Origin of the sequence: Carboxylicivirga sediminis (genome assembly GCF_018156225.1) — a bacterium.
GTDB lineage: Bacteria > Bacteroidota > Bacteroidia > Bacteroidales > Marinilabiliaceae > Carboxylicivirga > Carboxylicivirga sediminis.
The window spans coordinates 1-57,447 of sequence record NZ_JAGTAR010000019.1 but is presented as its reverse complement, the minus strand read 5'-3'; the positions used below and the strand labels follow the sequence as shown (position 1 = coordinate 57,447).

At 41.1% G+C, this 57,447-nt stretch carries 62 protein-coding genes; 53 read left to right on the top strand and 9 right to left on the bottom strand.

Features of this window, described 5'->3' with window-relative positions; all coding sequences use genetic code 11:
- The first annotated feature begins 374 nt into the window (after window positions 1-374).
- The 3 genes from KDU71_RS12905 (at window position 375) to acs (ending at window position 6,245) form a co-directional block, all read left to right on the top strand.
- The gene (locus KDU71_RS12905) at window positions 375-1,013 is read left to right on the top strand and encodes a hypothetical protein (RefSeq protein ID WP_212191494.1); all 639 of its coding nucleotides are present in this window, start codon (window positions 375-377) and stop codon (window positions 1,011-1,013) included.
- Window positions 1,014-1,221: 208 nt separating this feature from the next.
- Entirely contained in the window at window positions 1,222-4,218 is a 2,997-nt protein-coding gene (locus KDU71_RS12900) for a PEP/pyruvate-binding domain-containing protein (RefSeq protein ID WP_212191493.1), read from the top strand.
- A gap of 137 nt (window positions 4,219-4,355) precedes the next feature.
- Window positions 4,356-6,245 (top strand): acetate--CoA ligase, encoded by a 1,890-nt coding sequence (gene acs / locus KDU71_RS12895; RefSeq protein ID WP_212191492.1) that lies wholly within the window; start codon window positions 4,356-4,358, stop codon window positions 6,243-6,245.
- Between the two features lie 78 nt (window positions 6,246-6,323).
- Here the strand turns inward: acs and fabD are convergent, their stop codons facing one another.
- Window positions 6,324-7,214, bottom strand: a complete 891-nt coding sequence (gene fabD / locus KDU71_RS12890; RefSeq protein ID WP_212191491.1) for an ACP S-malonyltransferase — start codon at window positions 7,212-7,214, stop codon at window positions 6,324-6,326.
- Window positions 7,215-7,453: 239 nt separating this feature from the next.
- Window positions 7,454-9,007 (bottom strand): M28 family metallopeptidase, encoded by a 1,554-nt coding sequence (locus KDU71_RS12885; protein WP_212191490.1) that lies wholly within the window; start codon window positions 9,005-9,007, stop codon window positions 7,454-7,456.
- Between the two features lie 318 nt (window positions 9,008-9,325).
- On the opposite strand from KDU71_RS12885, the gene rpsL reads away from it, so the two are divergent.
- The 36 genes from rpsL (at window position 9,326) to KDU71_RS12705 (ending at window position 33,656) form a co-directional block, all read left to right on the top strand.
- Window positions 9,326-9,709 (top strand): 30S ribosomal protein S12, encoded by a 384-nt coding sequence (gene rpsL, locus KDU71_RS12880; RefSeq protein ID WP_212191489.1) that lies wholly within the window; start codon window positions 9,326-9,328, stop codon window positions 9,707-9,709.
- Between the two features lie 115 nt (window positions 9,710-9,824).
- Window positions 9,825-10,301, top strand: coding sequence for a 30S ribosomal protein S7 (gene rpsG, locus KDU71_RS12875; RefSeq protein ID WP_212191488.1), 477 nt, complete (start codon window positions 9,825-9,827; stop codon window positions 10,299-10,301).
- A 25-nt stretch (window positions 10,302-10,326) separates the two neighbouring features.
- Window positions 10,327-12,438, top strand: a complete 2,112-nt coding sequence (gene fusA, locus KDU71_RS12870; RefSeq protein WP_212191487.1) for an elongation factor G — start codon at window positions 10,327-10,329, stop codon at window positions 12,436-12,438.
- An 18-nt stretch (window positions 12,439-12,456) separates the two neighbouring features.
- On the top strand, window positions 12,457-12,762 hold the full coding sequence (gene rpsJ, locus KDU71_RS12865) for a 30S ribosomal protein S10 (RefSeq protein WP_130642659.1): 306 nt from the start codon (window positions 12,457-12,459) through the stop codon (window positions 12,760-12,762).
- Between the two features lie 20 nt (window positions 12,763-12,782).
- Entirely contained in the window at window positions 12,783-13,400 is a 618-nt protein-coding gene (rplC, locus tag KDU71_RS12860; protein ID WP_212191486.1) for a 50S ribosomal protein L3, read from the top strand.
- Window positions 13,400-14,029 (top strand): 50S ribosomal protein L4, encoded by a 630-nt coding sequence (gene rplD, locus KDU71_RS12855; protein ID WP_212191485.1) that lies wholly within the window; start codon window positions 13,400-13,402, stop codon window positions 14,027-14,029. The genes rplC and rplD overlap by 1 nt, the downstream gene beginning before the upstream one ends.
- An 11-nt stretch (window positions 14,030-14,040) precedes the next feature.
- Window positions 14,041-14,331: a 50S ribosomal protein L23 gene (gene rplW, locus KDU71_RS12850; protein WP_212191484.1), complete on the top strand. Its 291-nt coding sequence runs from the start codon at window positions 14,041-14,043 to the stop codon at window positions 14,329-14,331.
- 5 nt (window positions 14,332-14,336) lie between these two features.
- Window positions 14,337-15,161, top strand: coding sequence for a 50S ribosomal protein L2 (gene rplB / locus KDU71_RS12845; RefSeq protein WP_212191483.1), 825 nt, complete (start codon window positions 14,337-14,339; stop codon window positions 15,159-15,161).
- Between the two features lie 20 nt (window positions 15,162-15,181).
- Window positions 15,182-15,451: a 30S ribosomal protein S19 gene (gene rpsS / locus KDU71_RS12840; protein WP_212191482.1), complete on the top strand. Its 270-nt coding sequence runs from the start codon at window positions 15,182-15,184 to the stop codon at window positions 15,449-15,451.
- Between the two features lie 38 nt (window positions 15,452-15,489).
- Window positions 15,490-15,909 carry a 50S ribosomal protein L22 gene (rplV, locus tag KDU71_RS12835; RefSeq protein ID WP_212191481.1) on the top strand — a complete coding sequence of 140 codons (420 nt, stop codon included), beginning with the start codon at window positions 15,490-15,492 and terminating at the stop codon, window positions 15,907-15,909.
- Between the two features lie 7 nt (window positions 15,910-15,916).
- A complete protein-coding gene (gene rpsC / locus KDU71_RS12830) occupies window positions 15,917-16,639 on the top strand; it encodes a 30S ribosomal protein S3 (protein ID WP_212191480.1) in 723 nt (240 codons plus the stop codon).
- Between the two features lie 30 nt (window positions 16,640-16,669).
- A complete protein-coding gene (rplP, locus tag KDU71_RS12825; RefSeq protein ID WP_212191479.1) occupies window positions 16,670-17,101 on the top strand; it encodes a 50S ribosomal protein L16 in 432 nt (143 codons plus the stop codon).
- Between the two features lie 4 nt (window positions 17,102-17,105).
- A complete protein-coding gene (gene rpmC, locus KDU71_RS12820; protein WP_212191478.1) occupies window positions 17,106-17,303 on the top strand; it encodes a 50S ribosomal protein L29 in 198 nt (65 codons plus the stop codon).
- Between the two features lie 7 nt (window positions 17,304-17,310).
- Entirely contained in the window at window positions 17,311-17,565 is a 255-nt protein-coding gene (rpsQ, locus tag KDU71_RS12815; protein WP_212191477.1) for a 30S ribosomal protein S17, read from the top strand.
- Between the two features lie 2 nt (window positions 17,566-17,567).
- Window positions 17,568-17,933 (top strand): 50S ribosomal protein L14, encoded by a 366-nt coding sequence (gene rplN / locus KDU71_RS12810; protein ID WP_212191476.1) that lies wholly within the window; start codon window positions 17,568-17,570, stop codon window positions 17,931-17,933.
- 20 nt (window positions 17,934-17,953) lie between these two features.
- Window positions 17,954-18,274 carry a 50S ribosomal protein L24 gene (gene rplX / locus KDU71_RS12805; protein WP_425305777.1) on the top strand — a complete coding sequence of 107 codons (321 nt, stop codon included), beginning with the start codon at window positions 17,954-17,956 and terminating at the stop codon, window positions 18,272-18,274.
- A complete protein-coding gene (gene rplE, locus KDU71_RS12800; protein ID WP_212191475.1) occupies window positions 18,274-18,831 on the top strand; it encodes a 50S ribosomal protein L5 in 558 nt (185 codons plus the stop codon). The genes rplX and rplE overlap by 1 nt, the downstream gene beginning before the upstream one ends.
- Window positions 18,832-18,835: 4 nt before the next feature.
- Window positions 18,836-19,105: a 30S ribosomal protein S14 gene (gene rpsN / locus KDU71_RS12795; protein ID WP_212191474.1), complete on the top strand. Its 270-nt coding sequence runs from the start codon at window positions 18,836-18,838 to the stop codon at window positions 19,103-19,105.
- A gap of 59 nt (window positions 19,106-19,164) precedes the next feature.
- The gene (gene rpsH / locus KDU71_RS12790; RefSeq protein ID WP_212191473.1) at window positions 19,165-19,560 is read left to right on the top strand and encodes a 30S ribosomal protein S8; all 396 of its coding nucleotides are present in this window, start codon (window positions 19,165-19,167) and stop codon (window positions 19,558-19,560) included.
- Window positions 19,561-19,572: 12 nt separating this feature from the next.
- Window positions 19,573-20,124, top strand: a complete 552-nt coding sequence (gene rplF, locus KDU71_RS12785) for a 50S ribosomal protein L6 (protein ID WP_212191472.1) — start codon at window positions 19,573-19,575, stop codon at window positions 20,122-20,124.
- 20 nt (window positions 20,125-20,144) lie between these two features.
- Entirely contained in the window at window positions 20,145-20,501 is a 357-nt protein-coding gene (gene rplR, locus KDU71_RS12780) for a 50S ribosomal protein L18 (RefSeq protein WP_212191471.1), read from the top strand.
- A 6-nt stretch (window positions 20,502-20,507) separates the two neighbouring features.
- Complete coding sequence (rpsE, locus tag KDU71_RS12775) at window positions 20,508-21,026, top strand: 30S ribosomal protein S5 (protein WP_212191470.1); 519 nt, start codon at window positions 20,508-20,510, stop codon at window positions 21,024-21,026.
- A gap of 11 nt (window positions 21,027-21,037) precedes the next feature.
- Window positions 21,038-21,214: a 50S ribosomal protein L30 gene (gene rpmD, locus KDU71_RS12770; RefSeq protein WP_212191469.1), complete on the top strand. Its 177-nt coding sequence runs from the start codon at window positions 21,038-21,040 to the stop codon at window positions 21,212-21,214.
- 29 nt (window positions 21,215-21,243) lie between these two features.
- Window positions 21,244-21,690, top strand: coding sequence for a 50S ribosomal protein L15 (gene rplO, locus KDU71_RS12765; protein ID WP_212191468.1), 447 nt, complete (start codon window positions 21,244-21,246; stop codon window positions 21,688-21,690).
- Between the two features lie 4 nt (window positions 21,691-21,694).
- Window positions 21,695-23,041 carry a preprotein translocase subunit SecY gene (secY, locus tag KDU71_RS12760; RefSeq protein WP_212191467.1) on the top strand — a complete coding sequence of 449 codons (1,347 nt, stop codon included), beginning with the start codon at window positions 21,695-21,697 and terminating at the stop codon, window positions 23,039-23,041.
- A 19-nt stretch (window positions 23,042-23,060) separates the two neighbouring features.
- Entirely contained in the window at window positions 23,061-23,846 is a 786-nt protein-coding gene (gene map, locus KDU71_RS12755; RefSeq protein WP_212191466.1) for a type I methionyl aminopeptidase, read from the top strand.
- A gap of 15 nt (window positions 23,847-23,861) precedes the next feature.
- Window positions 23,862-24,080: a translation initiation factor IF-1 gene (gene infA / locus KDU71_RS12750; RefSeq protein ID WP_143303625.1), complete on the top strand. Its 219-nt coding sequence runs from the start codon at window positions 23,862-23,864 to the stop codon at window positions 24,078-24,080.
- 14 nt (window positions 24,081-24,094) lie between these two features.
- Entirely contained in the window at window positions 24,095-24,211 is a 117-nt protein-coding gene (gene ykgO, locus KDU71_RS12745; RefSeq protein ID WP_212191465.1) for a type B 50S ribosomal protein L36, read from the top strand.
- An 11-nt stretch (window positions 24,212-24,222) separates the two neighbouring features.
- The gene (rpsM, locus tag KDU71_RS12740) at window positions 24,223-24,600 is read left to right on the top strand and encodes a 30S ribosomal protein S13 (protein WP_212191464.1); all 378 of its coding nucleotides are present in this window, start codon (window positions 24,223-24,225) and stop codon (window positions 24,598-24,600) included.
- A gap of 11 nt (window positions 24,601-24,611) precedes the next feature.
- Window positions 24,612-25,001 (top strand): 30S ribosomal protein S11, encoded by a 390-nt coding sequence (gene rpsK / locus KDU71_RS12735; RefSeq protein WP_212191463.1) that lies wholly within the window; start codon window positions 24,612-24,614, stop codon window positions 24,999-25,001.
- A 144-nt stretch (window positions 25,002-25,145) separates the two neighbouring features.
- Window positions 25,146-25,751, top strand: coding sequence for a 30S ribosomal protein S4 (gene rpsD, locus KDU71_RS12730; RefSeq protein ID WP_212191462.1), 606 nt, complete (start codon window positions 25,146-25,148; stop codon window positions 25,749-25,751).
- Window positions 25,752-25,760: 9 nt separating this feature from the next.
- Window positions 25,761-26,753: a DNA-directed RNA polymerase subunit alpha gene (locus KDU71_RS12725; RefSeq protein WP_212191461.1), complete on the top strand. Its 993-nt coding sequence runs from the start codon at window positions 25,761-25,763 to the stop codon at window positions 26,751-26,753.
- A gap of 5 nt (window positions 26,754-26,758) precedes the next feature.
- Complete coding sequence (gene rplQ / locus KDU71_RS12720) at window positions 26,759-27,292, top strand: 50S ribosomal protein L17 (protein WP_212191460.1); 534 nt, start codon at window positions 26,759-26,761, stop codon at window positions 27,290-27,292.
- 133 nt (window positions 27,293-27,425) lie between these two features.
- Window positions 27,426-28,727 (top strand): phosphopyruvate hydratase, encoded by a 1,302-nt coding sequence (gene eno, locus KDU71_RS12715; RefSeq protein WP_212191459.1) that lies wholly within the window; start codon window positions 27,426-27,428, stop codon window positions 28,725-28,727.
- A gap of 150 nt (window positions 28,728-28,877) precedes the next feature.
- Window positions 28,878-30,191 (top strand): citrate (Si)-synthase, encoded by a 1,314-nt coding sequence (locus KDU71_RS12710; RefSeq protein WP_212191458.1) that lies wholly within the window; start codon window positions 28,878-28,880, stop codon window positions 30,189-30,191.
- Window positions 30,192-30,365: 174 nt separating this feature from the next.
- Window positions 30,366-33,656 carry a ligand-binding sensor domain-containing protein gene (locus KDU71_RS12705; RefSeq protein ID WP_212191457.1) on the top strand — a complete coding sequence of 1,097 codons (3,291 nt, stop codon included), beginning with the start codon at window positions 30,366-30,368 and terminating at the stop codon, window positions 33,654-33,656.
- Between the two features lie 283 nt (window positions 33,657-33,939).
- Here KDU71_RS12705 and ychF read toward each other — a convergent pair whose 3' ends face one another.
- From ychF to hisS, 3 genes are all read right to left on the bottom strand, one after another.
- The gene (gene ychF / locus KDU71_RS12700) at window positions 33,940-35,040 is read right to left on the bottom strand and encodes a redox-regulated ATPase YchF (protein ID WP_212191456.1); all 1,101 of its coding nucleotides are present in this window, start codon (window positions 35,038-35,040) and stop codon (window positions 33,940-33,942) included.
- Between the two features lie 216 nt (window positions 35,041-35,256).
- Entirely contained in the window at window positions 35,257-36,762 is a 1,506-nt protein-coding gene (hutH, locus tag KDU71_RS12695) for a histidine ammonia-lyase (protein ID WP_212191455.1), read from the bottom strand.
- Window positions 36,763-37,218: 456 nt separating this feature from the next.
- Window positions 37,219-38,676, bottom strand: coding sequence for a histidine--tRNA ligase (gene hisS, locus KDU71_RS12690; protein WP_212191454.1), 1,458 nt, complete (start codon window positions 38,674-38,676; stop codon window positions 37,219-37,221).
- A 377-nt stretch (window positions 38,677-39,053) separates the two neighbouring features.
- On the opposite strand from hisS, the gene KDU71_RS12685 reads away from it, so the two are divergent.
- From KDU71_RS12685 to KDU71_RS12650, 8 genes are all read left to right on the top strand, one after another.
- Entirely contained in the window at window positions 39,054-39,752 is a 699-nt protein-coding gene (locus KDU71_RS12685) for a hypothetical protein (protein WP_212191453.1), read from the top strand.
- Window positions 39,753-40,091: 339 nt separating this feature from the next.
- On the top strand, window positions 40,092-41,369 hold the full coding sequence (locus KDU71_RS12680; RefSeq protein WP_212191452.1) for a S41 family peptidase: 1,278 nt from the start codon (window positions 40,092-40,094) through the stop codon (window positions 41,367-41,369).
- On the top strand, window positions 41,366-41,674 hold the full coding sequence (locus tag KDU71_RS12675) for a carboxymuconolactone decarboxylase family protein (RefSeq protein ID WP_212191451.1): 309 nt from the start codon (window positions 41,366-41,368) through the stop codon (window positions 41,672-41,674). The genes KDU71_RS12680 and KDU71_RS12675 overlap by 4 nt, the downstream gene beginning before the upstream one ends.
- A gap of 157 nt (window positions 41,675-41,831) precedes the next feature.
- Window positions 41,832-42,290: a protease complex subunit PrcB family protein gene (locus tag KDU71_RS12670; RefSeq protein WP_212191450.1), complete on the top strand. Its 459-nt coding sequence runs from the start codon at window positions 41,832-41,834 to the stop codon at window positions 42,288-42,290.
- Window positions 42,291-42,349: 59 nt separating this feature from the next.
- Window positions 42,350-42,838 (top strand): hypothetical protein, encoded by a 489-nt coding sequence (locus KDU71_RS12665; RefSeq protein WP_212191449.1) that lies wholly within the window; start codon window positions 42,350-42,352, stop codon window positions 42,836-42,838.
- A 718-nt stretch (window positions 42,839-43,556) separates the two neighbouring features.
- Entirely contained in the window at window positions 43,557-44,201 is a 645-nt protein-coding gene (locus KDU71_RS12660) for a hypothetical protein (RefSeq protein WP_212191448.1), read from the top strand.
- 450 nt (window positions 44,202-44,651) lie between these two features.
- Window positions 44,652-44,912 (top strand): hypothetical protein, encoded by a 261-nt coding sequence (locus KDU71_RS12655; protein ID WP_212191447.1) that lies wholly within the window; start codon window positions 44,652-44,654, stop codon window positions 44,910-44,912.
- Between the two features lie 284 nt (window positions 44,913-45,196).
- Window positions 45,197-46,234, top strand: a complete 1,038-nt coding sequence (locus tag KDU71_RS12650) for a serine hydrolase domain-containing protein (protein ID WP_212191446.1) — start codon at window positions 45,197-45,199, stop codon at window positions 46,232-46,234.
- Between the two features lie 163 nt (window positions 46,235-46,397).
- Here KDU71_RS12650 and KDU71_RS12645 read toward each other — a convergent pair whose 3' ends face one another.
- Entirely contained in the window at window positions 46,398-46,928 is a 531-nt protein-coding gene (locus KDU71_RS12645) for an outer membrane beta-barrel protein (protein WP_212191445.1), read from the bottom strand.
- A 216-nt stretch (window positions 46,929-47,144) separates the two neighbouring features.
- On the opposite strand from KDU71_RS12645, the gene KDU71_RS12640 reads away from it, so the two are divergent.
- Window positions 47,145-47,324 (top strand): transcriptional regulator, encoded by a 180-nt coding sequence (locus tag KDU71_RS12640; protein WP_212191444.1) that lies wholly within the window; start codon window positions 47,145-47,147, stop codon window positions 47,322-47,324.
- Window positions 47,325-47,408: 84 nt separating this feature from the next.
- On the opposite strand, the gene KDU71_RS12635 is transcribed toward KDU71_RS12640, so the two are convergent.
- Window positions 47,409-48,068, bottom strand: a complete 660-nt coding sequence (locus KDU71_RS12635; protein ID WP_212191443.1) for a helix-turn-helix transcriptional regulator — start codon at window positions 48,066-48,068, stop codon at window positions 47,409-47,411.
- 163 nt (window positions 48,069-48,231) lie between these two features.
- On the bottom strand, window positions 48,232-48,714 hold the full coding sequence (locus KDU71_RS12630) for a WbuC family cupin fold metalloprotein (protein ID WP_244828479.1): 483 nt from the start codon (window positions 48,712-48,714) through the stop codon (window positions 48,232-48,234).
- Between the two features lie 134 nt (window positions 48,715-48,848).
- Here KDU71_RS12630 and KDU71_RS12625 point away from each other — a divergent pair, with 134 nt between their 5' ends.
- The gene (locus KDU71_RS12625) at window positions 48,849-49,952 is read left to right on the top strand and encodes an adenylate/guanylate cyclase domain-containing protein (protein WP_212191442.1); all 1,104 of its coding nucleotides are present in this window, start codon (window positions 48,849-48,851) and stop codon (window positions 49,950-49,952) included.
- Between the two features lie 32 nt (window positions 49,953-49,984).
- On the opposite strand, the gene ettA is transcribed toward KDU71_RS12625, so the two are convergent.
- Entirely contained in the window at window positions 49,985-51,670 is a 1,686-nt protein-coding gene (ettA, locus tag KDU71_RS12620) for an energy-dependent translational throttle protein EttA (RefSeq protein WP_212191441.1), read from the bottom strand.
- Window positions 51,671-52,097: 427 nt separating this feature from the next.
- On the opposite strand from ettA, the gene KDU71_RS12615 reads away from it, so the two are divergent.
- From KDU71_RS12615 to KDU71_RS12600, 4 genes are all read left to right on the top strand, one after another.
- Window positions 52,098-53,345: a BamA/TamA family outer membrane protein gene (locus tag KDU71_RS12615; protein ID WP_212191440.1), complete on the top strand. Its 1,248-nt coding sequence runs from the start codon at window positions 52,098-52,100 to the stop codon at window positions 53,343-53,345.
- Between the two features lie 181 nt (window positions 53,346-53,526).
- Window positions 53,527-53,871 (top strand): protease inhibitor I42 family protein, encoded by a 345-nt coding sequence (locus tag KDU71_RS12610; protein ID WP_212191439.1) that lies wholly within the window; start codon window positions 53,527-53,529, stop codon window positions 53,869-53,871.
- Between the two features lie 127 nt (window positions 53,872-53,998).
- Window positions 53,999-55,111, top strand: coding sequence for a choloylglycine hydrolase family protein (locus KDU71_RS12605; protein ID WP_212191438.1), 1,113 nt, complete (start codon window positions 53,999-54,001; stop codon window positions 55,109-55,111).
- Window positions 55,112-55,117: 6 nt separating this feature from the next.
- Window positions 55,118-57,052, top strand: a complete 1,935-nt coding sequence (locus KDU71_RS12600) for an amidohydrolase (RefSeq protein ID WP_212191437.1) — start codon at window positions 55,118-55,120, stop codon at window positions 57,050-57,052.
- Window positions 57,053-57,447: the final 395 nt, after the last annotated feature.

Genomic DNA, 57,447 nt, shown 5'->3' with positions numbered 1-57,447 from the left:
TTTTTTACTAAATATCAAATGTGATTTCGATGGTTATACCGATTACGAATCAAAACGATTGATTAAAAATCAATCTGTGATTCTGTTTCGGCATTAACCCATGATATAAGCAAAATGCTTTATCAATCATTTTGTTATTCATTTGGTATTAGATACGTGCAAGCCCCATCGGGTTTGTCTAATATCTGAAAGCTTTCATAAAACATAATTACTAATTGCCTTTGGACAGATGTTCTAAGGAAGTAATACCATATAAGTAATAAAATGTGCTGGTATAATGCCGATACATATTCAAAGTGACTTTAGGAGTGAAATGAACTAAAGGCGCATTTTGAATGGTAACCGGTATAACACCTCATGTAATATTGAAAGTTATGAATTGTAATACCTTGCCTCAACGATTAGTTCTTCTTCATTTATTAGCTGTATTATTAACCAGTTGTGCTTCATCATCCATTACGTCTATTGTTAAAAGCCCTGCCCAGCGTCCCTATTCATCAATGATGCTTGTATTTACCACAGGCAATAATTTTAAAGGATTCACTGAGGAAAACTACTACAATAATGTACGTGGTAATTTTAATGATATTTCTTATCTCAAATTCCGCAAGCAGCTCGAGAAGTCACTGGAGCGTAATATAAGTCCGGGTGGTTTTCCGCGTATAATAAAATCGACGGAAGCTTTTTTGCCCGATGAAGATTATACTTACGAACAATTTAAAAACCAATTAAAACGTTCGGGCTGTGAAGCTATTTTAGTCATAAACTTGGATGATTACTGGACAAGCTCTAAATATGTCACCACCTATTACGAGAATAGTTCTGTGACAAATGAGCGTGAAGAACCCAATTCAAGCTACAATGTTTATTTGTACGATGTCAATGATTTAGACAATTATAAATGGATAAGTGAAATTGTTGTGAATGGTGTATATGCTGGGTATGACACCTTAAATAACTACTTCTCACGTCGTGTTGCCAATCGTCTGCGAAAGGATCATTTTATTCATTAAGCAAACTACAGTTGCTAATCACGTTTTATGCATTTTCTGGAAATACGTGACTTGTGGCACGGCAAGGACAATGCCTGCTGCACAGCATAGCCCCTCATTGACCAAAATCACCTCGCTTTTCTTCCCATGCCAACAATTTTAACTTAATTTGCTCTTCTTTGTTTTAAGAGTTTAGCAAGCTAATTTATAATTGTCTAGTATCTGCCCAATGAACAACAACATCGACGAGTTAACATTATCTACCATATATAACCGCAAACGCACCGACCGCGATATCTTTCAGGAGCTGATGTCCTTTAAGGTACGTGAGGTATTGCTGATTGCCAACCATTACGATTCATACAGTATTGTACGCGAGGGCCGCTTTTTCGATAAGATTTTTGGCGAATACCTGCAGCTTAACCTCTTTACGGCGCCTCGCATCTCCAGTGTAGCTACCATTGATGAGGCCGAGGAGCTGATGCAGGATCGTGAGTTTGATATGATTATAGTAATGGCAGGCCTCGATAAACAGTTGCCTTTGCAAATGAGTGCCCGCCTTAAGGAGATTCAGCCTGAGGTGCCTATCTTGCTGATGGTGAATAATAATGCAGACCTGAAGTTTTTCGACGAAGGCAGTGGTAACATCGAGCACATCGATAAGGTATTTGTGTGGAATGGTGATTCGCGCGTGTTTCTGGCCATGATCAAGTATGTGGAGGACAAGATGAACGTGGAGAAGGATGTGAAGGTGGGCGATGTGCGTGTCATCCTGCTGGTAGAAGACTCACAGAAGTATTACACCCGCTACCTGCCGCTGTTGTACTCCATTATCATGAGTCAGACGCAGGCCATATTGGCCGAAGAGTCGAGCGACCAGTTGCATAAGATCATGAAGATGCGGGTGCGACCAAAAATTTTGCTGGTCAGTAACTATGAGGATGCAGTGGAGATTGTGGATAAATACCTCGATAACCTTATTTGTGTTATTTCTGATGTAAAATATGCACGTAACGGCAAGGAAGATGAAGACGCTGGCGTAGAACTTATCAAGTATGTTAAATCGAAAACGATTATACCTACACTGCTACAGTCATCTGACCCGGCTAATGCCCTGAGGGCCGAAGCCATCAACTCCGATTTTATTGATAAGAACTCCGATAGCTTATCTCTGGATATCTATAATTTCATTCATCAGAAGCTGGGATTTGGTAATTTTGTGTTTAAAAATACACGAGGGGCTAAAGTGGCGGTAGCTCGCAATCTTAAGGAGTTTGTGGAATGCATCGAAGAGGTGACGCCCGAATCATTGCTGTATCATGCCCGCCGCAATGGTATATCCACCTGGCTGATGGCTCGCGGTGAGATTACCATCGCCAAGCGACTACGCCCCTATCGCATCGAGGATTTCGAAAGCTCTAACAAGCTGCGTCATGCCATATTAGAGATATTTGAGGATGTGCGTTTGGAGCGCCTGAGAGGTAAGGTGGTGATGTTTGATAAGGAGATGGTGAAAAGCTGTCGGTATATCGTGCGCATTGGCGAAGGTTCGTTCGGAGGGAAGGGGCGTGGTGTGGCATTCCTCAGTAACTTTATTGAGAACATCAATTTTGACAATATCATCGACGATATAAATATCCGAATTCCCTCAACAACTATTATAGGAGCCGGTGAGTTCACGCACTTTATCGAAAAAAATAACCTCTATACGCCTGCCTTTATTGGCCGCGATTACGAGGCCATCAAAGAATTGTTCTTAAAGTCGGAGCTGAGCGATGAGGTCAATGAAAAGCTAATGCAATATGTTGAAGTGATGGATCAGCCACTGGCCGTTCGATCATCGGGCTTGTTCGAAGATAGCTTGTTGCAGCCCTTTGCCGGCGTCTATGCCACGTTTATGGTGCCCAACAATCATCCTGATGTTAACGAACGATTCCGTCAGCTATGTACCGCTGTTAAGTTAGTGTATGCATCCATGTTCAGCGATCCTGCCAAAGCCTATTTTGATGCGGTCAACTATAAGATTGAAGAGGAGAAGATGGCTGTCATCATTCAGGAAGTTGTAGGCGGCAAGGTGGGCGATCGCTTCTATCCTAATATTAGTGGGGTGGCGCAGTCCTACAACTATTATCCGTTTTCGTATATGAAGCCCGAGGATGGCTTTGCAGTATTGGCTGTTGGCTTAGGTAAATATGTGGTGGGAGGTGAAAAGGCTTATCGTTTTTGCCCCAAGCACCCTAAGCTGGAGCTTAATTCCATTCAGGATCAGATTAAAGATTCGCAGGCCTACTTTTATGCGCTTGATTTGGATAAAACAGATTTCTGTCTTGAAAAAGGAGGTGAAGATGCTGCTATCGTTAAGCTCGCCATCAAAGAGGCAGAAGAGGATGGCAACCTGAAGCATTGTGCCACGGTGTACGACTATAACTACGATCGCATGGTGAATGACTTCTCAAAGCGGGGTCCTCGTGTGGTTAACTTCTCCAACATTCTCAAGTACGATTATATTCCGCTTTCGCAAACGCTCGATATGCTCCTGCGCTTCTTCAAAGAAGCCATGGGAGCACCTGTTGAAATTGAGTTTGCTGTTGACCTTGAACCGGGACGACGTAACTTGCCAACTCTCTATCTGCTGCAAATTAAACCACTGATACGTATCGAGAATACTACTAATATTAATTTTGATGAGGTAGATAGTAGTCAGTTGGTGCTGCAATCGATTAAAGGCATGGGGAACGGTCGACTTAACCACATTAAAGACGTGGTGTACATGAATATTGATGTATTTGATCGGACTAAAACGGCCGAAATGGGTGCTGAAATGGCGGCTATTAATCAGTATTTTGAGGAGCAGGGTAAGGAATATGTGCTGATTGGTCCGGGCCGGTGGGGAACCCGTGATCGCTTTACGGGAATTCCTGTATTTTGGTCGCAAATCTCGCATGCCCGGGTTATTGTGGAAATGGGATTGCCCAACTTTCCATTGGATGCTTCGCTTGGTTCACACTTCTTCCACAATGTTACCTCAATGAATGTGGGCTATTTTAGTGTACACCATAATAGCGAAGAACAATTTGTTAATCTGGATGCCCTCAAGCAGCAGAAGCTTGTCAGAGAGACACAATATTTCCGTCATGTGGAGTTTGAGCAGCCACTAACCATACTGATGGATGGTAAAAAGCAAAAGGCAGCTATTGTGATGAACGATAACAACAAAGCTGAATAGTAGCGAAAAGCCTTATTAAAGGCTTTTCTTATGAATGCTATTAAGAATAAAGAGTCTGAAAATATTGTAAATAAAATTTTCAATTTATATCTTGGTGACAATCACATTATTAACCAAAAGAGATAAGCTGAAGTTTTATGATGGACTCAAAAGATTTCGTATATCCGTCGCAGGAGGTGATGGATTATGCCACCGTTAAATCGTATGATGATTTATACCATGAATCGATTAAAAACAGGGAAGGCTTTTGGGCTGAAGAGGCCAAGCGACTTGAATGGTATAAGCCATGGGATAAAGTACTGGATGACTCTAATCATCCGTTTTATAAATGGTTTACCGGGGGTAAAACCAATATCATCCAAAATGCTATAGACCGCCACCTCAAGACGGCTAATCGTAACAAACTGGCTTTTATATGGGAAGGTGAGCCAGGCGACCTGAAAACTTATTCCTATCATGCACTCAATCGTGAGGTGTGTGAGTTTGCCAATATCCTCAAGGCAATGGGCGTGCATAAAGGGGATATTGTCACTATTTATATGCCACAAATACCAGAGCAGATATTCGCCATGCTCGCCTGTGCTAAAATTGGGGCAGCTCATAGTGTTGTATACGGAGGATTCAGTCATGAAGCTTTGGCTGAACGGATTAATGCTGCTAATAGCCGTGTGGTGATTACAGCCGATGGAGGTTTCAGAAGGGGTAAACCAACCCGCCTGAAAGACATTGTTAATAAAGCCATGGAGCTGTCGCCAACCATGGAAGTATGTATTACCGTTAAACGGACTGGGGAGGAGGTGTACATGGAGAACGACCGCGATTACTGGTATCACGACCTGAAAGCCCTGCCCATTGCCAGTCATAAGTGCGAAACAGAGCAGATGGATGCTGAAGATATGCTGTTTTTGTTATACACTTCTGGCTCAACTGGCAAACCAAAAGGTCTGGTTCATACTCATGGCGGCTACAGTGTTTATACCTCAGCTACGCATCGCATGGTATTCGATATTAAACCGGAAGATCGTTGGTGGTGTGCCGCCGATCCGGGATGGATTACGGGGCACAGTTACATGGTGTATGGGCCTTTAATCAATGGTTCTACCATATTTATGTACGAAGGGGCGCCTAATCATCCTTATCCTGATAGATGGTGGCGCATGATTGATAAGTATGGCATTACTGTGTTGTATACATCCCCAACGGCTATTCGTGGCTTAATGCGCTACGGCGAATCGTGGGTCAACCGACATGATATAAGTTCTTTGCGCTTGTTGGGTTCTGTTGGCGAGCCTATAAATCCTGAAGCATGGAGATGGTACCATGAAGTGGTTGGTAAGAAGAAGTGCCCAATTATGGATACCTGGTGGCAAACCGAAACAGGTGGATTCGTGATTACACCGCTACCTGTTACTCCACTAAAACCTGGTTCAGCAACAAAGCCGTTCTTTGGGCACGAGGTAGGAGTGGTTGATGAGCAGGGGAATGATGTAGCAGCCAATGAGGTGGGAGCCCTTGTCATTAAGAATCCGTGGCCTGGCATGGCTCGCACCATTATGGGAGATGATAACCGTTATAACGAAACCTATTGGTCAAAGTTTGAGAAGCAGAAGTATTATCATGCCGGTGATTCGGCCCGAAAAGATGAGGATGGGTATTTCTGGATTATCGGGCGAAGTGATGATGTGATAAAAGTAAGTGGTTACCGTTTGGGAACAGCAGAAATCGAGAGTGCAGCAGTCAGTCACTCCGATGTTGCGGAAGCAGCTGCCATTGCTTTACCGCATGAATTAAAAGGAAGTGGAATTCATCTGTATGTGATTCTTAAGGCTGGATTGACAGGAAGCAAAGAATTAGCGAAGGAACTCCTCGATCATGTAGCTAAGGTGATGGGGCCCATTGCCCGTCCTGAAGAGGTGATCTTTGCCGACTCACTGCCAAAGACGCGGAGTGGGAAAATTATGCGTCGGGTGCTAAAGGCGAGAGCGCTGGGTGAAGATGAAGGTGATTTAAGTACATTAGATGATTAATAAAACAAAAGGCAAGCCGAAAAGCTTGCCTTTGTTATATCTATAAATTTATTAGTCAAATGAACTAACGAACTATTTTTAGCCTTGGTAAGTACTGAAACCGTTAGTTTCCATTTTGCGGTCCACTTTCTTCACCAATCCTTGTAATACTTTACCAGGACCAACTTCAGTGAATGATGATACACCATCAGTAATCATGTTTTGCACTGTTTGTGTCCAGCGAACAGGAGCAGTTAGCTGAGCAACCAGGTTTTCTTTAATAGTTGCCGGATCAGTTACAGCCTGTGCGTTTACGTTCTGGTAAATTGGGCATACAGGGGTGTTGAATTCAGTTGCCTCAATAGCCGCAGCCAGTTCAGTACGCGCTGGTTCCATTAAAGGAGAGTGGAAGGCACCACCTACAGGTAACTTAAGAGCACGTTTGGCTCCTTTTTCAGTTAATAGCTCACATGCTTTGTCAACACCTGCAATTGAACCTGAAATTACCAATTGGCCAGGACAGTTATAGTTAGCTGCTACCACAATATCTTCAATGCTTTCGCAAACTTCTTCCACAATGGCATCTTCCAGACCAACGATTGCAGCCATGGTTGATGGCTCAATCTCACAAGCTTTTTGCATCGCCTGTGCGCGTTGTGAAACAAGCTTAAGACCATCTTCGAAGTTCATAGCCCCTGCAGCAACTAAAGCTGAAAATTCACCTAGTGAATGTCCGGCTGTCATTTCTGGCGTAAACGCGTCGCCAAGTGTTTTGGCTAATATGACAGAGTGTAAAAAGATAGCTGGCTGTGTTACTTTTGTTTGTTTCAGGTCTTCGTCAGTTCCTTCAAACATCAGATCGGTAATGCGGAAGCCTAAAATTTCATTTGCTTTTTCAAATAGTTCCTTCGCCATTGGTGAGTTTTCGTAAATATCTTTACCCATTCCAACGTATTGGGCACCCTGGCCCGGAAATACAAATGCTTTCATATCTGTTTGTTTTATTTTGCAGGTCACAAGTGTTGTTAAGAACGATAATTGTTGTTTTTTGTGACCTGCTTAATAATTTAAATATTTAATGGTACTCATCCCGGTATTAGGTGCCTTATGCTGCAAACAACAAAGGCTCACGGTTGACGAGAGCCATTAATGTGTTAAATTTATCTGGGCAAAGATAAAGCATAAAATTGCTTTGCTCCTAATAAAAACTTCACCAATTGTATTTTCGACTATTCGTTAGCTAAGTTCCAAAGAGTCAGAAAGCTTGTTTTTACTATGGCTTCCAGCTTTTGCCAATCAATTCTGTCAACATGATCTGATGGCATATGGTATGATTCGTGCCCACCGGTATGAAACCACATAATGGGAATGCCTTTTTGGGCAAAAGGTGCATTGTCACTGCCACTGGTGGGATTATCCCATGCGCTGTAGTTAATTTTTAAGCCCAGTTGATACTCTTTGTTGTATTGTTTGCACAATGTTTCTGCTTGTGCCCATTCTTTAGTATATAATAATGATACAACTGAGTCGGGTTGTTCATAGTTGTAACTTCTGCCAATCATGTCGTAATTATGGTAGTATTTTATTTTGTCGATATCTTTGAAGTGTTTGACAAAATACCGCGAGCCAAATAAGCCTCTTTCTTCAGCTGTCCAGTTAGCGAAAATGATGGTGCGTTTGGGTTGTAAACCAGTCGCCATAAATGCTTTGGCGATGGCTGCAACGCCAATAGCACCAGAGCCGTTATCATCAGCACCATTCCAGATGTACCCATTGTAACTGCCCAGGTGGTCGTAGTGGGCACCAACAACAATTACTTCCTCAGGCTTTTCGGAGCCTTCAATCATGGCAATCACATTATTGCATTGTTTCAGTTCCACATGTGCTTCGGCTTCAAGTTTCAGGGAACTGGCAGAGAGCTGGACTTTGGGATTAATGCTTAAGTTTTGCAGGTCGGCCAGATAGTTGTTTAGGAATTGCTCAAAGTTGGGGATGAGGCTTTCAATGATAGCTTTAGACACCTTAAGTTGGTAGGGGGCTTTTGTAGGTTCGTCCGGCATATATAAGCTTTTCTGGTAAATGCCCGATGAACGCTTGTCAAGCAATTGTTCAGCATTGGCATTATGATTTTGGGTGTCAACAATGGAGGCCTTTAGGTTTGGATCATTTATGTCGTATTCGAGGATGGCTACTACCTCCGACTGTTCCAGTGTTTGCTTTTTTACAGTGTTCCATTCTTGTTGGTTTTGTTGGCTGAGTATTTGCTGAAGTTGACTGCCTTCTTCGGCTATTGGCAATCCAGTTAAGCGGATCATTATTTTGCCTTTGCACTTGGCTGTATTTACCTCTTTTAGCTTGCCTGTGTTAATGCCATAGCCTGCCCAAACAGGCGCTGCATCAATTGTAAATGAGGCGGGTACTCTTTCAGCTCTCAAGTGCTCCGGAAAAGAATATTTTACTTCAAGTTCATTGGTTCTAAGTGAAATTGTGGCGCTGTGAGGTTCGTGGGCTACCAGCAATGGTACCTTCTGAAAATAGCTGTTGTCAACAAATGGCAAAAGGCCGTTAGTCTGGTATAATGAGGCCAGGTAGTCAGCAGCCATATATGCGCCTTTGGTAGTAGCTTCACGCCCTTCAAACCAGTCTGAAGATAAAAAGGTCAATTGCGCTTCAAGGCTATTTCGATTGATAGTTGCTAGTCCGCGTTGTATATGTTCCTGTGCAAAAGAACTCGAATAAGTAAATAGTAAGCTCAGGAAAAGTGTCATGTTTATCGTCTTCATATTCTCATAATTTTTGATAAGCGAAATTATGGCATGAAATTGGTTTGTCAAGGGCTTGTTTGTCGATAATGGGGGAATGATGTTCATTGTTTCCCGCTGCCAGGACTAACAAATTGTTTTCTAGAGAGAAAATATAGATTGATTGAGAAAAAAATAAAGCAAGGCTTGTTCTTTTTTCATTGAAAATTAGTACTTTTGCAGCGCTTTTTTGTCTAAAGTTGTCAAAAAGGCTGAAAATCAGTGGGGTTTTACAAGGGATTAGTGTACCTTTGCACCCCGTTTAGAACGAAATTGTTTAATGCAATATATTTAAATTTTATGCCAACAATTCATCAGTTAGTTAGAAAAGGACGAAACAAGCAGGTGGAAAAAAGTAAATCACCAGCTTTGAATGCATGTCCTCAAAGACGAGGCGTGTGTGTGAGGGTGTATACCACTACACCAAAGAAGCCTAACTCAGCCATGAGGAAGGTAGCAAGGGTGCGTTTAACCAACGGAAAAGAGGTGAATGCTTACATCCCTGGAGAAGGACACAACCTGCAGGAGCACTCGATTGTGTTAGTGCGTGGTGGTAGGGTAAAAGACCTTCCAGGTGTGCGTTATCACTTAGTACGTGGAGCATTAGATGCATCAGGAGTTGACGGACGTACGCAGCGCCGTTCAAAATATGGTACTAAACGACCAAAAGCTGCTAAGAAGTAAAAAAAGACATTGTGAAGTGCGTTGTTTACTTGGTTAGTTAACTGGATGAGTAAATGCATGGCATTGAAGACTAGTCAAGACAGCCAAGAGGATAACAAAGTAAACAAAAGAAGAGATGAGAAAAAGTAAACCAAAAAAGAGGATTATTTTACCAGATCCAAAATTCAATGATACAACTGTTACTCAGTTTGTGAATAACATGATGTATGATGGTAAAAAATCAATCGCTTTCAAAATCTTTTACGATGCTATGGAGCGTGTAGCTGAAAAAGCTGAAAAAGATGGAAAGCCAGTATTGGAGTATTTCAAAAAAGCACTTGAAAACATCACTCCTTCGGTGGAGGTAAAAAGCCGACGTGTTGGTGGTGCTACTTTCCAGGTTCCAACCGAAATTCGTCCGACCCGTAAAGTATCTATCGGCATGAAGCATTTGATTTTATTCGCTCGTAAGCGTAGCGGAAAATCAATGGCAGAAAAATTATCTGCTGAAATTGTTGCTGCATACAATTTAGAAGGCGCTGCCTTCAAGAAGAAAGAAGACATGCATAAAATGGCAGAAGCTAACCGTGCTTTTGCTCACTTCAGATTTTAATCTAAATATTTAAGAAATTATTGTCATGGGAAAGGCAGATCTTAAAAAGACCAGAAACATTGGTATCATGGCGCACATCGATGCCGGTAAAACAACGACTACTGAGCGTATCTTGTTTTACACAGGTATCACTCACAAAATTGGTGAGGTACACGATGGTGCGGCTACAATGGACTGGATGGAGCAAGAGCAAGAGCGTGGTATTACCATTACTTCTGCAGCTGTTACAACCAACTGGATATACGAAGGTGTTGAAAATAAAATCAACATAATTGACACCCCAGGTCACGTTGACTTTACTGTAGAGGTAGAGCGTTCGTTACGTGTACTTGACGGTGCTGTTGCATTATTCTGTGCAGTTGGTGGCGTTGAGCCTCAGTCAGAAACAGTATGGCGTCAGGCTAATAAATACAATGTTCCACGTATCGGTTTTGTAAATAAAATGGACCGTTCAGGTGCTAACTTCTTCGAAGTAGTACGTCAGGTACGTGAAATGTTAGGTGCTAACCCGGTGCCTTTACAAATTCCAATCGGAGCTGAAGAAACTTTCCGCGGAGTTATCGACTTGATCGAAAACAAAGCTGTAGTTTGGTATGATGATGAGCAATTAGGTTCTCGTTACGAACTGCAAGAGATTCCAGAAGAGTTGAAAGCTGAAGCTGAAGAGTGGAGAGGTAAATTAGTAGAAGCTGTAGCTGAGCACGATGATGAATTATTGGAGAAATTCTTTGAAGATCCAGATTCAATTACTCGTGAGCAGATGTTAGATGTGATTCGTAAGGCAACCATTGCTCAAACTATTACGCCGATGATGTGCGGTTCAGCCTTTAAAAATAAAGGTGTTCAGCGTTTGTTGGATGCAGTGGTTCAATACTTGCCAAGTCCATTGGAAGTTGATGCTATTGAGGGTGTTAACCCAAAAACTGAAGAGACTGTATCATTTGATATTGATGAAGAAGCTCCTTTATCAGCATTAGCGTTTAAAATTGCTACTGACCCATTCGTTGGTCGTTTGTGTTTTATGCGTGTTTACTCTGGTAAAATCGAAGCTGGTTCATACGTATTAAATACACGTACTAATAAGAAAGAGCGTATCTCACGTTTATTCCAGATGAAATCAAACAAGCAGTTGCCTCGCGAGGTGATTGGTGCTGGTGATATTTGTGCCGGTGTTGGTTTCAAAGATATCCGTACTGGTGATACACTTTGTGATGAGAAAAACCCAATCGTTCTTGAGTCAATGGATTTCCCAGAGCCTGTAATTGGTGTTGCTGTTGAGCCATTGTCACAGAAAGATATGGATAAATTAGGTGTAGCTCTTGGTAAATTAGCCGAGGAGGATCCTACATTCCGCGTTCAAACTAACGAAGAAACTGGTCAGACTGTCATCTCTGGTATGGGTGAGCTTCACCTTGAGGTACTAATCGACCGTTTGAAGCGTGAGTTTAAAGTAGAATGTAACCAGGGTCAGCCTCAGGTAACATACAAAGAAACCATTACTCAGGAAGTTGAGCTTCGTGAAGTATTCAAGAAGCAGTCTGGTGGTCGTGGTAAATTTGCCGATATCCAGTTCCGCATGGGACCTGCTGATGAAGGTAAAACCGGCCTTCAGTTTGAAAGCATTATCAAAGGTGGTAACATTCCAAAAGAATTTATACCATCTATTGAGAAGGGTTTCAAAGAAGCTATGTTGAATGGTGTACTTTGCGGTAGTGAAGTAGAAGCCCTTAAAGTAACTGTATTCGATGGTTCTTTCCACGCTGTCGATTCAGACCAGTTATCATTCGAAATTTGTGCCCGTCAGGGATTCAAATCAGCCTCAGCACAAGCTAAGCCTCAGTTATTGGAGCCTATCATGCGCGTAGAAGTTGTGACTCCTGAAGAGTACATGGGTGATATCATCGGTGACTTTAACAAGCGTCGTGGTCAGGTTGAAGGTATGGAATCAAAAGCTGGTGCACGTGTAGTAAAAGCTAAGGTGCCATTGGCTGAGATGTTTGGTTATGTAACTGCATTACGTACCATTTCATCAGGTCGTGCCACTTCTTCAATGGAATTCTTAGAGTACGCAACAGTACCTCGTCAGATTGCTATTGAAGTAGTAAAAGAAGCAAAAGGAAAAGTAGAATTATTATAAGAATTAGTGTTCTCCACTATGAGTCAGAAAATTAGAATAAAACTTAAATCTTACGATCATAACTTGGTTGACAAGTCAGCTGAGAAGATTGTAAAGACAGTTAAGAGCACTGGTGCAGTAGTTAGCGGTCCTATTCCGCTACCTACTCACAAGCGTATCTTCACTGTGTTGCGCTCCACATTTGTGAACAAGAAATCACGTGAGCAGTTTCAATTATCATCGTACAAGCGTTTGATTGACATTTATAGCTCTACAGCTAAAACAATCGATGCTTTGATGAAGCTTGAATTGCCAAGTGGTGTAGAAGTAGAAATTAAAGTGTGATAATCTTAAATGTTTAAACAATGCCAGGACTAATTGGAAAAAAAATCGGAATGACATCCGTTTTCAGTGCCGATGGTAAAAATGTGCCATGCACTGTTATCGAAGCAGGCCCTTGCGTAGTTACACAGATCAAAACTGTGGAAACTGACGGTTACGAGGCTGTACAGTTGGCGTTTGACGACAAAAAGGAAAAAAGCACAACAAAACCTGAAGCTGGTCACTTTAAAAAGGCCGGTTCAGCACCTAAGCGTAAAGTGGTTGAATTCCACGAATTCGACAACGAATTCAAATTAGGTGAAACTGTTGATGTGAACCTTTTCGATGAAAACTCTTTTGTTGATATCACTGGTATCTCAAAAGGTAAAGGTTTTCAAGGTGTAGTTAAGCGTCATGGATTTGGTGGAGTAGGTCAGTCTACCCACGGACAGCACAACCGTTTGCGTGCTCCTGGATCTATTGGTGCAGCATCATACCCTGCTAGAGTATTCAAAGGTATGCGCATGGCTGGTCGTACCGGTGGTGACAGAGTAAAGGTTGAAAACCTGAAAGTGATTAAAGTAATTCCTGAGAACAACCTTATTTTGGTTAAAGGTTCTGTTCCGGGTGCAAAAGGCTCATATCTAATTATTGAAAAGTAATGGAACTGAACGTATTAACATTAGAAGGAAAAGAAACCGGAAGAAAGGTAACATTACCTGAAGCGGTGTTCGGAATTGAGCCCAGCGATCATGCCATTTACCTTGATGTAAAACAATACTTGGCTAACAATCGTCAAGGGACTCATAAGTCAAAGGAACGTGCAGAAATAGCAGGAAGTACTCGTAAGATCAAAAAACAAAAAGGTACAGGTACCGCCCGTGCGGGTAGTATCAAGTCTCCTGTGTTCGTTGGTGGAGGTCGTGTATTTGGTCCTCGTCCACGTAACTACCGTTTTAAGTTGAATAAAAAACTTAAGCAGTTGGCTCGTAAATCTGCGCTAGCCTACAAAGCACAGCAGCATATGATTACTGTTTTGGAAGACTTCAACTTTGAGGCGCCTAAAACAAAAGAATACGCTGCAATGATTGCTAACCTGAAAATGAATGGTCAGCGCTCATTATTAGTGTTAAAAGAGGCTAACGATAATATCTACCGCTCTGCCCGCAATATTCAGCGTGCTGACGTAGTGACATTAGCTGAACTTAATACATATGACATCATGAAAGCTAAAAACTTGGTGTTAGTAGAAAGTTCTGTAGAAGAATTCGGTAAACTGTTTAACGCATAAGGAGGCTCGTCATGAAAGTTATTATTAAACCGATTGTAACTGAAAAAATGACAGAACTTGGCGAAAAGTTGAATCGCTTCGCATTCGTTGTTGATAAAAAAGCTAACAAGCTGCAGATCAAAGACGCTGTTGAAGAGTTATACAACGTAAGTGTTGAGTCTGTCAATACAATGGTATACGCGGGTAAATCAAAGTCGCGTTACACAAAAAGTGGAGTTATTGTTGGTAGAACAAATTCCTTCAAAAAAGCTGTAGTAACATTAGCTGAAGGAGATACTATTGATTTTTATAGCAATATCTAATAAAAATGGCAGTAAGAAAACTAAAGCCCACAACACCGGGGCAGAGACACAAAATTATTGGTGCGTTTGATACGATTACATCAGCGTCACCAGAAAAGTCCTTATTGAGGCCATTAAAGAAGTCTGGTGGTAGAAATAACACCGGTAAAATGACCGTTAGAAATATCGGTGGTGGTCACAAAAGGAGATACAGGGTAATCGACTTTAAGCGTAATAAAGACGGTGTTAACGCAACAGTTGAGTCAATTCAGTACGATCCAAACCGGAGTGCTCGTATTGCATTACTAGCTTACGCTGATGGAGAAAAAAGGTACATTCTTGCACCTAACGGGTTGCAGGTAGGTCAAGCAATTGCTTCAGGAACAGGGGTTGCTCCTGAAATCGGTAACAGCTTGCCATTAAGCGAGATTCCTTTAGGTTCCATTATTCACAACATCGAATTGCGTCCGGGCCAGGGCGGTACAATGGCACGTAGTGCTGGTACTTTTGCTCAGTTGGCTGCTCGTGATGGAAAATACGCGGTTGTTAAATTGCCTTCAGGCGAAACAAGAATGATTCTGACTACTTGTCGTGCCACTTTAGGTGCAGTAGGTAACTCAGATCACGCTCTTGAGCGTTCAGGTAAAGCTGGACGTAGCCGCTGGTTGGGTCGTCGTCCACGAGTACGTGGTGTGGCTATGAACCCAGTTGATCACCCAATGGGTGGTGGTGAAGGTCGTTCTTCAGGAGGACACCCAAGATCTCGTACAGGAGTACTGGCTAAGGGTTATAAGACTCGTCATCCTAAGAAGGCTTCTAGTCAATACATCATTGAAAGAAGAAAAAAATAACCGGTTAATTTAAACGAATTATGAGCAGATCATTAAAAAAAGGCCCATTTATCGACTTTAAACTGGAAAAGAAAGTTCTGGCACAGAACGAGTCAGGTAAGAAATCAGTTATTAAAACTTGGGCACGTGCTTCTATGATTTCACCGGAATTTGTAGGACACACTATTGCTGTGCACAACGGCAATAAGTTTATCCCGGTTTATGTTACTGAAAATATGGTAGGACACAAATTAGGCGAATTTGCCCCAACCCGCACATACCGCGGTCATGGAGGTAATAAGAAACGATAATTGGCCTGCCAATATTTAAATTCTTTAAACAGTAAAAAATGGGTGCAAGAAAAAGAATAAGAGCTGAAAAAATAAAGGAAGCCAAGAAGACCGATTACTTCGCAAAGCTTCGCAATGTACCGACTTCACCACGGAAGATGCGCCTTGTTGCCGACATGATCCGAGGTAAAGAGGTGAACCTTGCTCTGGATATGCTGAAATTCTCATCGAAAGAAGCTTCCAGAAGGGTTGAGAAACTGTTGCTTTCTGCTATCGCTAATTGGAAAGAAAAGAACGAAGGTGTTCGCATCGAAGACGCCAACTTGTATGTGAGTGAGATCGCGGTTGATTCAGGCCGTATTTTGAAACGTTTACGTCCGGCTCCACAGGGTCGTGCGCACCGTATCAGAAAGCGTTCAAACCACGTAACGTTGCGCGTTGCAAGCAAAGTAGTATCAAGTGAAACACAAGAAAACTAATAGCTAGATGGGACAAAAAGTTAATCCAATTAGTAACAGGTTAGGAATCATCAAAGGATGGGATTCTAACTGGTATGGAGGAAAGAACTATGGCGATAAGCTATTAGAAGACTCCAAAATCAGAAAGTACCTCAATGCACGTTTAGCTAAAGCCAGCATCTCTCGTATCATTATCGAGCGTACTTTGAAATTGGTTACTATTACCGTTTTCACTGCACGTCCAGGTATCATAATTGGTAAGGGAGGACAGGAAGTAGATAAACTGAAAGAGGAGCTTAAGAAAATTACCGACAAAGAAGTTCAGATTAACATCTTTGAGGTAAAGAGACCAGAGTTGGACGCTATTATTGTAGCGAAAAACATCGCTCGTCAGGTGGAAGGACGTATCGCATATCGTCGTGCCATTAAAATGGCCATCGCTTCTACCATGAGAATGGGTGCTGAAGGTATCAAAATTCAGATTTCAGGACGTTTGAACGGAGCTGAGATGGCACGTAGCGAAATGTATAAAGAAGGCCGTACGCCACTGCATACATTACGTGCTAATATCGACTATGCTCAGGAAGAAGCCCTGACTAAAATGGGTCTGATTGGTATCAAGGTGTGGATTTGTAAAGGAGAAATTTATGGTAAGCCAGATTTATCTCCAGCATTCAACACCAAAGAAAAAGGCACTGGTGGAAACCGAGGTGGCGGTAGAGGTCCGAGAAGAAGAAATAATAAGAAGTAATTCTCCTTTCACATTAATTGATTAGGAACGATGTTACAACCAAAGAAAGTAAAATTTAGAAGAAGGCAGAAGGGCCGGATGAAAGGTGAAGCTCAACGCGGGCAAGAACTGGCGTTCGGATCTTTCGGTATCAAAGCCTTACAGAGTAAATGGATTACAGGTCGTCAGATTGAATCTGCAAGGATCGCGGTAACACGCTACATGCAGCGTCAGGGACAGATCTGGATTAGAATATTTCCTGACAAACCGATTACTAAAAAACCAGCCGAAGTACGTATGGGTAAAGGTAAAGGTAGTCCGGAAGGATTTGTGGCCCCTGTTACTCCAGGACGCATTATTTTAGAATGTGAAGGAGTACCTTACGAAGTAGCTAAAGAAGCATTGCGCCTTGCCGCTCAAAAGCTTCCGGTAACTACAAAGTTCGTTGTGAGAAGAGACTATGTTGAATCAACAAATGCTTAAGGACATGAAAGTAGAAGAAATCAAAGAATTAAGTGTTAGCGAAATAGCTGAGCGTATCGAAACTGAAACTGCTGCTTTGCAACAGTTGGAGTTAAACCACGCTACTTCGCCATTGGAAAATCCAATGCAGATTAGACATACTCGTAGAAACATTGCGCGCTTGAAGACTATTTTGAGTCAAAAGCAACAAACTGAAAAATAATTAGGAGATGGATAGAAATCTTAGAAAAGAGCGTATTGGTGTTGTGGCAAGCAACAAGATGGAGAAGTCTATCGTTGTTTCTGTAGAGATCCGCGAAAAGCACCCCATCTACGGTAAGTTCGTGAAAAAGACCAAAAAGTTTCACGCGCACGATGAAGACAACACCTGCAATATTGGGGATACCGTAAAAATTATGGAAACTCGTCCCTTGAGCAAGACTAAACGTTGGAGATTAGTTGAAATTCTAGAAAGAGCTAAGTAATCATGATACAACAAGAATCTAGACTTGCAGTTGCTGATAACAGTGGAGCCAAAGAAGTATTATGTATCCGTGTTCTGGGAGGAACAAGGAAGCGTTATGCCGGAGTAGGCGATCGTATCGTGGTAACTGTAAAAAGCGCAATCCCTGGTGGTGACCTTAAAAAAGGTACTGTAACCAAGGCTGTAGTAGTGCGCACTAAAAAAGAAGTTAGACGCCAAGATGGTTCCTACATCCGCTTTGATGAAAATGCTTGTGTTCTTTTGAACCAGGCCGGAGAAATGAGAGGAACACGTATTTTCGGTCCTGTTGCCCGTGAGGTAAGGGAAGGATATATGAAAATCGTATCCTTGGCGCCTGAAGTACTTTAATCATCAAAGAGATTAGAACAATGGGTAAATTGCATATTAAAAAAGGCGACATCGTAATTGTTAATGCCGGTGTTAACAAAGGCCAGGAAGGGAAAGTACTTGAGGTATTTCCTGCTAAAAACCGCGCCATTGTTGAAGGTGTTAACATGGTGAGCAAGCACACAAAGCCTAATGCTGAAAGTCCGCAGGGAGGTATAGTTAAGAAAGAGGCTCCTATTCACATTTCAAATTTAAATGTGAAAGATCCTTCAACCGGAAAACCAACACGTATTGGTCGTAAGTTGAATGATGATGGAAAACTGGTTCGAATTGCTAAAAAATCAGGGGAGGAGATCAAGTAATGAGTTATACACCTAGTTTAAGAAAACAGTATAAGGACGAGATTGTACCGAACTTGATGAAAGAATTCGGGTTCAAGTCAATCATGCAGGTTCCTAAGTTAGAAAAGATTGTTATCAACCAGGGTCTTGGTGCAGCAACTGCTGACAAGAAAATGATTGAGAACGCCATCAAAGAACTAACTACTATCACAGGACAAAAGGCTGTGGCTACGCTTTCGAAGAAAGATATTTCGAACTTTAAGCTTCGTAAAAAGATGCCAATTGGTGTACGTGTAACACTTCGTCGTGAGAACATGTATGAATTCCTGGAGCGTTTAATTCGTGTGGCACTGCCTCGAATTCGCGACTTCAAAGGTATCAACAGTAAGCTTGATGGACGTGGAAACTATACCTTAGGTATTGAAGAACAAATCATTTTTCCTGAAATAAATATTGACAATGTGTCAAAAATATTGGGTATGAATATTACCTTTGTGACCTCGGGAAAAACCGATGAGGAAGCTTATGCTCTGTTAAAAGAGTTTGGGTTACCATTTAAAAACGTGAAAAAGAACTAGTTATATGGCAAAGGAATCAATGAAAGCCCGTGAGGTAAAAAGGGCTAAGCTTGTTGCCAAATACGCTGAAAAACGTGCTAGGCTTAAGGAAGAAGGTGATTATGTAGGTTTGCAAAAGCTGCCTAAGAACGCTTCACCTGTGCGTATGCACAACCGTTGCAAATTAACCGGACGTCCGAAAGGTTATATGCGACAGTTTGGCCTTTCAAGGATTCAGTTCCGCGAAATGGCTTCAGCTGGTTTAATACCTGGTGTTAAAAAAGCAAGTTGGTAAGAGTGTTAAATATTGTCCCGGTGTTTCAATAATGCCGGGATCAATTTAATCTTTATAAAATGACAGATCCAATAGCAGATTTCCTGACACGAATCAGGAACGCCATTATGGCGGGTCATAGGGTTGTTGAAGTTCCGGCTTCCAACCTTAAAAGAGAGATGACCAAAATTCTTTTCGAGAAAGGGTACATCTTAAATTACAAATTCATCGAAGATGACAAGCAAGGTGTCGTTAAGATCGCACTGAAGTACGATCCACAAACGAAGACCCCTGCAATCAAAGCGCTTAAGCGCGTGAGTACACCTGGTTTACGCTCGTATGCCGGGTATCGTAGTTTACCTCGCGTACTTAATGGTCTTGGTATTGCAATCGTGTCAACTTCACGAGGAGTAATGACGGATAAAGAAGCCCGAGTACAGAAAATTGGTGGTGAAGTATTGTGTTACGTTTATTAAAAAAGAAGAACTATGTCAAGAATTGGAAAAGCACCGATTAGCATACCTTCAGGCGTGAACGTAACTGTTAAAGACAATACTGTGACAGTTAAAGGCCCAAAAGGCGAACTGGTGCAGGAAATTCACCCTGAATTAGAAGTGAAAGTTGAGGATGGCACTATTACTGTAGCTCGTCCCAACGACGAAAAAGAAATACGTGCTAAGCACGGATTGTACCGCTCATTGATCAACAACATGGTGGTAGGAGTTTCAGAGGGTTACAAAAAAGAGTTGGAATTAGTAGGTGTAGGTTACCGCGCAACTAATCAAGGTCAGATCCTTGAATTAGCGTTAGGCTATTCTCACCCGATTCACTTGATGTTGCCTGCTGAAATTAAAGTGGAAGCTGTTACTGACAGAAAAAGCAATCCTATTATTTCGCTTGAATCAGCAGATAAGCAATTGCTTGGCCAGGTTTGTGCCAAAATCAGGTCCTTACGTAAACCAGAACCTTATAAAGGTAAAGGTATACGTTTCAAAGGCGAAGAAATTCGTCGTAAGGCCGGTAAATCTGCTAAAGTTTAATCTGAATTAAATTAGGAATTATGGCTTTTTCGAAAATAGAGAGAAGACGAAAAATTAAATTGCGCGTTCGCAAGAATATCAGCGGAACCGCAGAGCGTCCAAGAATGTCAGTATTTAGAAGCAATAAGCAGATTTCTGTTCAGTTAATCGATGACGTTAATGGTAAGACATTAGCTGCATCATCTTCTTTAATTAAAGAGATTGCCGATCAGAAAGGTACTAAGTCGGAAGTGGCTGCAATGGTAGGAAAAAACATTGCTGAAGCTGCTCAGAAGGCTGGTATTAGTGCTGTTGTGTTCGATAGAAATGGATACCTTTATCATGGTAGAGTTAAACAATTAGCCGATGCTGCTCGTGAAGCAGGGCTTAAATTCTAACAAACGATGGCTGGAAATAACAAAAGAATCAGAAACAATAACGATCTGGAGTTAAAAGATCGTTTGGTTGCTATCAACAGGGTAACTAAAGTAACCAAGGGTGGTAGAACCTTTAGTTTTTCTGCCATTGTAGTGGTTGGAAACGAGAACGGCGTTGTTGGCTGGGGCCTTGGTAAAGCAGGCGAAGTAACAACAGCTATTGCAAAAGGTGTTGAAGCTGCCAAAAAGAATCTAGTTAAAGTACCTGTTATCAATGGTACTATTCCTCATGAGCAATTAGCACGTTTCGGCGGAGCAAGCGTATTTATGAAGCCTGCTTCTCACGGTACCGGAGTTAAGGCTGGTGGTGCGATGCGTGCAGTATTGGAGAGTGTTGGTGTAACAGACGTATTGGCTAAGTCAAAAGGGTCATCAAACCCTCACAACTTGGTTAAAGCGACTATCGGCGCCCTTACTGAACTGCGTGACGCTGCTACTATTGCTGAGCAAAGAGGTGTTTCAATGGATAAAGTTTTTAACGGATAAATAAGGACAAAATGGCTAAGATAAAAGTAACTCAGGTTAAGAGTAAAATCGGGGCCACTGCAAGGCAAAAAAACACCTTGGCTGCCCTTGGGCTGAAGAAGCTTCAGCAAACCGTTGAACATGAAGCCACACCTCAAATTGAAGGAATGGTTCAAAAAGTACTGCACCTGGTGACAGTAGAAAGATAATTTGGTCGAACGAATTAGAGGAAATTAATATGAATTTAAATAACTTAAGACCTGCAAAGGGTTCAGTAAAGACCTCAAAACGTATCGGTCGTGGACAAGGTTCTGGTCGTGGTGGAACATCTACTCGCGGTCATAAAGGAGCTAAATCACGTTCGGGTTACTCACGTAAGTTTGGTTTTGAGGGCGGTCAGATGCCTTTGCAGCGACGTGTTCCTAAATTCGGATTCAAAAATATTAACCGCGTTGAGTATAAGGCTGTCAACATTGAGATGTTGCAGGCTATTGCTGAAAATAAAGAGGTTAGTGTAATTGATCCTGAAGTTTTAAGACAAGCCGGTTTAGTTAGCAAGAATGACTTGGTGAAGATTTTAGGAAATGGTGAGCTAAAGGCTAAATTAGAAGTGAAAGCTCATGCATTCTCAGAATCTGCTGCTAAAGCTATTGAAGCTGCTGAAGGAACCGTAGTAAAATTGTAACTGAATGAAACTATTCGAAACCATCCGCAACATCTGGAAAATTGAGGATCTTAAATCCAGAATTACGACAACGTTAGGTCTGTTGTTAATCTACAGACTTGGTTCTTTTGTTGTGCTTCCTGGTATTGATCCCACGCAACTAAGTGCGCTAAAAAGTCAAACAAGGGACGGTGTATTAGGCCTGCTCGATATGTTCTCAGGAGGGGCGTTTTCTAACGCATCCATCTTTGCATTGGGTATTATGCCTTACATCTCTGCTTCCATCGTTATTCAATTGATGGGTATTGCAGTACCTTACTTTCAACGTCTTCAAAGGGAAGGTGAAAGTGGACGTAGAAAGATCAATCAGATAACTCGTTATTTGACTGTTTTGATTTTGGTTGTTCAAGCGCCGGGTTATTTAACAAACCTATTTAATCAGTTGCCAGACGCGGCTTTTGTAGCTACAGGTTGGTCGTTTACTGTTACTAGTACAATCATCCTAACTGCTGGAACAATGTTCGTAATGTGGTTAGGTGAGCGTATAACCGATAAAGGTATTGGTAATGGTATTTCACTAATCATCATGATTGGTATTATTGCTCGCTTGCCACAATCGTTGTTTGCCGAGTTTATATCAAGAATGGAAGCTGCTAGTGGAAGCGGTGGTTTGGTAATGTTGCTAATCGAGTTTGTTGTGTTGTTCTTCGTATTTGCCGGAACAATCGCCTTGGTTCAGGGTACTCGTCGTATCCCTGTTCAGTATGCTAAGCGAATTGTTGGTAACAAGCAATACGGAGGTGTTCGCCAATATATACCTTTAAAAGTTAATGCGGCTGGTGTAATGCCAATCATCTTTGCTCAGGCTATCATGTTCATTCCTGTAACATTTGCAGGCTTTGTCGATAGCGAAACAGCAAGTGGCTTTGCATCTATCTTTGCTAACTTTACAGGTGTTTGGTATAATGTAATTTTTGCCTTAATGATTATTGCTTTCACCTATTTTTATACTGCTATCACAATCAATCCTACGCAAATGGCTGAGGATATGAAACGCAATGGTGGTTTTATTCCAGGTGTAAAGCCAGGTAAAAAGACAGTTGAATTTTTAGATTCAATCATGTCAAAAATAACTTTGCCTGGTTCTGTATTTCTAGCATTGGTTGCTATCTTACCTGCTTTCGCTATGATGGCTGGTGTAGATCAGGGATTTGCACAGTTTTATGGTGGTACTTCACTACTAATTCTAGTGGGTGTGGTATTAGATACCTTACAGCAAATCGAAAGCCACTTGTTAATGCGTCATTACGATGGATTAACTAAGTCTGGTAGAATTATGGGTAGATCTGGTGGTGGAGCTGCAATCTATTAATTGAGGAACGATCATTAATATGATTTATTTAAAGACTGACGAAGAGATTGAGCTGATGCGTATAAGCAACCAATTGGTGGCTAAAACGCTTGGAGAAGTTGCAAAGGCTATCAGGCCTGGTGTTTCTACGTTGGAATTAGACAAAATAGCGGAGACCTTCATTAGAGATAATGGAGGTACTCCTGCCTTTTTAAATTATCAGGGGTTTCCCAATACCCTATGTACATCTGTAAACGAGCAGGTGGTTCATGGTATACCTAACGATGCACCTTTGCAAGAGGGTGATGTGGTTTCGGTTGACTGTGGTGTATTGTTAAATGATTTTTATGGTGATTCAGCCTATACTTTCCCAATTGGTGAGGTAGCGCCGGATGTTAAAGCATTATTAGATGCTACTAAGGAATCGTTATACAAAGGTATTGAGCAGGCTATTGAAAACAATCGTTTAGGCGATATCGGGCATGCCATACAGAGTTATACAGAAGAGCGTGGGTATACAGTAGTACGTGAAATGGTGGGTCATGGAATTGGTAAAAATCTTCATGAAGCACCTGAAGTAGCCAACTACGGTAGAAAGGGAAATGGTACTAAATTAAAGTCGGGAATGGTAATTGCCATAGAGCCAATGATTAATCTTGGCAAACGACAAATCGTTCAGGAAGATGATGGATGGACCATCAGAACCATCGATAAAAAGGTATCTGCTCATTATGAACACACTGTAGCAATAAGAAAAGGTAAAGCTGATATACTTTCTAGTTTTAAATTTGTAGAAGAAGTATTACATTTGCAGTCTGAAAAATAAAAAGTTACATAAATTATGGCGAAGCAAGCCTCTATAGAACAAGACGGAACAATCATTGAAGCCTTATCCAATGCCATGTTTAGAGTGGAATTGGAAAACGGACACATCATTACTGCACATATTTCTGGTAAAATGCGTATGCACTACATCAAAATTTTACCTGGAGATAAAGTAAAGGTAGAGATGTCGCCGTATGATTTGACAAAAGGAAGAATTTCCTATAGATACAAATAATAAAGTGACCGATCATGAAGGTTAGAGCATCTGTAAAGAAAAGAAGTGCCGAGTGTAAGATTGTAAAACGCAAAGGGCGCTTGTACGTGATTAATAAAAAGAATCCAAAGTTTAAACAACGTCAAGGATAAATTATAAGATTATGGCAAGGATTGCTGGAGTTGATATACCCTCAAATAAAAGAGGAGAAATCGCTTTAACTTATATCTACGGTATAGGAAGAAGCAGAGCACAAGAGATTCTTCAAAATGTTGGCGTTGACGCTAATTTGAAAGTATCAGAGTGGACTGACGAGCAGATTAAGGCTGTTCGTGATAATATTTCAGACACATACAAAATCGAAGGTGAATTACGTTCAGAAATTCAATTGAACATTAAGCGCCTGATGGATATTGGATGTTACCGAGGTATTCGTCACCGTATCGGATTACCATTACGTGGTCAATCGACTAAAAACAACGCTCGTACACGTAAGGGTAAGAAGAAGACTGTTGCAAATAAAAAGAAAGCCACTAAATAATTAAGTAAGATATGGCAAAGAAGTCAGGATCTCAAAAAAAGAGAGTTGTTAAGGTGGAGGCTGTTGGACAGGCTAATATCCATTCGTCTTTCAATAACATTATTATTTCATTGGCCAACCAAAACGGTCAGGTGATTTCTTGGTCTAGTGCCGGTAAAATGGGTTTCCGTGGTTCTAAAAAGAACACCCCATATGCTGCACAGATGGCTGCTACTGATTGTTCAAAAGTAGCATTTGACCTAGGGCTAAGAAAAGTAAAAGTGTATGTGAAAGGGCCGGGTAATGGTCGCGAGTCTGCGATTCGTTCAATTCATGCTGCTGGTATCGAAGTGACAGAAATTGTTGATGTTACTCCACTACCACATAATGGATGTCGTCCTCCAAAAAGAAGAAGAGTTTAATTACTCGACTAGTTGTTAACCATAGGTTTTTGATGGCAAATTTTGAATAAGAATTGGTTATATGATTATTTCTCCTCTCTATAATCTAGCGGCTGCCATATTCAATATTTAAAATCAAAAATTTAAAGTCAAAAATTTAGAAGAATGGCTAGATATATTGGTCCAAAAACAAAAATCGCCCGTAAATTCGGTGAAGCGATTTATGGTCCGGATAAGAATTTCGAAAGAAGAAATTTTCCTCCAGGGCAACACGGAAATAACCGTAGACGTAAAACAAGTGAATACGGTCTACAGTTAAAGGAAAAGCAAAAAGCTAAGTACACATACGGAGTATTGGAAAAACAATTCCGTAACCTGTTTAAAAAAGCTTCTCGAAGCAAAGGTATTACAGGTGAGGTGTTACTTGGTCTTCTGGAATCTCGTTTAGATAACGTTGTTTATCGTATGGGAATTGCTCCTACCAGAGCAGCTGCAAGACAACTTGTATCTCACCGTCACATCATAGTTGATGGTGCAATTGTGAACATTCCTTCTTATCAGGTGAAAGCTGATCAGATTGTAGGAATTCGCGAAAAGTCAAAATCGCTTGAAGTTATTTCAACGTCATTGGCCAATACAGGTGTGCATAAATATTCCTGGTTAGAATGGGATCAAGATTCATTTGCAGGTAAATTCTTAAATGTACCTGAAAGAAGTGATATTCCTGAAAATATTAAAGAACAGTTGATAGTTGAATTGTATTCTAAATAATTAATTCTTATGGCAATATTAGCATTCCAAAAACCAGATAAAGTAATTATGCTGGAAGCCGACGAAAAATTCGGCAAGTTTGAATTTCGTCCGTTGGAACCAGGATATGGTATTACCGTTGGAAATGCCTTAAGAAGAATATTGTTGTCCTCATTAGAGGGATACGCAATTACCACTGTCAAGATCGAAGGGGTGGATCATGAGTTTACCAGTATCCCTGGTGTAATCAATGATGTAACCGAAATCGTTCTTAATCTTAAGCAGGTTCGCTTCAAAAATCTGGTAGAAGATACAGAGCAGGAAACTGTTACTGTAAGTATTTCAGGTAAAGAAGAGTTTACTGCCGGCGATCTTAACCAATTCATGACCGGTTTCGAGGTATTAAACCCCGAGTTGGTTATTGCTAAGATGAACCCGGAAGTAAATCTGCAGATGGTATTGACCATTGAGAAGGGAAGAGGTTATGTTCCTTCAGAGGAAAATAAACCAGCCGAGGCAGAATTTGGGTTAATTGCTATCGATTCAATCTTTACTCCAATTCGCAACGTTAAGTATGCGATTGAAAACTATCGTGTAGAGCAAAAAACTGACTATGAAAAGTTAGTTTTAGAAATTGAATCGGATGGTTCAATCCATCCTAAAGATGCGTTGAAAGAAGCAGCGAAAATATTAATTTATCACTTCATGCTGTTCTCAGATGAGAAGATTACTCTTGATTCAGATGAGAAATTTGGTAACGAAGAGTTTGATGAAGAAGTATTACATATGCGTCAGCTTCTGAAAACTAAGCTGGTTGATATGGACTTATCAGTACGTGCGCTTAACTGTTTAAAAGCCGCTGATGTGGAAACACTAGGTGAGTTGGTAACATTTAACCGTAACGACCTGTTGAAGTTCCGTAACTTCGGTAAGAAGTCACTGACTGAGCTGGATGATCTCCTGCTTAATATGGGGCTTACTTTCGGAATGGATACCGCAAAGTATAAATTAGACAAGGAATAATAGCGATGAGACATAGAAAGAAATTTAATCATTTAGGTCGTAAGAGTGCGCATCGCAAAGCGATGTTAGCAAACATGGCTTCCTCTTTGATTCTTCACAAAAGAATCAAGACCACGGTTGCTAAGGCTAAAGCATTACGTATGTATGTAGAGCCTCTTATCACCAAAACTAAAGATTTAAATACAGTTGAAGAGCGTATCCACGCACAAAGAACTGTGTTCGCCTACTTGAAAGACAAGTTTGCTGTAAAAGAATTATTTGGTGATGTGGCAGCTAAGGTAGCTGACAGACCAGGAGGATATACTCGTATCTTGAAATTGGGTAACCGTATTGGTGACAACGCAGAGATGTGTTTAATCGAATTGGTTGACTACAATGAAAACATGTTGGAGTCTAAGAAGTCCTCTTCAGCTGGTAAAAGAACACGACGTGGACGTAGAAAAGCAACAACTGCTGATAGCGCTGTTGCAGCTGAAGCCCCAGCACAAGAAAGTGCTGAGCCAACTTCAGAATCTACTGAAGCTGAATCAAAAGAATAAATCAATGAGTGAAAAAGGAAAGACTTTCGTTTTTCCTTTTTTTTCTTGAAATTGCTTTAAAAGGGGATAATGATGAAATTGCATTATCCTTTTTTTTTTGAAAATTATCAATCAATACATAAACAATAGTATTATGGGACAAATTGCAAACATTCATGCACGTGAGATCCTTGATTCTCGTGGAAATCCTACAATTGAAGTTGAAGTAACATTAGAAAGTGGTTTCGTTGGTCGTGCTGCTGTACCATCAGGTGCTTCAACAGGTGAACATGAAGCTTTAGAGTTACGCGATGGCGATAAAGGTCGTTACTTGGGTAAAGGTGTTTTAGGTGCTGTTAAAAACGTTAATGAAGTAATCGCACCTGAGTTGATCGGTATGAGCGTATTGGAGCAAGTTGCTATCGATAACAAAATGCTTGAGCTTGACGGTACTAAAACTAAAAGCAAATTAGGTGCTAATGCTATCTTGGGTGTGTCTTTGGCTTCTGCTAAAGCTGCTGCTGAGTATTTAGGAATGCCATTGTATCGTTACATTGGTGGTACTAATGCTGTTACTTTGCCAGTTCCAATGATGAACATCATCAACGGTGGTTCTCACTCTGATGCTACTATCGCTTTCCAGGAGTTCATGATTCGTCCTGTAGGTGCTGAGTCGTTCCGTGAAGGTTTACGTATGGGTGCTGAAGTATTTCATGCTTTGGCTAAAGTGCTTAAAGGAAAAGGTTTATCTACTGCTGTTGGTGACGAAGGTGGTTTCGCTCCAATGTTAGGTGGTACAGAAGAGGCTATCGATTGTATCTTAACAGCTATCGAAAATGCTGGTTACAAAGCAGGTCGTAAAGAAGATGGTGGTGATGTTTCTATCGCTATGGACTGTGCTTCTTCAGAGTTCTTCAAAGATGGTGTATATGACTACAGCATTTTCGAGCCAAATGGTGTTAAGCGTAACTCACAAGAGCAGGCTGCTTACCTGGCTGAACTAGTAGCTAAATACCCAATCGATTCAATCGAGGATGGTATGGATGAGAACGACTGGGATGGATGGGTAGCTTTAAATGCTGCTATCGGTGATAAGTGCCAGTTGGTTGGTGATGACTTGTTCGTAACTAACGTTGATTACTTGAAGAAAGGTATCGAGTTGGGAGCTGCTAACTCAATCCTTATTAAAGTAAACCAGATTGGTTCTTTAACTGAAACATTGAACGCTATTGAAATGGCTCACCGCGCTGGTTATACTTCAGTAACTTCTCACCGTTCAGGTGAAACTGAAGATGCAACTATTGCTGACATCGCTGTGGCTACTAACTCTGGTCAGATTAAGACTGGTTCATTAAGCCGTTCAGACCGTATGGCTAAGTACAACCAATTGCTTCGCATTGAGGAGGAATTAGGTGAACGTGCTGTTTACGGATATGCAAAAGTTCAAAAGAAATAAGAAACAACTTCTTATACCATATAAAGGCTGGCCATTTGGCCGGCCTTTTTTTGTACTTGTTTAGCTGTAGAACAATTAGATAATTAATCTGTTGTAATAGTGCCGCAACCACACACGTTGGCATTTTATTAATTCAATCAGCTACTCAATATGGATTACATTAAACAACGTATCATTGAAATAGGTGGCCCCAAGGCCGAAATGGTAAAGGACTTAATAAAGAAACACGGTGATGATGTTATACAGGATGTTACCTTAGGTCAGGTTTTGACAGGGATGAAAGGTATGGTTTCGTTACTCACCTGTACTTCTAAACTGGATCCTGAAGAGGGTATTCGGTTCAGAGGTTATTCAATTCCACAATTACAGGAGTTATTGCCGAAGTTGCACCAGGACGGTGAGCCACTGCCAGAAGGACTTTTTTACTTGATGTTAACAGGCGAACTGCCTACCAAAGAAGATGTAAATCATATTAGTGAGCAGTGGGCTCTTAGAGCGCAAGGTATACCTTCTCACGTCTTTGATGTAATTAATGCGTTGCCTAAGGATGCGCATCCCATGATTCAGTTTAATAGCGCTATTCTGGCCATGTCCACCGAATCGCAATTTCGGAAGGCCTACCTTACAGGAATGGATAAAAAAGATTACTGGGCGCCTACCTACGAAGGCGTTATGGACCTTATATCAAGATTGCCCGTGATAGCAGCCTATATTTATCGCAGGGTATTTCATAATGAGCAGTATATTGATATTGACCCGAGTCTTGACTGGGCCGCTAACCTGTCTCATATGATGGGCTATGATAGCATAGAAGTGCAGCGATTGATGAGGCTTTATATGGTTATTCACGCCGATCATGAAGGAGGCAATGTTTCTGCCCATGCCACACATCTGGTTGGTTCAGCCCTTTCAAATCCCTATTACAGTTTCTCAGCCGGCATGAATGGATTAGCAGGACCTTTACATGGTATGGCTAATCAGAATGTGATGCACTGGATCAATAAGATGTTGCGTGAGATAGGAACTGATTCTCCAAGTACATCTCAGATTAAGGATTATGCAGAGATGACGCTACGTAACGGGCAGGTTATACCTGGTTATGGCCATGCCGTATTGCGCAAAACAGATCCGCGTTTTACCGTTCAGCTGGAGTTTGCCAAAAAATATGCGCCTGATGCACCACTAATTCAATTGGTTGATAAAATCTATCAGGTGGTTCCTGATATTCTGGAAAAAACCGGGAAAGTTAAAAATCCATGGCCAAATGTAGATGCCATTAGTGGTTCATTATTGTCATCGTTTGGAATTACTGAATATCCAATATATACGGTACTATTCGGTGTTTCCAGAGCCTTGGGTGTGTTAACACAATTAATATGGGATCGCCTTTATGGATTGCCAATTGAGCGCCCCAAATCGCAAAACCTTCAATGGTTCGCTGAAAAAGTAAACTATCAGCCATAGCTATTACGACAAATAGATTGAAGAGAGGTTAAAGCCTCTCTTTTTTTATTTGAAATAGCATGTTAAAAACCTTTTTTGCCACTTCTTTCTTCATTGGCTATTATAAAAGATCAGAGGATTTTATTACTTTTATCAGCAATGAGTGTGTTGATTCAAGGATATTTATTTAAATCCATGGGTAAAGATAGTTATTTGCGTTTTTTGCTTACTATTGCTTTGTATGTTAGCAGTTTGTCGTTGTTGATGGCGCAAAGTGGTAAGCTTTCCATGGAACAGTTTACCATTAAGGACGGCTTATCCAATAGTCATATTACCGCTTTGTATCAGGATAGCAGGGGTTATATTTGGATAGGCACAACCGATGGGCTTAATCGTTACGATGGTTATGGATTTGTTTCCTTCAGGCATCACCCTTTGATTGATAGCACCATTATTGGCAATCATATTCAGGCAATCACCGAAACGCCTGATGGCAATATATGGATTGGTACTCGAAATAGCGGAATAGCCATCTGGCAGGTTCGCAATGGTAAGTTTCTTAATATAGATAAAGAATCTGAATTATTCGGTACGCTCAGAGAATCCGGAGTGTATGGCATGCATACTGAGGGCGATAACGTTTGGATTAAAACCAGAAATGCCATCGCGAAGGTGAATTCCCGCACTAAAGATTTCATAAAATTTGATCATTATTCATCTGTTTTAAAAACAGGCAGAAGTAATACTTACCCGGTTGAGACAGGGATGGGGCGTGTTTGGTTTGGTTCCAAAGACGGTATTCAATACATTGATAATACAAGTGATGCGCTAAATCGAATAAATCCTGAAAATGCTCATCAGCAATTGGAAATCAGTAGTTTGGTGATGGTTAACGATAGCGTGGTACTCGCCGGATCGGATAAAGGATTATGGAAGTACAATGTAAATACATCTATCTCAACCAGAGTTTATAAAAAAACGAACCGGTTTGAAAATAAAGGAATAAGCGCCTTGCTGGCCGGGCGTAATGGCATAGTGTGGCTGGCAACGTCTGAAGGACTTATGTTTTCGCAAGCTCCTTATAACGATTATTTTGCCTTGGAGGTGAATGCTTACCTGGAGCGTCCATTTCAAAACATAACGGTAATTCTTGAGGATGCAAGCGGGTTATTATGGATTGGGACAGCGCAGGATGGCCTTTTTAAAATCGATCGCAAACCATCGAAGTTCTCCTCAATAGCAGCGGTTGATGATATCGAGTATCCGATTGATTGTTATGATTTCTATTCGGTTTACGTAGATGATTTAAACAACTTATGGCTTGGAACAGGTCAAAAGGGCGTATACTGTATCAATCGCAATACCAAACGGTTTAAACACTATACAATATATCCGGCATACGTTTCAGCCAACGATCCAACGGTTAATGCCATGTATAAAGACTCCGGGGGCAACATATGGTTTGGTACCGATGAAGGTATATTTATTTTAGAGCAAGGGGCAAGCCGGATTAAAGAATTTGATTACTCTAATAGTAATGATTTCCGCTACCTGCTTAAGACCAATGTTGTGAATGATATTCTGGAAGATCGTTTAGGGCACATTTGGTTTGCCACCCGTTTCGGGCTTTATAGGTATGATGGGGATAAAATAACCAGCTACTGGGCCGATAAAGATGTGGAATATGGGCTCTGTGATGATGAAATAAACGTGCTTTTTGAAGATGCTGACGGGCAATTGTGGATTGGTACCAATAACGGGATTAACACCTATAATGTGGCGTCAAAAACCTTTGGAAGAATCAGAAATAATGAAGGAGAAGAGAAGCGTCTAAGTCATAATATCATTTCAGCATTTGCTGAAGATCATGGCCGGATTATCATAGGTACTCATGCAGGTCTTTCTTATTACGATAAGCATAGCAAAACCACTTCATTTTGGAATTACGATGGACTCATTAGTGGAAAGGTTTATGCGGTTGAAGTGGATGGGTATAACAGAATATGGATAAGCACAGGTGTGGGTATCTCTTCAATTATTCCGGGAACACCACCATTCAATTATAATAAAAACGATGGTGTACCTGATTATAATTTCAATACCGGGGCCTCATGTAAATATGGGAAGAATGAGCTGTTTTTTGGAGGTGATAAGGGCCTGACCATTATCAACACCGAAGATGTGCCTACCAACAATAACAAGCCCAAAATGGTGATTAACAGCGTGAAAGTTTACCATAAGGGCAAGGTAGATGCAGTATACGAAGGAGTGAGAAGTCAAATAGGCGTTGCTTACAAGCGAAATACCATGATTGCGGTATCCTTTGCCGCTTTAGAATTCACCTATCCCAAAGCTAATACCTACCGGGTGAAACTGGAAGGGCACGATGAAGACTGGCGAGATGTGACTCATCAGAATTCTGTTAATTTCTCCAATTTATCTCCGGGCAGCTATACCTTAAAAGTTAAAGGTTTTAATAATGATGGGGTGCCTTGTGTTGAGCAGGCCGAGCTGATTATTGACGTTACTACGCCACTGTGGATGTCGGGTTATGCCTATGCGTTCTATATTATTTTTGGAGTGCTATTGGTGCAAACGCTTATTAATTACCGAATACGTAATTACCGAAAGGCCTACAAGGCTCTTAATGAAAAGGCCATCGACAAGAAGAAGATTGAGATTCAGAAAGAGTCCTTATCACGCATTCACCAAAGTCTTACAGATAGTATCAGTTATGCCAAGCGTATTCAGGAAGCCATGATTCCGTCGGAGGAGATGGTGAAACAAATATTGCCCGAATCCTTTATTTATTTCCGCCCCAAGGATATAGTGAGTGGCGATTTCTATTGGGCTTATCGAACTAACAGCAAAGTGTTCTTGGCAGCGGTTGATTGCACCGGACACGGTGTTCCGGGGGCTTTTATGTCCATTATTGGCTATGATTTACTGAAGAAGATAGTGGAGATACAGGAAGAGTATTGCCCGGCTCGTATATTGAATAGTCTAAGCCAGGAAGTTGCCAGTACCTTCCAGAAGAACGGTCAGGATGGAAGCCTCAATAAGCAGAGTATTACTGACGGAATGGATATTGCGCTGGTAATGCTGGATGAAGATAAGCGGGTGTTGCAATTTTCAGGGGCTATGAACCCCTTGTATATTATACGCGATAACGAGATTATTACCTATAAAGGCGATCGTTTCCCCATTGGTTATTCCGACGATAGTAAAGCGCTTTCATACACACGCCAGGAGATACCGGTATATCCCAACGATGTTATTTACCTGTTTTCTGATGGCTTTGCCGACCAGTTTGGTGGACCGGAGGGTAAGAAGTTTAAATACCGTCGTTTCCGCCATTTGCTATTGAATATTCACAAGCTGCCTATCGATGACCAAAAAGCTATTCTGCACCAGAAAATGGAAGATTGGATGGGTACTGAATATGAGCAGGTGGATGATATACTTCTGATGGGATTTAGACTTTAAAAGAAAAGAGCATGAAATTAATACGAACGATAGACCTGATGGTAATTATTGCAGTCACCTTCGCCATTGGTTTCTGCACCTCATTTTTAGTTTTTTCCGATGCCTTAGCTGAGAATTCTCCACTACTAACATTAAGCTTAAGTTGTGCTATACTTATCTTAATAGTAGCTCGTATCGTATTAAAAGTATTGAGAAGCAATAATAGATAAAATAAAAGCCCGGCAATTGCCAGGCTTCTAATATCTATTAGCGAACTTGTTCGCGTTCTGGTGTCTTGTATATCTTACACGTTGAAACGGAAGTGCATAATGTCGCCATCCTGCACCACATATTCTTTACCTTCAACACTCATTTTACCGGCTTCTTTACAAGCTAATTCAGAGCCTAACTCCACAAATGTATCGTACTTGATAACTTCGGCACGGATAAAGCCTTTCTCAAAATCGGTGTGAATAACACCAGCGGCTTGTGGTGCGCAAAAGCCTTTGTGGAAAGTCCAGGCGCGTACTTCTTTAACACCAGCTGTAAAATAGGTTTGCAAGTTCAATAGCTTGTAGGCCGAACGAATCAACTTGGATACACCTGATTCCTTCAGTCCCATATCTTCCAAAAACTCCTGACGCTCTTCGAAAGTCTCCAGCTCAGCAATCTCCGACTCGGTTTTAGCAGCAATGATTAATATCTCAGCGTTTTCATCCTTTACAGCTTCACGTACAGCTTCAACGTGCTGGTTACCATCTACCACCGATGATTCATCCACATTACATACGTACATCACCGGCTTATTGGTCAATAAGTACAGGTCCTTCGTTACTTTCTGCTCATGCTCTGTTAATTCTACTGTACGGGCCGATTTGCCGTTCTCAAAGGCTTCCTTGTAACGGTATAGTACTTCAACCAGCTTCTTGGCATCCTGATCCTTCGATGCTTTAGCTGCTTTTTCAGTTTTCTGAAGGCGTGCTTCAACGGTCTCCAAATCTTTGAATTGCAACTCCAGGTCAATGATTTCTTTGTCTCTTACCGGATCAATAGAGCCGTCAACGTGCGTTACATTATCATCGTCAAAGCAGCGCAATACATGGATGATAGCATCTGTTTCGCGAATGTTGGCCAGGAACTTATTACCTAAACCTTCACCCTTGCTGGCACCTTTTACCAAACCGGCAATATCAACAATCTCTACGGTGGTAGGCACCACACGCTGTGGCTTCACCAGCTCTTCCAGCTTCACCAATCGCTCATCGGGTACGGTGATAACGCCCACATTGGGCTCGATGGTACAAAAAGGGAAGTTTGCCGACTGTGCTTTTGCATTCGACAAGCAATTAAATAAGGTTGATTTTCCAACGTTGGGCAGGCCAACGATTCCGCACTGTAATGCCATTATATTCTGTCTTAATTATTTACTCTATTGTGTATAGTTTTTATACAGGCTGCAAAAGTAGTGGTTTTTTTTAAAAAGTATGAAGATATAAGTAGTGAGTATCAAGATGATTAACATCTTCTAACTAAAAAGGATCGCATCTTTATTTCCATTATGGTTATAAAGATGCGATCCTTAATACAGTAGCTAACAGCCAGAAGCTGAAAGTTATTTTAATTACTCACCAAACTCGCCAAACTCACCGTTCTGAAGAAAATCAACACTCTTCTCAATCTCTTTGTACATGATTTTGTCCTCTTTCACGAAGCCAACGTACTCGCGGTATTGAGCCAGAAAGTCTTCCAGGAATGGCGATGTCTTAGCCGGACGACGGAAGTCCATGGCCTGAGAAGCATTAAACAGCTCAATGGCCAGCACACGCTCCACATTATCGGCAATCTTAAGTGCTTTAGTGGCGGCATTACCTCCCATACTCACGTGGTCTTCCTGCTCGTTCGACGATGGAATGCTATCCACCGATGAAGGTGTTGCCATCTGCTTGTTCAGACTCACGATGGAAGCGGCTGCGTATTGCGGAATCATAAATCCACTGTTCAAGCCCGGGTTGGCCACCAGGAATTCAGGCAAACCACGCTCACCCGAAATTAAGCGATAGGTACGACGCTCAGAGATACTGCCAATTTCACTCATGGCAATTGACAGAAAGTCCATGGCCAATGCCAGTGGCTCGCCGTGGAAGTTACCACCCGACACAATCATATCATCTTCGGGGAATACCATTGGGTTATCGGTCACCGAGTTAATTTCGGTAAGCACCACGTTGGCCACATAGTTAATGGCGTCTTTAATGGCACCATGTACCTGTGGTACACAACGGAATGAATAGGGGTCCTGTACGTGCTTCTTCTCGCGAGTGATCAGCTCACTGCCTTCCAGCAGGGCTTTGATGTTGCGGGCTGTTTCAATCTGTCCCGGGTGAGGGCGCACCGCATGCAGCTGCGGGAAGAAAGGCTCGATACGGCCGTCAAAGGCATCCAATGAGGTAGCCGCCACAATGTCGGCGTATTTCGACAGGCGGAAGGCCTTAAGCAGCGTATATACAGCATGTGAGCTCATGAATTGCGTACCATTCAACAGGGCCAAACCTTCTTTGGCGCCCAGCTTAATTGGCTCCCAGTTGTTTTCGGCCAATACGTCGGCTGCAGTGCGTAACTCGCCTTTGTAATGCACTTCGCCTTCGCCAATAAGCGGCAGGAATAAGTGCGCTAAAGGTGCCAGGTCGCCTGAAGCACCCAACGAGCCTTGTTCGAAAACGATGGGGTACACGCCGTTGTTGAAAAAGTCGCACAGGCGTTGCACGGTTTGTAGCTGAACGCCTGAGTTGCCAATACTCAAAGCATGAATCTTCAGCATCAGCATCAGCTTAACCACATCGCGTGGCACTTCTCGGCCAATACCACAGGCATGGCTCTTCACCAGGTTCTCCTGTAACTTACTCAGGTCGTCCGAAGAAATGGAGATATTACATAAGGAACCAAAACCGGTATTGATACCATATACCGGGCCATCGTTGTTGGCCACTTTATTGTCGAGGTACTGCTTACAATGCTCAATGCGCTGCACCGATTCTTCCGACAATGCCAGGTGATAACCTTCTTTAAGTATGGTTTCAATGATTTCGAATGAAAGAGGTGCTGGTGATATTTCAAATGTCTTTTGCATGGTGTTTTTTAGCTTGTAGCTGCTGGCTTATAGCTGATAGCCATTTACAGCCTGGTTATTTTAATTGGATGATTCCCCCATTGCCCTTCAGGTATTTGCTATTGGCTGGCGTGGATTTGTAATCCGAGCCAGGACTTTCCTGTTTTGTTTCTTATTGTCCCTTGGGGATTGGATTTAGGCTGAATGTAATCAATGATTTGGCAGCAATTATTACCCCAAACCCCTAAAGGGGCTTATCCTGCGCGCTGTTCCCTTTAGGGAATACAAGGGTGAGCGTGTGGAATGCAGCTATTTTGATAGCATTGCATCATAACAAAACAGGCAGCGCCTGCTCAGGGGCAGCGGATATCGCCACCAAAGGAGATGAAAAGATGTGTTCTGTTCTTAAGAATTCGGCCCATAAAAAGCGGGGTAGACAATTTGATGCCTACCCCGCAAACATAGATAAATTCTTTATTAAATACTGATGACTTTGATCAATTCGTCAACGGTAAGTTGGCTCTGTTCGCCGCTCTCCATATTCTTGACTGTTAAAGTATTAGCCTTTCTTTCTTCTTCGCCGGCCAGCAATACAAACGGAATTTCCTTTTTGTTGGCGTAATTCATCTGCTTTTTCATCTTCACTGCGTCGGGAAACAGCTCGGCATTGATGCCTGCTTTGCGCACCTCATTGAGTATTTGCAGGGCATATAATTCATCTTCGCCACCGAAGTTAACAAACATGGCCCGTGTTTTAGCGCCATCGGCTTTTGGGAACAGCTCCAGCTGGTTCATCACATCGTAAATGCGGTCGGCACCAAAGGAGATACCCACACCCGACACATCTTTCAGACCGAAGATGCCGGTCAGGTCGTCGTAGCGGCCACCGCCGGTAATACTGCCAATGGCTACATCCTTGGCTTTTACCTCGAAGATGGCGCCGGTGTAATAGTTAAGGCCGCGGGCCAGTGTCAGGTCCAGCTCTACCTCCAAATCCAGCTTCAGCACATCCAGGTAGTTAAGCACCACCTCCAGTTCGTCAACGCCTTTCAAGCCAATTTCTGAAGTGGCCAGCACCTCGCGCAGCCTGGTCACCTTCTCGCGGTTAGTGCCGCTCAGCATAATAATGGGCTGTATGGTGTCAATGGCCTCGGCCGACAGTCCTTTCGATGCCAGCTCTTCGTTCACCTTATCCAGTCCTATCTTATCCAGCTTGTCGATGGCCACGGTAATATCCACAATCTTATCCGATGCGTCAATAATTTCGGCAATGCCCGAAAGTATTTTGCGGTTGTTGAGTTTCAGCACCACATTAATATTCAACAGACGATACACCTCGTCAACTATCTGAATCAGCTCCACCTCGTTGAGCAGCGAGTTACTACCCACCACATCCACATCGCACTGGAAAAACTCGCGGTAACGGCCTTTCTGTGGGCGATCGGCGCGCCATACCGGTTGTATCTGGTAGCGCTTGAATGGAAAGCTGATCTCGTTTTGGTGCTGCACCACAAAGCGGGCAAAGGGCACCGTTAAATCGTAGCGTAAGCCTTTTTCGCAAATAATTGGAGTCATTATGTTGGAAACTCTTGTTCCAAACTTTTCTGAGAGTTCTTTATTTTTCTTTCCTTCAGCTCGATAAACTTCAAATTCATTTTTATCAGCTAAATCATCTAGTTTATCCGTGTATTCTAATTCTTGCAAGAATTTCGATGAATAATCGCCCGAATTCAAAATTTTAAATAAGAGCTTATCGCCTTCTTCACCGTATTTGCCAAGCAGGGTGCTCAGGTTTTCCATGGCTGGCGTTTCAATCGGCAAATAGCCATACTTCTGAAACACGCTTTTAACCGTATCAAAAATGTAATTGCGTTTCACCATCTCCACGGGTGAAAAGTCCCTGGTTCCCTTTGGAATGCTTGGTTTTTGAGCCATATCTAATTATTGTTTTGCTATTCGTATTAAGTGGGTTTGAATAAACCCGGGCAAAGATACTAAAAAGAGTAGAGAGTGCGCAGTTTACTGCCTGGTGATTAGTGCGCGGTGTAGGGTTTGGGGTTTCGGGTCACGAGTTCAAGGTATAGGGTGCAATTGAAAAAAAACCTTAAAATGATGGTATTAACCACAAAATAACTAGCTGTTGATATGATGGTAAACTAAGTATAAAGTAGCTTTTGGTTTACATGCATATTTAATATAGATTTGATAGGCTTTATATTATACCAATATCGTACGATATAAAGCGTATTACGTATATCGACTAGTTGGTGTTAATATGAAGAGCAGGATTAAGAAGTTTACCTAATTAAAAAATGGATTTAGAAAAGTACTTAGAAACAATTGATTGGTGTTCATTCTGGAATAGTCAATTGACAAGTCTACCTTTATTTCTACTAGGCCTAATTTTATCTATTTGGTTAATACCCAAAATTACAATTTCAAAAATTAAGGTTGACAATAAAGAATACAGCAAAAGAAAAATCAATTTTGTTATAACAAGTTTATGTGAAGTAATTAATCGAATTACAAGAGAATATGAAATACAAGGAATTGGGATTAGCATTTGCTCTAAGACTTCAGACAAAGAGGTTAAGAAATTTGTTGCAATACTTCAACCAAATATTCTTGTTAGCCCGACCAAAGAATTGTTTGATGTCAATTTTCTAACCAAACTTCAGAACTCAGAACCTGAAGATAAATATGTAAGGTTAACAAAAGAAATCAAACGGCTAGAATATTTCTTAACTCGATTGGAGAAGGTAGTTGGTTTTCATTCATTACACCTTGAAGACAAAATAATTCAGGAAATTGGAGTTTTATGTCTTGATATAATTGACTTAAAAAAGACCTTTGAAGAAAACAAAATATTCGAGGAACTTAATACCAAACGTACTTTCGTTTACGGAATTAGTGAACTTCTTAACGTATACAGGAAAATAATTAAACTTCTGGACATAGTTATTAAGGAGAAACATTTAATAATAGAAAATACTAACACCAACAATGGCTAATAAAGCATAAGTGAGTTCGACTAATTTTGGAAGGCTCCTAGCTTCGGCAAACAGCGCCAAATCGTTGATTTGGCTTTTGAAATGAAAAGATAAAAACAAATGCAACGCTTTGGCTTTGCTAAGTTTGAAAGTGAGTACGGTTAAAATCTCACTTACGCTTCATAGCCGCGTCCGTTGTAGTTCATTCCCCAGATGAGCACATCCAGATTAGATAGAGATTAAGATATCTAATCTTTTAAGCTGATTAATTACTGTTGTGAACGATAAGTTTTAAAACATTGATAAATAGTAATTTATGATTTTATAAATTTACCCTTAGTCATATTTTAATAAAACGTAATGAATAAACTATCATATATAATATTGCTGAGTATTTTACCTCTTTTTAATTCTTGCAATTCACATGAGAAAGAAATTACTAAGAATGAAAGAATATCAATTTTCGAACAAGTTTGGAGCGTTGTAAATGAACATTTTTATGACCCAAATTTCAATGGAATTGATTGGAATCAAAAGCACTATGAATACAAAGCAAAAATTGAAAATTGTAATAAAACAGACAGTCTTTTCCATTTACTAAATAAAATGCTATTTGAACTTAATAGTTCTCATTGTGGCGTTGGACTATTATCTGAATTGGATAAAGCAGTTTCTCCATACATTTTTAGTTCTGGCGAAATAGGAATTGATATCCGAATTATTGAAAATCAGATTGTAATTACTAAAGTCATAAAGAACTCCACAGCAGATAATGCTAATATTAAGGCTGGTTACATAATCGAAAAATTTGATGGCTTAACATTATCGGAAATTGAGAAGCTTGTAAAATATAAACCACCATTTAATGACAGAAATAAAAATTTTCATCTTACAGCGGAAGTATTAAGGCACATCTACGGACAGTCAGGTACAAATATTGAAATAGTCTTTGGGGATGAGAATAATAAATCTCATTCTAAGGTATTAAAACGGAAAGAACGACTAAATGGAACATCATTAGGTGGAGGAATGCCTCTTGCTCACCTAAATTCACAAAGTTTTTTTATTTCAGAAGACATTGCTTACTTAACTTTTAATGCTTTTAATCCTGCTGATTTAGAACACGTATTAAATGATTTACAAAAAGTAAATAAATCAAAGGGCTTAATCATTGATTTAAGAGGAAATGACGGTGGTTCAATTGAAGGAATGAAATTGTTGCTCGGAAGATTTGTTTCAGAAAGGAAAAAATACGGAACTTATATCAACAGGAACGAAAGAAATGAAGATTATATTGAGCCTATTGGTGCTAATTATCAAGGTAAAGTTGTTTTGTTAGTTGATGAAATGAGTATTTCAGGTGCGGAAAATATGGCAGGAATAATTCAATATTTAGGAATTGGAAAAATTATTGGAAATCAAACTCCTGGTCAGATGTTATGGGGCAACGGATACTTAATAAACGACAGTATTGCTTTAGCAATTCCAATTTACAAACTTGAATATCCAAATGGATTCAATCCTGAAAACAATGGAATTATACCCGATATTGAAATAGAACTGAATCGAGAAGGTTTGCTAAAAGGCAAGGACACTCAACTCGAAAAAGCGATAGACTATTTAAATAAACAAATATGAACAATAATTCATTACAAACATTTGTTGACGAAGCACCCGAAGTGCAAAAAGCGTATGCAGAATTTATCAAATCACTGATTGCAGACAAAGGCTTAGACAATAAAACTAAGCAACTGATTTATATAGGAATGAAAATGATAGCAGATGATGAAAGAGCGGTTAAAATGCACGTCTTAATGGCGAAAAATACAGGAGCAACAAGAGACGAAGTAAAGACAACAGTCCTTTTAGGATTATCTGTAATTGGAATGAAAGCAGTATCTAAATATTTACCCTTGGTTTTGGAAAGTTTTGATGAAAATTAGCTTGAATATATATGTTAACACCGCTATCGCGCGAATCCTTCCGCGTGATATTTTAAACAACAAACCACACGAGAGGACTCGTACGGCAGCCTGGGGGAAATCAGTCACGCTTCGTAGTATCATCCGTTGTAAGCAAGCTTAAAATCGTACCATAAAAATGAAAATCATTCAGAAATTATTAGTTAGTTCATTCATGGTAATATCCATGTCAACCTTGATTATTAATGATATTGAAGCACAATCTATAGACTTCGAAATTATCGGATCTGGAAATAATGGAAAGAAATATGAAAGCATTGAAATTATTGAGAATAAATATGATTTCGAAAAAAAATGGAAAGGAATAAAACCATCACCCGTCATTGATTTTAATAAAGAGTGCGTTATTGCAATTTATAGAGGACAATGCAGTTCTGGCGGACATGGAATTCGAATTAAAAAGGTTTATGAAGACAGAGGGCATATAACAATTGAAATGGTTTATAGAAATCCTGGTGTTAGCTGCCGTAAAACATGGGCACTAACAAATCCGTTTATACTCATAAGGTTAAAGAATAAAGATTTAAATATTGAATTTGAAAAAACCATAGAGATTTATGAGTGTAATTATAATTAAAGAAAGCCTGCTTACAATATGCCGCCATAGCTCATAGCCTTGCCGTTGGCGCTAATGCAATGATGAAAAAGACAAGAGAAACATATGAAGAAAGAGCACAGAAACTAGCATTAGCTGTAGAAATCGCTCAGGAAATTATAAACACTTCTTCAAAACTGACTGACATAGATAAGAAAGAATACCTCAAACTTGGACAGTTAGTAAAAGGATATGCATTAAATCCAAGGAAAGGATTCAAACGAATGGATAGCTTAAAATATCTGGAAAGTGACTATTTTGTTCATTGGAATGAAATAGAAAATCCAGAAGGACACAGATTTTGGACTGAATTATTTAAAAAAGGACTTTATCGGGAAAGGCGGAATATTATTGAAAAAGTACTAAAGAGGAATAAAATTAAGAACATCGCAGAGTTTGAATTTATCAATGACACAATCGTTGTTGCAGAACAAACAGGCCATATTACCGAGTCCCAATTTAAACAGCTAAATCAGCTAATGGGGGACTTTGAATTCAATCAGAAAAAGAATAAGCACGAAGCACTATAACGCATAGTCCGGCTCACTTGGGGTAGGCTGATCCCCGCTTCGAAAGTATCGTCCTCTCTCACAGATCATCAGCACCGAAATTCTACTACAGCATCGAGCAGACAACCGTCTGCTTTTTAAACCCGCCACTCAATTTTTATAAAATCCCTTCCCAGCCAATACCCCAACTGTCTCCCCCGCCGTTTTATCCTACTAAGGCGCTACTTACTGCGCTCATCCGCTTCCCAAAGGCTTACGACCGCTTCCCAAAGCCTTCTGACCGCTGCGCAATGGCTCGGGGGCGCCGCTCAGTGCCTCCAGCGGCTGCGCAATGGCTCCAGCCGTCTTCCCGGTGGTTCCAGCCCGGTGCACAGTGGCTCAAAGCGACAACATGGCAGGCAAAAGCGCTTCCCAATGGCTCCAAAGCAGTGCACAATGCTTCCAGCAGCATTATTGATAAATACATATGACAGTTTGGCATTGTTGTCGAAGCTTTTATAAAATATAATAAAAGTTTTGGGAGGTATAAGTAATATTTTTATATTCGTTTAACCTAATGGTGTGCAAATGTTAATGACGTAGTGTGTTAATGTGCATAAATAGAGGGTGGAGAGTGGTGTTTTGCTTGGTGTTGGTTGGCTTATGTTGTTCAATATGTATTATAAACCGGTTAAAATAGCTGGCAGTGCTTGCCTCCTGAGGTATGGGCCGCATGCTGTTTTAACACAAATCAAAAACTATGAGTAGATCACAAGAAAGTGTATTGGAAAAGAACAGAGTATTAATCGAAGGTGTGAATGGCAGCACGGCGATAAAGGCCCGCATTGCACCAGTCTACCCTGAGGAACGGCTGGCAACAGGGCCTGTTTTGTACGAAACCGCCAGGATAGCCCTAAATAGCCAGGCGGCCGAGAAGGCTGAGGGCGTTGCTGCCGTTAAAGCCTTTAATACCGCAAAAGATGCGGTGCATGATCATTTTGTGACCACGCGTAACTGGTTGCGCTACTTCTTTAAATCGGACGTGGATATGCAGAATGTGGCGTATCTGAATGAAGAAATCCCAACTAACTATGCTCAGTGGGATAACCTGGTGGAGCGAACGTTTAATGCGCTTAATAGCACCCCGGCGCTTATCGAAAAGTTAGCAGTAGTGGATATAACGCCTGAAAAAGTCGCTGGCTGGCAAGGCGATTTAAAAGCCGTAGGTCAGCTTAAAGTAGTGGCCGAAAAAGAAGATGGAGAAGCGCAGGCAGCTTCGGTGAAAAAGCAGGAGGCCATGGCTGAGTTAGCAGCCTATTGCAGCGATTTGCGCGAGTGCTTAAATCTGTTCTATCAGGGCAGCGAACGACAGGTATTGGAGCAGGTTGGTATTGTAGTTAAATAACGTTTTTTCCCCTTTAAATTTTGGCCCATTAGATAACGTATAAGTGTCTGGTGGGCGTTTTTGTGTAGGTAGGCATATGAGGGGAGCGTGAACCGCTTAGGTCCATGACATTTTTTTTATGAATTGGTCGATGAAGTATCCAATAGCTTTTGGTTTACATACATATTAAGTATAGCTTTGATAGGTTTTGTGTTATGTCGATATGGTGCTATAGAAGGTGTGTTGCGAATATCGACTAGTTAGGGCTAATTTGATATCGCACAATTAAATTTGATCATTAAGAGAATCTTATTTGAAAGGCTTCATAAGTATGCAAAGGTGAATCTCATACTACGATGTATTGATTATTTGCATAAAGTAAACGTATTAGTAACCAACCAAAAAGATTAAAAGCCTTAGTTATATAAATCATACAAGTAGGAACAGAACCAGACTTTATTATTTAAGTATATGAATACAGAACAAACAGAAAACCGCGAAAAGTTCTTAAATGACGAGTATGAAAGACTTAAATCATTAGTTGGAAAGGAAAAGGCGGACAAACACTTTGCTAATGGTAATTATCCTGGTAAAGTAATCAGTGGTGCTATTCTTGATAAAGCTATAAAAGACTTATATAACGCAATTCCGACATGGTTAAAAATAATTGTGTTTCTGATTATAGTCTTTGTTCTTGCATCAATTATTAACGCAATATTGGCTGAATTATAATGTATTTCCATAAGGAAAATTTAAAAAGAAAAATTGAGCTGATTAGTCATATCAAAAATGAAAGTTAGTTGCTAATAATGACTTATAATGCAAAAGTGAGCCAACTATTTTTGTAAAGTCTGTAGCTTCGGCAATCAACGATAAATTACTGATTTGACTTTAAAAATGAGAAGTTAAAAAACAAATACAGTGCGTTGGCTCTGCTCAATAAAGTATGTATGTTTAAATTTCTTTACACTCCTTACGACAGGCAGTAAGCAATTAAAAATTTACAGTTCAATATTATGACCAAGAAAAATACAAAACGAATTCTGAGGATAGCGCTTATCGTCGCATCGATATCCTCCTTGTACTTTGTTCCATGGCTATTGGTAAAGGCGTGGATACTGCCGCTGCCCAATACAGTTCAGGAGCAGTTGGATGAGGCCATTGGTCATGGATTTGACGGAATGATTGTGTATATACACCAGGCAGGCCAGCCGCCTCAGTATTATGCTGCCGGCTGGCACAATCGGGAACTGAAGATACCAGCCAATCCGCATGCATTATTTAAAATTGCCAGCATCAGCAAGCTGTACGATGCGGTGGCTGTTACCAAATTGGTAAATGATGGACGACTTTCGCTGGATAAAACCATCGCGGATTATTTACCGGAGCTTGTGGGACATATCGAAAACGCCGAAACCATTACTTTGAGGTTGGTGATTCAGCATCGAAGTGGCATCCCTAATTTTACAGATGCACCGAATTTTTGGGCCGCTCCAACCAGATCCTACGAAGAGAGTCTGGCATTGATTCTGGACGAGCCAGCCAACTTTGAACCAGGTGAAGACTATGAATATTGCAATACGAATTATCTTTTAATTAATAAGATAATGGATGATGTGCTGGGTTATGATAACTTTCAATTCATACAGGAACAAATTTTAATGCCGTTAAATCTAAACAACACCTTTGGTTCTCTGAGCGATGTGGATATGGACAATGTGATGAGTGGCTACCATGTGGGGCACCCTCACGATTTAAAGGCCGACGAGCATGGTATGCTGGCCACAGCCGAAGATGTGGGTGTATTTCTGAGGGCACTGAACGATGGAACCTTATTTGAGCCGGGGGAGCAGGAAATTTATGCTTCCATTTATGAGTATGAACATGGTGGTTGGGTGCCGGGATACCAGAGTTTTGCAAACTACCACAATGATATTGATGCCGTTGTTGTGGCATTCTACAACACAACCGACTCAAAACTGTACAATTGGAACTTGTCAGAAATCGTAAATAGCAGAATCGTTAAAATCCTGAAGAGGCAAAAAAGCTCATAGCCAGACGGAGTATCCGTATAAGTGCCACAGGAAAAGACCTTTGAAAACTCTTGCAAATGCTACTTATCAAAGGCACAAAAAAACCTTTTCCAAAGCACTGAGCTCCGGAAAAGGTGAAGAGATTGGGATCTCTTATTTAGCATTTACCTGAGTGCATACTTGCCTAGAAACGCATGGATAAACCTACCTGAAAACCATTATTGTTCAGTCCGTTGTTAATGTCGGTTAGGCCCCATGTGTGCTTAGCTTCCACCGCCACAAACAGGATGTTAAAACCGGCTCCCACATAGGCTGGAATGTCAAACCATTTGGCACTACTATCAAACGGATAACCTTTTTCGGCCACCTTTACGTTAAAGCCCGAACCTCCCAATGCGTATAGCGGACCTACTTTTACCTTCAGTGCCAGTGGTACACCAATGTAGTTGAGGGTGTAATCGCCATTATCAAGCTTTGAGGCGCCAAATTGAGAATACTCCAACCCAGTATTAACATGCAGAAAAGGAAACACCTTGGTATCTTTATAGGCACCAAGGTAGAAACCCGATTTCGAACTGCCTACCTTATCGCCATCTTGCGTTAAATACGAAGTTTGATATCCACCGCGTATGCCAAACTTTTTATCTTGGGCCATTCCTACAAAGGCCAGGTTACTTGCTACAAGCAGGCTTAGAATCATCATTGCTTTTTTCATATGATACTATCATTAATGTGTGAGGCCTCATTAAGCAATCTTTGTTCCATTTATTGACAAAAAATGCCAAGGGATGTTATAGTATCTTTAATGTTAAGTTAAGAGGTTGATTAACTGAATGAAGGTGCAGGCTGATTTATTGGCGATTTCTGAAACAATGTGCCCGCTGTTTTTGTCAATATAACACGAAATAATATTCATATTAAAACCAGAAAAATGTCAAACGAAGTAACTGTATTAGATGCCATGAAAAAGGCCGATAAACCTGTTCGCACAGGCGATATTGTTGATTTATCGGGCTTGGATAGAAAAGAAGTGGAGAAAGCGATGAAGCAATTGAAGGCCGAAAATAAAATTGTGTCGCCCAAGCGCTGTTTTTGGGAGCCGGCCAAGTAGTACCAGGTAGTAAGGCTTAAACAGGTGTTGAGGTGCTTGTCTTAAGTGCTTCAGCACCTGTGTTGTGTATGATGAGTATGCCTGCTAAATGGATTGCAGCAAGGCCTTATTGAGTTCTTCGCCAGGTTGCAGGCCAAGTTTTTTGCGAATGCGTTTTCGGGCAGCAAATACACCCTCTGTAGTGATATTAAGCTCTTTGGCAATGGCTTTGCTGCTATAGTTTTTTAGGAGGTAATGGCATACTTTAATATCGTTATTGCTGAGGCTGGGGTATGCTTTTGCCAAAAGCAGACTCGTTTCCCGAAGGCTTATTTCTCTGTTTTTGCTGCGCTCAGCCTCCAGTTCACGCTGCAATACAATTATATTCTGTTGCAAACAGATCTTCTCAATGTCTACTTCTTCGCGTATTTCCACCACATGACCCACTAAATACTTTTGCCCTTTAATGGTTTGGTGATGTGTATGTAGCTTGCAGGCGAAAAGCTCACCATCGCTGCGACGGTTAACGTGCGTTTTGTAACTGCTGATATTCAGGTGTTCCGCGGTCATCAGTTCTGGATAAAACTGATTGAAATCATTGGGCATCAGATCTCTCAGGTTAAGTTTTTTAAAGCTCTGGAGGGATGGGTATCTGTATAATTCAAGCGCTTCCTTATTGCCGGCCAGTATCTGGCCATCGAGACTTGCTACTACAAGTGCCTCTCGGTCTGTTATTTGATTGATTGATACACCTTGGAATATCATAAGTATTGAGGTATCTGGTTTACGACAATAATAACAAAAAGGTCAAATGTACCATAATCCTACCAGTACTTTTTTTCATCGGGCAGAGAACTCACGATACATTTGCAATAGTTAATCCTTTATGGTTTCCCGATTCAAACATTCTAGCTAGCTCTCTCAATCCCTATGAGAGAGTAGCTTTTTTTGTTTTATCCAACAGGTGGTTCAGATAATTGGCCGACTCTGGTATCATGCCTTCGGCAGGCGCCCAGGGGGCAAAGTGTTTATCATCGTCAGGGGAGTATGGCCCATCTTTCACTTCATATACGCAAGTGTTGGCTTCCAGTGCAACAATCGTGTGGTAGGTGCCAGGTGGTATTTCAATACCATAAATACCCTTGCTGTGATCCAGTGTGCAATGTTCTTCAATATGACCGTCCTTATCAAAAAGGATGACCAGAAGGCGTCCGCTGAGTATAATAAAAGCTTCGCGTTTATCGGGCGATTCGTGCTTGTGTGGCTGAACATAACTACCTGGGTTAAGCACGTTCAGCATCCGTTGCAAAGGATCATCTGGTGTTGGATGAAAATTGTAATTCATCCTTTTACGTACCGAATTTACAGCTTTGGCACTTAGGGTATTTAGCAGCTTCTTGTCAATAATCATTATTGGTGTATTTATGAGTCGTTGCCTGTAAAAATACAACAGTTTATCAACTAATTCACTTCATTAGTCATTAGGTCGTTAACTTTTAGCAGTTAACTCGTACAAGCAATCAAGGTATGAATAGTTGAAGAGAAATGGGTAATACAATACTGATAGTTGACGACTCACGTTTGGAAATCGAATTGCTTAGTACTATAATGACTAAGCATGAGCCCTTCCGTAACATTGTTATTGCTAACAATGGAGAAGAGGCTTGCCGGCAGGCTGTGCGCCACCAGCCAGATTTAATATTGCTGGATTGGGAAATGCCTGGCATGAGTGGCTTTGAAGTATTGAAAGTGTTAAAGAAGAATGAGCTAACCAAAGATTTGCCGGTTATTTTGGTATCCGGCGTTTCGTTTACCGATAAAATCGCAGAAGCCTTTGCTGCAGGAGCCTCTGATTTTATACAAAAACCAGTACATGAGGAGGAGTTGCTGGCTCGTTCAGAAGCTGTATTAAGGAATTATACCACTTATAAATCATTAAAGGATCAAACTAACCAGTTAACGCTGGCCAATCATAAGAATGAGCGCATCTTAAGATCGATTTTACCATTGCCCATATTGATGCAGATAAAAGAATATGGTTCAATACCTCCAAAGCGCTATAAAGACTGCGTGGCCATATTTGTTGATATGGTTGATTTTACCACTAAAACCGGAAAAATGTCGCCGGCTGTGTTGCTAAGGGAGTTGCACGAGTTGTTTAATGGTTTCGATTCGGTTATTGATCAGCACTTCTGCACCCGCATTAAAACTGTGGGTGATGCCTATATAGCTGTTTGTGGTATGTTTTATACACCGGATAAAATAGAGATTGAGGCCGCATCGGCTGCCGTTAAAATCAGGGAGTATGTTATTGAACGTAACAAAACCAGCGAGGTGCAATGGGAGATTAAAATAGGGCTATATGATGGCGATATCATTGGCAGTTCAGTGAGCCCCAGTAACCTTAATTTTGATATTTTTGGCGAGACGGTTAATATGGCTTCCCGCTTTCAGACCATGTGTGAGCCCATGCAGATTAATGTGTCCGAAAGCTTGAGTAAGCCGTTATCGGAGGCTTATAAGCTGGTGACGCGTGTGCCCCGCAAGGTAAAAGGTAAAGGGGTGATGCCAATGTATTATATTCACCGGCCCCTTGCTGAAGTAAAAAAAGAGGAGGCCTTTCTGATGCCGGCCCCCTCAATGCAGTAAGTCAAGATATACAACTTAAGCAGTTTCTTAATCTACTTAATCAGTTTTTTATAACGAATGCGCTGTGGTGTTGTATCGCCAAGACGACGCTTTTTGTTTTCTTCATACTCGGTGTAAGAGCCTTCAAAGAAGTAAACCTTTGATTCGCCTTCGAAAGCCAGAATATGTGTAGCTACACGGTCGAGGAACCAACGGTCGTGTGAGATGACAACGGCACATCCGGCAAAATCTTCCAGGCCTTCTTCCAGTGCACGAAGCGTGTTCACATCAATGTCGTTGGTAGGCTCATCCAGCAGCAGCACGTTGCCTTCTTCTTTCAGCGCCATGGCCAGATGCAGGCGGTTACGCTCACCACCCGACAGTACCTCGCATTTCTTCTGTTGATCGTTGCCAGCAAAGTTAAAGCGCGACAGGTAGGCGCGGGCATTTATCTCCTTGTTGCCCATGCGCAATAGCTCGTCACCTTGCGAAACAACTTCATAAACAGTTTTACCCGGGATGATATCATCGTGCGACTGGTCCACATAGGATACTTTAACCGTTTCACCTACTTCAAACGTACCCGCATCGGCTTTCTCCAAGCCCATAATCAGGCGGAAGAGTGTAGTTTTACCAGCTCCGTTAGGGCCAATCACTCCCACAATACCGTTCTTTGGCAGGGTGAACTCCAGGTTTTCAAACAGGAGTTTTTCGTCAAACCCCTTGGCTACACCGTGGGCTTCAATCACTTTATCTCCCAGTCGCGGACCATTGGGGATAAAAATTTCCAACTTCTCTTCCTTCTCCTTCACATCCTCTTTCATCAGGCTGTCGTAGGCATTCAGGCGGGCCTTGTTTTTCGCATGACGTGCTTTGGGTGCCATACGCACCCATTCCAGCTCACGCTCCAGCGTTTTACGACGTTTCGAAGCTTGTTTCTCTTCGTTAGCCATACGTTTGGTTTTCTGGTCGAGCCACGATGAGTAGTTGCCTTCCCATGGAATACCCTCGCCACGATCCAGCTCCAGAATCCAGCCAGCCACATTATCAAGGAAGTAGCGGTCGTGGGTAATACCAATCACTGTTCCTTTATACTGCTGCAGGTGTTGCTCCAGCCATTGCACCGATTCGGCATCCAGGTGGTTGGTAGGCTCATCCAGCAGCAGGATGTCCGGCTCTTGCAGCAACAGACGACAAAGTGCTACACGGCGCCTCTCACCACCTGATAGTACTTTAATGGATTGGTCTTCGGGCGGACAGCGTAATGCGTCCATAGCGCGGTTAAGCTTGGTGTCCAGGTTCCAGGCATCGTGTTGGTCAATGAGTTCCTGCAGCTTGGCCTGCTCATCCATCAGAGCCTGCATCTTATCCGGATCTTCCAGCACTTCAGGATCGGCAAATTTTTCGTTCACCGCTTCATAGGCTTTTAGTGTGTCAACTACTTCCTGTACACCTTCTTCCACTACCTGGCGTACGGTTTTATTTTCATCCAGCTGTGGTTCCTGCTCCAGGTAGCCAACAGAATAACCGGGTGAGAAAACCACATCGCCCTGGTAGTTTTTTTCTACTCCGGCAATAATCTTTAACAGCGTTGATTTACCGGAACCGTTCAACCCGATGATGCCGATTTTAGCACCATAGAAAAACGACAGGTAGATGTTATTCAGTACTTTTTTTTGTGGAGGAAAGGTTTTGCTCACCCCAACCATACTGAATATGATTTTTTTATCGTCAGACATGATTATATAATTTTCGTTTGAAGTGCAAAGGTAGCAAATGTATGGCAGTTGTCTAGTAGTGAATTTGTCTATTTGAGAGTGGTTAATATTATCGTTTTTTTCTTGGTTGTGGATTATTGATTTTTCACACAAAGGTTACCTAATCAATTATATGAAAAACCGTATGATGTTGACATTAAAGAAAATTGGTGATATTTTACGTCATCTGAATGATTCAGAAAGCATAATTAGCTTAAGGTCTATTTCAATCTAGTTCATGTGGTTAGTAAAGTAATAGGCTTTCGTTAAGAGAATGACCGTTAGGAAAGAGTTGTAGATTTATGTAAAGTATTGGTCGATGGCCTGTTATTAACTGGTTAAAAACATCCGGTTAATAAAAATGGGTTAATAGTTAAAAATACCTGGAATGCTTATTAAACAACTCGACATGATTAGACAGCCATTCAGAACGCTTAGCCTGTTGCTACTTATGTTTGTTAGTAGTTATGTGCATGGAATTGAATCCAGCTCAGACTCTGATTCGTTAAAAGTTGATGGTAAACAGAAAAACTTATCCATTATTCCTCTCCCTGTTGTGGCTTATAACCCTTCCAATGGCTTGATGCTGGGTTTGGCTCCTGGTGCCAACTGGTTTATGGGAGATAGAGCCAATACCAGTATTTCCTCAGGATTAGGGACGGCTATTTATACCACCAATAAACAGCTTATTTTAACAGCCAAAACAAACGTTTTTTTAAGTGGAGATAAGTGGAATTTATTGGGAGATATCCGTTATTTTATTACGTCTCAGCCTACATATGGGCTTGGTACGGGCCCAAATTCTAATAAAATTGCCAGTACTGGTATTGAGCTTGAAGATGGTACCTATAGTGAGCCTATAAAAAGCAGTCAAATGATGGAGTTCCGTTTCTTTCGCTTTCACGAGACAGTTTTAAAACGGCATCACATGACCCGATTTTTTTATGGATTGGGCTACCATTTAGATATTCATTCAGCTATAACTGATAATTTACTGGATGAAACAGCGGATCCTCCTGTTTACACAAGTCATTATTTATATCAGAGGGCTATAGGAATGCCGCTTGATAACTATACCACTTCGGGTGTGTCAGTCAACTTTTTGTACGATAGTCGCGATAACTCAATTAATCCGTATTCAGGTAGATATGCCTTTGTGAATTTGAGAGTAAATCCAGAGTTTTTAGGGAGCGATAAGTCTTCCAGTATATTGTGGTTGGAATACCGTGATTACGTTCATTTCGACAGCAAGAGGCCACGGCACTTATTGGGTTTCTGGACCTATGGATGGTTTGTAACTTCGGGTGATGTGCCTTACCTCGATCTCCCATCTGTTGGATGGGATCAATTTGGGCGTTCGGGGCGTGCTTATACGCAAGGGCGGTTTAGAGGTGAAGATCTTTGGTATGGCGAAACAGAATACCGTTTTCCTCTTCAGAAGCAAAAAGAGACACTGGGTGCTGTGGTGTTCTTGAATTTAACGGCTGCCAGCAACAGACTCAATGATATTCAACTTTTTGATTATTTAAACTATGCTTTTGGGGCAGGATTGAGAATCATGATAAATAAAAAATCACGCACTAATATTAATCTTGATTATGCCATTGGCCAATATGGCCAACATGGCTTTTATCTTGGTTTGAATGAGGTGTTTTAGCAGAGCTTACTACATAGGTTATGACTCAGGTCTTTCATGTGTTTAATGCGATTTAATTAGCCTCAATTAAAATGATATGAGACCTTGCGACCAGATTCTGACAATGCAACTTACTAATAAACACAAATTAATAACTAATATTTATCATATGTGTCGAATGAGGAATTATTTTATAATACTAATGTTTAGCCTAACTTATTTAGGTTGCAACAGTAAGGGAAGCAATTCAATCAATAGAGTCGATTATGATATCGAAGTTGGTGAATTATTTCAGGTTGAATTAAACGCAAACCGCACAACTGGATATTCATGGAAATGGATGAATTCAGAATCCATATCAATTGTTGACTCCATTGACTTGAGTTACAAACCGGACACTTCTGCTCTTGTTGGTAGTGGTGGTGCAGAGATTTGGATATTTAAAGGCATGAAGCCAGGAATCGACTCTTTGAAGTTTGAATATTCTAGACCTTGGGAGCAGAATTCAGTGTCTAAGTCAAAGGTTGTAACTATTAGGGTTAAATAATCTGAAACTAATGAATAGACAACCAATGGTTAGCGGAGTTTCTATTCGGTATTGACTGAGGTGTCTATGCAGAGCTAATACTCTACAATATCATTAATATACTTTTTTACAAACCTAATTTTTAATAATGATGAAAACAAAAGTAACAATTGCAATGCTCGTTTTTTTAATGATAGCTATTAGCGCCCTGCAGACCGATGCCTGTACGGGCTTGAGGCTAATTGCTGCTGATGATGGAGTGGTAATTGGCAGAACACTTGAGTTTGGTGTTGATCCTCAATCTGAAATTCTTGTTATTCCAGCGGGTAAGCAAATTACCAGTTCGCTCCCTGATGCTAAAAAAGGAATTACCTATACAGCAAAGTATGGGATTGTTGGAGCCAACGGCTTTGGCTTTGATATTCATGCTGATGGTGTTAATGAAGCGGGCTTGTATGTTGGGGCATTTTATTTTCCGGGTTATGCCAGTTATAATCAGCCAGATCCAGAGAAGTACAATGTTTCTATGGCAGCCGAAGACTATGGAACCTGGCTATTGGCTAATTTTGCATCGATAGAGGAAGTAAAAGCCAATTTTGACCGTGTATTTCTGGTTGAAAATCCTCTCGAGGCTATTGGTAATATCAGTTTCCCGGCTCACTATGTAGTTCATGATAAGACTGGTGCATGTGTTGTTATTGAGCCTTTGAATAAAAGGTTGGTTATTTATGATAATCCATTGGGTGTATTTACCAACTCGCCGACTTTTGACTGGCATCTTACAAACTTAAATAATTACATCAATCTCTCTGTTGTTAATGTTGAGCCCATTGAATTAGCAGGTCAAAAGCTAAAAGCATTTGGCGAAGGCAGTGGTTTAAGGGGATTGCCTGGCGATGGCACCCCTCCTTCGCGTTTTGTTCGTGCTGCTGTTTATTCACAATCAGCTGTTAAGCAAGAAACAGCTGAATTAACTGTACCTCAGGTTTTTCATTTGATGAATAATTTTGATATCCCTGTTGGTTCGGTACGTGATGTTGTGAAAACACAAGATGGAACTATGGTTTTTAATGAAATAACATCATGGACAACAGTAGCAGACCTTAAAAATCTTACATATTCATTTAAGACATATGCAGGTCAGCAAATCTGTCAGATTGATATACGAAAGACACTAAAAAGTGCTAACGGTCAAATGCGCCATATTACGATGGATGGTGGATTTGTTATGAAAGATGTTAGTAACAACTTTAAAAATTAGGTTTCAATGAGATTTAAAATTAAATTCTTAAGTTTTGCAATTGCGTATCTATTCATTACAGTTAACCTATGGGGTCAAGGTATTACGCTTCAGGATATTGTTAATGAAACAGCACCATTGCCTAATATTGTTATCTATACAGCTAAAGAAGTAGTAACCCTCAATCCTGATAATCCTAAGGCTACGGCAGTGGCTGTTGTAGGAGATAAAATACTTGCCGTTGGTTCACTGGAAGCATTAAAAGCTGCAGCAGGAGACCAGCCATTTGCTGTTGACAATACCTTTATCGATAAAGTTGTTGTTCCGGGTCTGATAGCACAACACGACCATCCTCTATTAAGCAGTCTGGCAATGATGTCTGAGATTATTGCTATTGAAGACTGGGTGTTGCCAAATAAAACATCATTGGCAGCCAATAACCAACAGGAATACCGGCAGCGCCTGAAAGATGCAGAAAAGCAGTTGGAAACAAAGGATGAATTGCTGTTTACATGGGGCTATCACCCTTCTTTTCACGGTCCAATAAACCGAGCCGTTCTTGATAAACTAAGTACAACTCGCCCAATTATTATCTGGCATCGATCATGTCATGAATTTACACTTAATTCAAATGCCTTAAAGCTTTTAGGCATTGATGAGGCTTTTGTAAATGATTTTTCAAATACGGCTAAGCAGCAGTCAAATCTTTCTGATGGTCATTTTTGGGAGCAAGGTATGTTTGGAATTATTCCCAAAATAGTGCCTTATTTGGCTACCCCTGAAAGATTGCAGAAAGGGCTTGAGCTTACCCAGAAGTTCTACCATTCGAATGGAGTAACCATGGCTTGTGAGCCAGGAGGTTTATACTCCGAGAAACTCCAGGAGGCTGAAAATGCAGTTTTATCAAAATCATCCAGTCCTTTCCGTTTTTACTTTATACCTGATGGGAAATCGGTCTATAGTCTTTATCCTCAAAAAGCAATTCTGGAAACAGAAAAAACCTTGGAATGGTGCCATGGAATGACCACAATGTTACCTAATAAAATAAAACTATTTGCCGATGGCGCTATTTACTCATTAGCCATTCAGCTGCGCGAGCCATATATAAATGGTGATTTTAAAGGTGAGTGGATTATGGATCCTGAATTGTTTGCCAAGGCTTTTAAATTATATTGGGATGCCAAATACCAGATTCATGTTCATGTTAATGGTGATGCAGGATTAGATATGCTGTTAAACAATTTGGAAGTGAATATGAGGCGTAATCCTCGTTATGATCATCGCATGGTTGTTGTTCACTTTGCGGTTTCAGGCAAAGATCAGGTGAAACGCATTAAACGTTTGGGGGCCATTGTTAGTGGTAATCCATACTATGTTACCGCCTTGGCAGATATGTATAGCAAAGAAGGTCTGGGGCCTGAGAGAGCTGATGAAATGGTGCGGATAGCGGATGTGGAGAAAGCTGGTATTCCTTTTTCTTTTCATTCAGATATGCCTATGGCACCTGGACAGCCCTTATTCTTAATGGATTGTGCAGTGAATCGTATAACAAAGTCGGGTAGGGTTGCAGGTGAAGACCAAAGAGTTAGTCGCGAAGGAGCTTTAAGGGCAGTTACCATTGAAGCAGCTTACTCATTAGGTTTGGAGAAAGAAGTTGGCAGTATTGAAGCAGGTAAGTTAGCCAATTTTACCATATTAAGTGAAAATCCGGTTACATGTAAAGCTTCTGAAATCAAGAACGTCGCAGTGTGGGGTACTATTCATGAAGGGAGGTTACTTCCTGTAGAGCATACTAATGCTACTTTGGTGTCAAGCGGGCCCAAGCTAAATATAAACTCCTACGCTGTGATGCTTCAACATGAAGAGTCTCATGAACATAGTCATGAGCATGATGGTGACAACTGCGTGTGTACCTTGAATCGTGCTTATTCACAAGCTCTTGCTAAAGAGTTGGATAATTGATATTCAATTAATGAATAAGACATTATAAGTAAGTGAGGATATTTCTGCTCTTGCTAATAAACATCCAGCTTTTAAGAGATTATTGCAGGAGGTGAGTGGTTTAGTTTTGGAATGCTTATAAGTAACGCGGAAAAACAAAAAAAGGAGAAGCAATAATTGCTTCTCCTTTGAAAGTGGGCGATGAGGGAGTCGAATCCCCGACCCTCCCGTGCCAAGCAACGGGATGCTCTCAACCAACAGTTCTAATCGCCATTTATAAGTTTGATAATGCGGGCTCTGCTTTTCCACATCTTGACCTGCTTTTCTCGGTCAAACGCTTCTTTTTTAGTGGTAAACTGTTCGGAGTAGGCTACTCTCCAATCATTTGTTTGTCCCGTATAGCCAATGTGCTTCAT

Bases quoted from the DNA above. Each gene is read 5' to 3' on its own strand.
- KDU71_RS12905 (WP_212191494.1), top strand. From the start codon at position 375: ATGAATTGTAATACCTTGCCTCAACGATTAGTTCTTCTTCATTTATTA.
- KDU71_RS12900 (WP_212191493.1), top strand. From the start codon at position 1,222: ATGAACAACAACATCGACGAGTTAACATTATCTACCATATATAACCGC.
- acs (WP_212191492.1), top strand. From the start codon at position 4,356: ATGATGGACTCAAAAGATTTCGTATATCCGTCGCAGGAGGTGATGGAT.
- fabD (WP_212191491.1), bottom strand. From the start codon at position 7,214: ATGAAAGCATTTGTATTTCCGGGCCAGGGTGCCCAATACGTTGGAATG.
- KDU71_RS12885 (WP_212191490.1), bottom strand. From the start codon at position 9,007: ATGAAGACGATAAACATGACACTTTTCCTGAGCTTACTATTTACTTAT.
- rpsL (WP_212191489.1), top strand. From the start codon at position 9,326: ATGCCAACAATTCATCAGTTAGTTAGAAAAGGACGAAACAAGCAGGTG.
- rpsG (WP_212191488.1), top strand. From the start codon at position 9,825: ATGAGAAAAAGTAAACCAAAAAAGAGGATTATTTTACCAGATCCAAAA.
- fusA (WP_212191487.1), top strand. From the start codon at position 10,327: ATGGGAAAGGCAGATCTTAAAAAGACCAGAAACATTGGTATCATGGCG.
- rpsJ (WP_130642659.1), top strand. From the start codon at position 12,457: ATGAGTCAGAAAATTAGAATAAAACTTAAATCTTACGATCATAACTTG.
- rplC (WP_212191486.1), top strand. From the start codon at position 12,783: ATGCCAGGACTAATTGGAAAAAAAATCGGAATGACATCCGTTTTCAGT.
- rplD (WP_212191485.1), top strand. From the start codon at position 13,400: ATGGAACTGAACGTATTAACATTAGAAGGAAAAGAAACCGGAAGAAAG.
- rplW (WP_212191484.1), top strand. From the start codon at position 14,041: ATGAAAGTTATTATTAAACCGATTGTAACTGAAAAAATGACAGAACTT.
- rplB (WP_212191483.1), top strand. From the start codon at position 14,337: ATGGCAGTAAGAAAACTAAAGCCCACAACACCGGGGCAGAGACACAAA.
- rpsS (WP_212191482.1), top strand. From the start codon at position 15,182: ATGAGCAGATCATTAAAAAAAGGCCCATTTATCGACTTTAAACTGGAA.
- rplV (WP_212191481.1), top strand. From the start codon at position 15,490: ATGGGTGCAAGAAAAAGAATAAGAGCTGAAAAAATAAAGGAAGCCAAG.
- rpsC (WP_212191480.1), top strand. From the start codon at position 15,917: ATGGGACAAAAAGTTAATCCAATTAGTAACAGGTTAGGAATCATCAAA.
- rplP (WP_212191479.1), top strand. From the start codon at position 16,670: ATGTTACAACCAAAGAAAGTAAAATTTAGAAGAAGGCAGAAGGGCCGG.
- rpmC (WP_212191478.1), top strand. From the start codon at position 17,106: ATGAAAGTAGAAGAAATCAAAGAATTAAGTGTTAGCGAAATAGCTGAG.
- rpsQ (WP_212191477.1), top strand. From the start codon at position 17,311: ATGGATAGAAATCTTAGAAAAGAGCGTATTGGTGTTGTGGCAAGCAAC.
- rplN (WP_212191476.1), top strand. From the start codon at position 17,568: ATGATACAACAAGAATCTAGACTTGCAGTTGCTGATAACAGTGGAGCC.
- rplX (WP_425305777.1), top strand. From the start codon at position 17,954: ATGGGTAAATTGCATATTAAAAAAGGCGACATCGTAATTGTTAATGCC.
- rplE (WP_212191475.1), top strand. From the start codon at position 18,274: ATGAGTTATACACCTAGTTTAAGAAAACAGTATAAGGACGAGATTGTA.
- rpsN (WP_212191474.1), top strand. From the start codon at position 18,836: ATGGCAAAGGAATCAATGAAAGCCCGTGAGGTAAAAAGGGCTAAGCTT.
- rpsH (WP_212191473.1), top strand. From the start codon at position 19,165: ATGACAGATCCAATAGCAGATTTCCTGACACGAATCAGGAACGCCATT.
- rplF (WP_212191472.1), top strand. From the start codon at position 19,573: ATGTCAAGAATTGGAAAAGCACCGATTAGCATACCTTCAGGCGTGAAC.
- rplR (WP_212191471.1), top strand. From the start codon at position 20,145: ATGGCTTTTTCGAAAATAGAGAGAAGACGAAAAATTAAATTGCGCGTT.
- rpsE (WP_212191470.1), top strand. From the start codon at position 20,508: ATGGCTGGAAATAACAAAAGAATCAGAAACAATAACGATCTGGAGTTA.
- rpmD (WP_212191469.1), top strand. From the start codon at position 21,038: ATGGCTAAGATAAAAGTAACTCAGGTTAAGAGTAAAATCGGGGCCACT.
- rplO (WP_212191468.1), top strand. From the start codon at position 21,244: ATGAATTTAAATAACTTAAGACCTGCAAAGGGTTCAGTAAAGACCTCA.
- secY (WP_212191467.1), top strand. From the start codon at position 21,695: ATGAAACTATTCGAAACCATCCGCAACATCTGGAAAATTGAGGATCTT.
- map (WP_212191466.1), top strand. From the start codon at position 23,061: ATGATTTATTTAAAGACTGACGAAGAGATTGAGCTGATGCGTATAAGC.
- infA (WP_143303625.1), top strand. From the start codon at position 23,862: ATGGCGAAGCAAGCCTCTATAGAACAAGACGGAACAATCATTGAAGCC.
- ykgO (WP_212191465.1), top strand. From the start codon at position 24,095: ATGAAGGTTAGAGCATCTGTAAAGAAAAGAAGTGCCGAGTGTAAGATT.
- rpsM (WP_212191464.1), top strand. From the start codon at position 24,223: ATGGCAAGGATTGCTGGAGTTGATATACCCTCAAATAAAAGAGGAGAA.
- rpsK (WP_212191463.1), top strand. From the start codon at position 24,612: ATGGCAAAGAAGTCAGGATCTCAAAAAAAGAGAGTTGTTAAGGTGGAG.
- rpsD (WP_212191462.1), top strand. From the start codon at position 25,146: ATGGCTAGATATATTGGTCCAAAAACAAAAATCGCCCGTAAATTCGGT.
- KDU71_RS12725 (WP_212191461.1), top strand. From the start codon at position 25,761: ATGGCAATATTAGCATTCCAAAAACCAGATAAAGTAATTATGCTGGAA.
- rplQ (WP_212191460.1), top strand. From the start codon at position 26,759: ATGAGACATAGAAAGAAATTTAATCATTTAGGTCGTAAGAGTGCGCAT.
- eno (WP_212191459.1), top strand. From the start codon at position 27,426: ATGGGACAAATTGCAAACATTCATGCACGTGAGATCCTTGATTCTCGT.
- KDU71_RS12710 (WP_212191458.1), top strand. From the start codon at position 28,878: ATGGATTACATTAAACAACGTATCATTGAAATAGGTGGCCCCAAGGCC.
- KDU71_RS12705 (WP_212191457.1), top strand. From the start codon at position 30,366: ATGGGTAAAGATAGTTATTTGCGTTTTTTGCTTACTATTGCTTTGTAT.
- ychF (WP_212191456.1), bottom strand. From the start codon at position 35,040: ATGGCATTACAGTGCGGAATCGTTGGCCTGCCCAACGTTGGAAAATCA.
- hutH (WP_212191455.1), bottom strand. From the start codon at position 36,762: ATGCAAAAGACATTTGAAATATCACCAGCACCTCTTTCATTCGAAATC.
- hisS (WP_212191454.1), bottom strand. From the start codon at position 38,676: ATGGCTCAAAAACCAAGCATTCCAAAGGGAACCAGGGACTTTTCACCC.
- KDU71_RS12685 (WP_212191453.1), top strand. From the start codon at position 39,054: ATGGATTTAGAAAAGTACTTAGAAACAATTGATTGGTGTTCATTCTGG.
- KDU71_RS12680 (WP_212191452.1), top strand. From the start codon at position 40,092: ATGAATAAACTATCATATATAATATTGCTGAGTATTTTACCTCTTTTT.
- KDU71_RS12675 (WP_212191451.1), top strand. From the start codon at position 41,366: ATGAACAATAATTCATTACAAACATTTGTTGACGAAGCACCCGAAGTG.
- KDU71_RS12670 (WP_212191450.1), top strand. From the start codon at position 41,832: ATGAAAATCATTCAGAAATTATTAGTTAGTTCATTCATGGTAATATCC.
- KDU71_RS12665 (WP_212191449.1), top strand. From the start codon at position 42,350: ATGATGAAAAAGACAAGAGAAACATATGAAGAAAGAGCACAGAAACTA.
- KDU71_RS12660 (WP_212191448.1), top strand. From the start codon at position 43,557: ATGAGTAGATCACAAGAAAGTGTATTGGAAAAGAACAGAGTATTAATC.
- KDU71_RS12655 (WP_212191447.1), top strand. From the start codon at position 44,652: ATGAATACAGAACAAACAGAAAACCGCGAAAAGTTCTTAAATGACGAG.
- KDU71_RS12650 (WP_212191446.1), top strand. From the start codon at position 45,197: ATGACCAAGAAAAATACAAAACGAATTCTGAGGATAGCGCTTATCGTC.
- KDU71_RS12645 (WP_212191445.1), bottom strand. From the start codon at position 46,928: ATGAAAAAAGCAATGATGATTCTAAGCCTGCTTGTAGCAAGTAACCTG.
- KDU71_RS12640 (WP_212191444.1), top strand. From the start codon at position 47,145: ATGTCAAACGAAGTAACTGTATTAGATGCCATGAAAAAGGCCGATAAA.
- KDU71_RS12635 (WP_212191443.1), bottom strand. From the start codon at position 48,068: ATGATATTCCAAGGTGTATCAATCAATCAAATAACAGACCGAGAGGCA.
- KDU71_RS12630 (WP_244828479.1), bottom strand. From the start codon at position 48,714: ATGATTATTGACAAGAAGCTGCTAAATACCCTAAGTGCCAAAGCTGTA.
- KDU71_RS12625 (WP_212191442.1), top strand. From the start codon at position 48,849: ATGGGTAATACAATACTGATAGTTGACGACTCACGTTTGGAAATCGAA.
- ettA (WP_212191441.1), bottom strand. From the start codon at position 51,670: ATGTCTGACGATAAAAAAATCATATTCAGTATGGTTGGGGTGAGCAAA.
- KDU71_RS12615 (WP_212191440.1), top strand. From the start codon at position 52,098: ATGATTAGACAGCCATTCAGAACGCTTAGCCTGTTGCTACTTATGTTT.
- KDU71_RS12610 (WP_212191439.1), top strand. From the start codon at position 53,527: ATGTTTAGCCTAACTTATTTAGGTTGCAACAGTAAGGGAAGCAATTCA.
- KDU71_RS12605 (WP_212191438.1), top strand. From the start codon at position 53,999: ATGATGAAAACAAAAGTAACAATTGCAATGCTCGTTTTTTTAATGATA.
- KDU71_RS12600 (WP_212191437.1), top strand. From the start codon at position 55,118: ATGAGATTTAAAATTAAATTCTTAAGTTTTGCAATTGCGTATCTATTC.